General features: G+C 65.2%; 49 protein-coding genes, 8 tRNA genes and 1 pseudogene (2 of these 58 cut by a window edge). 45 read left to right on the top strand and 13 right to left on the bottom strand.

Translation table 11 applies throughout. The features are described from left to right. Window positions 1–549, bottom strand: partial view of a LysR family transcriptional regulator gene (locus ACAW63_RS24835; protein ID WP_371229927.1) — the 5' portion only. It extends 378 nt beyond the left edge of the window; 549 of the gene's 927 nt are visible here — the first part of the coding sequence; it begins with the start codon at window positions 547–549; the stop codon falls past the left edge of the window. A 55-nt stretch (window positions 550–604) separates the two neighbouring features. Here ACAW63_RS24835 and ACAW63_RS24830 point away from each other — a divergent pair, with 55 nt between their 5' ends. The 9 genes and pseudogenes from ACAW63_RS24830 (at window position 605) to ACAW63_RS24790 (ending at window position 8272) form a co-directional block, all read left to right on the top strand. Continuing rightward, window positions 605–919: a 3-phosphoglycerate kinase gene (locus tag ACAW63_RS24830; protein WP_275610882.1), complete on the top strand. Its 315-nt coding sequence runs from the start codon at window positions 605–607 to the stop codon at window positions 917–919. 150 nt (window positions 920–1069) lie between these two features. After that, entirely contained in the window at window positions 1070–1669 is a 600-nt protein-coding gene (locus ACAW63_RS24825) for an FMN-dependent NADH-azoreductase (RefSeq protein WP_275610883.1), read from the top strand. 202 nt (window positions 1670–1871) lie between these two features. Beyond that, window positions 1872–2156: an integration host factor subunit beta gene (gene ihfB, locus ACAW63_RS24820; protein WP_015478091.1), complete on the top strand. Its 285-nt coding sequence runs from the start codon at window positions 1872–1874 to the stop codon at window positions 2154–2156. 30 nt (window positions 2157–2186) lie between these two features. Next, a complete protein-coding gene (locus ACAW63_RS24815) occupies window positions 2187–2492 on the top strand; it encodes a lipopolysaccharide assembly protein LapA domain-containing protein (protein ID WP_275610884.1) in 306 nt (101 codons plus the stop codon). Window positions 2493–2610: 118 nt separating this feature from the next. Further along, window positions 2611–3636 (top strand): hypothetical protein, encoded by a 1026-nt coding sequence (locus tag ACAW63_RS24810; protein ID WP_371229922.1) that lies wholly within the window; start codon window positions 2611–2613, stop codon window positions 3634–3636. Between the two features lie 105 nt (window positions 3637–3741). Continuing rightward, a complete protein-coding gene (locus tag ACAW63_RS24805) occupies window positions 3742–4659 on the top strand; it encodes an NAD-dependent epimerase/dehydratase family protein (RefSeq protein ID WP_371229919.1) in 918 nt (305 codons plus the stop codon). Between the two features lie 43 nt (window positions 4660–4702). Further along, a pseudogene (locus tag ACAW63_RS24800) lies at window positions 4703–5666 on the top strand (glycosyltransferase family 4 protein). Between the two features lie 73 nt (window positions 5667–5739). After that, complete coding sequence (locus ACAW63_RS24795) at window positions 5740–7728, top strand: polysaccharide biosynthesis protein (protein WP_371229917.1); 1989 nt, start codon at window positions 5740–5742, stop codon at window positions 7726–7728. 196 nt (window positions 7729–7924) lie between these two features. After that, window positions 7925–8272 (top strand): ComEA family DNA-binding protein, encoded by a 348-nt coding sequence (locus tag ACAW63_RS24790; protein WP_371229914.1) that lies wholly within the window; start codon window positions 7925–7927, stop codon window positions 8270–8272. 120 nt (window positions 8273–8392) lie between these two features. Here ACAW63_RS24790 and ACAW63_RS24785 read toward each other — a convergent pair. Both ACAW63_RS24785 and ACAW63_RS24780 read right to left on the bottom strand, forming a co-directional pair. Next, window positions 8393–8468 (bottom strand) — tRNA-Asn (locus ACAW63_RS24785). Between the two features lie 69 nt (window positions 8469–8537). Further along, window positions 8538–9734: an amino acid aminotransferase gene (locus ACAW63_RS24780; RefSeq protein WP_371229911.1), complete on the bottom strand. Its 1197-nt coding sequence runs from the start codon at window positions 9732–9734 to the stop codon at window positions 8538–8540. Window positions 9735–9917: 183 nt separating this feature from the next. Between ACAW63_RS24780 and uvrB the strand changes: the two genes are divergently transcribed. After that, entirely contained in the window at window positions 9918–11933 is a 2016-nt protein-coding gene (uvrB, locus tag ACAW63_RS24775) for an excinuclease ABC subunit UvrB (RefSeq protein ID WP_371229908.1), read from the top strand. A 270-nt stretch (window positions 11934–12203) separates the two neighbouring features. Here uvrB and ACAW63_RS24770 read toward each other — a convergent pair whose 3' ends face one another. Together ACAW63_RS24770 and ACAW63_RS24765 are read right to left on the bottom strand one after the other, a co-directional pair. After that, window positions 12204–13703 carry an MDR family MFS transporter gene (locus ACAW63_RS24770; RefSeq protein ID WP_275611920.1) on the bottom strand — a complete coding sequence of 500 codons (1500 nt, stop codon included), beginning with the start codon at window positions 13701–13703 and terminating at the stop codon, window positions 12204–12206. A 49-nt stretch (window positions 13704–13752) separates the two neighbouring features. Then, window positions 13753–14787, bottom strand: coding sequence for an HlyD family secretion protein (locus ACAW63_RS24765; RefSeq protein WP_371229906.1), 1035 nt, complete (start codon window positions 14785–14787; stop codon window positions 13753–13755). A gap of 109 nt (window positions 14788–14896) precedes the next feature. On the opposite strand from ACAW63_RS24765, the gene ACAW63_RS24760 reads away from it, so the two are divergent. The 11 genes from ACAW63_RS24760 to ACAW63_RS24710 all read left to right on the top strand — a co-directional run bounded on the left by ACAW63_RS24760 (window position 14897) and on the right by ACAW63_RS24710 (window position 21951). After that, window positions 14897–15817, top strand: a complete 921-nt coding sequence (locus tag ACAW63_RS24760) for a LysR family transcriptional regulator (RefSeq protein ID WP_331315985.1) — start codon at window positions 14897–14899, stop codon at window positions 15815–15817. Window positions 15818–15866: 49 nt separating this feature from the next. After that, the gene (gene gltX, locus ACAW63_RS24755; protein WP_371229902.1) at window positions 15867–17351 is read left to right on the top strand and encodes a glutamate--tRNA ligase; all 1485 of its coding nucleotides are present in this window, start codon (window positions 15867–15869) and stop codon (window positions 17349–17351) included. Between the two features lie 279 nt (window positions 17352–17630). Next, window positions 17631–17706 (top strand) — tRNA-Ala (locus ACAW63_RS24750). Window positions 17707–17758: 52 nt separating this feature from the next. Further along, window positions 17759–17834: transfer RNA gene (locus ACAW63_RS24745), tRNA-Glu, on the top strand. 43 nt (window positions 17835–17877) lie between these two features. Beyond that, window positions 17878–17953 (top strand) — tRNA-Ala (locus tag ACAW63_RS24740). A 58-nt stretch (window positions 17954–18011) separates the two neighbouring features. Further along, window positions 18012–18087: transfer RNA gene (locus ACAW63_RS24735), tRNA-Glu, on the top strand. A 163-nt stretch (window positions 18088–18250) separates the two neighbouring features. Continuing rightward, window positions 18251–18790 (top strand): TetR/AcrR family transcriptional regulator, encoded by a 540-nt coding sequence (locus ACAW63_RS24730; RefSeq protein ID WP_371229900.1) that lies wholly within the window; start codon window positions 18251–18253, stop codon window positions 18788–18790. Between the two features lie 12 nt (window positions 18791–18802). Continuing rightward, the gene (locus ACAW63_RS24725; RefSeq protein ID WP_371229897.1) at window positions 18803–19642 is read left to right on the top strand and encodes an alpha/beta fold hydrolase; all 840 of its coding nucleotides are present in this window, start codon (window positions 18803–18805) and stop codon (window positions 19640–19642) included. Window positions 19643–19810: 168 nt separating this feature from the next. Beyond that, window positions 19811–20461, top strand: a complete 651-nt coding sequence (locus ACAW63_RS24720; RefSeq protein WP_371229895.1) for a bifunctional 4-hydroxy-2-oxoglutarate aldolase/2-dehydro-3-deoxy-phosphogluconate aldolase — start codon at window positions 19811–19813, stop codon at window positions 20459–20461. Next, window positions 20458–20913 (top strand): acyl-CoA thioesterase, encoded by a 456-nt coding sequence (locus ACAW63_RS24715; protein WP_371229893.1) that lies wholly within the window; start codon window positions 20458–20460, stop codon window positions 20911–20913. The genes ACAW63_RS24720 and ACAW63_RS24715 overlap by 4 nt, the downstream gene beginning before the upstream one ends. A 78-nt stretch (window positions 20914–20991) precedes the next feature. Continuing rightward, entirely contained in the window at window positions 20992–21951 is a 960-nt protein-coding gene (locus ACAW63_RS24710) for a tRNA dihydrouridine synthase (RefSeq protein ID WP_371229890.1), read from the top strand. A 48-nt stretch (window positions 21952–21999) separates the two neighbouring features. On the opposite strand, the gene ACAW63_RS24705 is transcribed toward ACAW63_RS24710, so the two are convergent. Further along, window positions 22000–22746, bottom strand: a complete 747-nt coding sequence (locus tag ACAW63_RS24705) for an SDR family oxidoreductase (RefSeq protein WP_371229887.1) — start codon at window positions 22744–22746, stop codon at window positions 22000–22002. A gap of 147 nt (window positions 22747–22893) precedes the next feature. Between ACAW63_RS24705 and ACAW63_RS24700 the strand changes: the two genes are divergently transcribed. Next, on the top strand, window positions 22894–23340 hold the full coding sequence (locus ACAW63_RS24700; RefSeq protein WP_371229885.1) for an Hsp20 family protein: 447 nt from the start codon (window positions 22894–22896) through the stop codon (window positions 23338–23340). An 84-nt stretch (window positions 23341–23424) separates the two neighbouring features. Here ACAW63_RS24700 and ACAW63_RS24695 read toward each other — a convergent pair whose 3' ends face one another. From ACAW63_RS24695 to ACAW63_RS24685, 3 genes are read right to left on the bottom strand one after another with little or no spacing between them, the layout of a single operon-like run. Further along, window positions 23425–24492 carry a hypothetical protein gene (locus tag ACAW63_RS24695; protein ID WP_371229882.1) on the bottom strand — a complete coding sequence of 356 codons (1068 nt, stop codon included), beginning with the start codon at window positions 24490–24492 and terminating at the stop codon, window positions 23425–23427. Window positions 24493–24552: 60 nt separating this feature from the next. Next, entirely contained in the window at window positions 24553–24927 is a 375-nt protein-coding gene (locus ACAW63_RS24690; protein ID WP_371229879.1) for a RidA family protein, read from the bottom strand. Window positions 24928–24947: 20 nt separating this feature from the next. Then, window positions 24948–26060, bottom strand: a complete 1113-nt coding sequence (locus tag ACAW63_RS24685) for an NAD(P)/FAD-dependent oxidoreductase (RefSeq protein ID WP_371229876.1) — start codon at window positions 26058–26060, stop codon at window positions 24948–24950. A 109-nt stretch (window positions 26061–26169) separates the two neighbouring features. On the opposite strand from ACAW63_RS24685, the gene ACAW63_RS24680 reads away from it, so the two are divergent. Then, window positions 26170–26793: a helix-turn-helix domain-containing protein gene (locus tag ACAW63_RS24680; RefSeq protein WP_371229873.1), complete on the top strand. Its 624-nt coding sequence runs from the start codon at window positions 26170–26172 to the stop codon at window positions 26791–26793. A 13-nt stretch (window positions 26794–26806) separates the two neighbouring features. Here the strand turns inward: ACAW63_RS24680 and ACAW63_RS24675 are convergent, their stop codons facing one another. Both ACAW63_RS24675 and ACAW63_RS24670 read right to left on the bottom strand, forming a co-directional pair. After that, window positions 26807–29683, bottom strand: coding sequence for an EAL domain-containing protein (locus ACAW63_RS24675; RefSeq protein ID WP_371229870.1), 2877 nt, complete (start codon window positions 29681–29683; stop codon window positions 26807–26809). Between the two features lie 109 nt (window positions 29684–29792). Beyond that, window positions 29793–30686: a LysR family transcriptional regulator gene (locus ACAW63_RS24670; protein ID WP_275610907.1), complete on the bottom strand. Its 894-nt coding sequence runs from the start codon at window positions 30684–30686 to the stop codon at window positions 29793–29795. A gap of 168 nt (window positions 30687–30854) precedes the next feature. Between ACAW63_RS24670 and leuC the strand changes: the two genes are divergently transcribed. From leuC to ACAW63_RS24570, 20 genes are all read left to right on the top strand, one after another. Then, window positions 30855–32282 carry a 3-isopropylmalate dehydratase large subunit gene (gene leuC / locus ACAW63_RS24665; RefSeq protein ID WP_343572623.1) on the top strand — a complete coding sequence of 476 codons (1428 nt, stop codon included), beginning with the start codon at window positions 30855–30857 and terminating at the stop codon, window positions 32280–32282. A 12-nt stretch (window positions 32283–32294) separates the two neighbouring features. Then, window positions 32295–32939 carry a 3-isopropylmalate dehydratase small subunit gene (leuD, locus tag ACAW63_RS24660; protein WP_371229865.1) on the top strand — a complete coding sequence of 215 codons (645 nt, stop codon included), beginning with the start codon at window positions 32295–32297 and terminating at the stop codon, window positions 32937–32939. 31 nt (window positions 32940–32970) lie between these two features. Continuing rightward, window positions 32971–33735, top strand: a complete 765-nt coding sequence (locus ACAW63_RS24655) for a class I SAM-dependent methyltransferase (protein WP_371229862.1) — start codon at window positions 32971–32973, stop codon at window positions 33733–33735. 84 nt (window positions 33736–33819) lie between these two features. Then, complete coding sequence (gene leuB, locus ACAW63_RS24650) at window positions 33820–34902, top strand: 3-isopropylmalate dehydrogenase (RefSeq protein ID WP_275610910.1); 1083 nt, start codon at window positions 33820–33822, stop codon at window positions 34900–34902. Window positions 34903–34982: 80 nt separating this feature from the next. Then, the gene (asd, locus tag ACAW63_RS24645) at window positions 34983–36095 is read left to right on the top strand and encodes an aspartate-semialdehyde dehydrogenase (protein ID WP_275610911.1); all 1113 of its coding nucleotides are present in this window, start codon (window positions 34983–34985) and stop codon (window positions 36093–36095) included. Window positions 36096–36333: 238 nt separating this feature from the next. Next, window positions 36334–37545, top strand: coding sequence for a FimV family protein (locus ACAW63_RS24640; protein WP_371229860.1), 1212 nt, complete (start codon window positions 36334–36336; stop codon window positions 37543–37545). Between the two features lie 101 nt (window positions 37546–37646). Further along, window positions 37647–38654, top strand: coding sequence for an aspartate-semialdehyde dehydrogenase (locus ACAW63_RS24635; RefSeq protein ID WP_371229858.1), 1008 nt, complete (start codon window positions 37647–37649; stop codon window positions 38652–38654). Between the two features lie 169 nt (window positions 38655–38823). Next, window positions 38824–41685 (top strand): FimV/HubP family polar landmark protein, encoded by a 2862-nt coding sequence (locus ACAW63_RS24630; RefSeq protein ID WP_371229855.1) that lies wholly within the window; start codon window positions 38824–38826, stop codon window positions 41683–41685. Window positions 41686–41704: 19 nt separating this feature from the next. Then, window positions 41705–42562: a tRNA pseudouridine(38-40) synthase TruA gene (truA, locus tag ACAW63_RS24625; RefSeq protein ID WP_371229852.1), complete on the top strand. Its 858-nt coding sequence runs from the start codon at window positions 41705–41707 to the stop codon at window positions 42560–42562. A 57-nt stretch (window positions 42563–42619) separates the two neighbouring features. Next, window positions 42620–43243: a phosphoribosylanthranilate isomerase gene (locus ACAW63_RS24620; protein WP_371229849.1), complete on the top strand. Its 624-nt coding sequence runs from the start codon at window positions 42620–42622 to the stop codon at window positions 43241–43243. Between the two features lie 246 nt (window positions 43244–43489). After that, window positions 43490–44365, top strand: coding sequence for an acetyl-CoA carboxylase, carboxyltransferase subunit beta (gene accD / locus ACAW63_RS24615; RefSeq protein ID WP_275610917.1), 876 nt, complete (start codon window positions 43490–43492; stop codon window positions 44363–44365). Further along, on the top strand, window positions 44362–45642 hold the full coding sequence (folC, locus tag ACAW63_RS24610) for a bifunctional tetrahydrofolate synthase/dihydrofolate synthase (RefSeq protein ID WP_371229845.1): 1281 nt from the start codon (window positions 44362–44364) through the stop codon (window positions 45640–45642). The genes accD and folC overlap by 4 nt, the downstream gene beginning before the upstream one ends. Window positions 45643–45660: 18 nt before the next feature. Continuing rightward, window positions 45661–46320, top strand: coding sequence for an SPOR domain-containing protein (locus tag ACAW63_RS24605; protein ID WP_371229842.1), 660 nt, complete (start codon window positions 45661–45663; stop codon window positions 46318–46320). 104 nt (window positions 46321–46424) lie between these two features. Continuing rightward, window positions 46425–46967, top strand: coding sequence for a CvpA family protein (locus tag ACAW63_RS24600; RefSeq protein WP_207884323.1), 543 nt, complete (start codon window positions 46425–46427; stop codon window positions 46965–46967). A gap of 105 nt (window positions 46968–47072) precedes the next feature. After that, entirely contained in the window at window positions 47073–48578 is a 1506-nt protein-coding gene (purF, locus tag ACAW63_RS24595) for an amidophosphoribosyltransferase (RefSeq protein WP_371229838.1), read from the top strand. A gap of 12 nt (window positions 48579–48590) precedes the next feature. After that, complete coding sequence (locus ACAW63_RS24590; RefSeq protein WP_275610921.1) at window positions 48591–49802, top strand: O-succinylhomoserine sulfhydrylase; 1212 nt, start codon at window positions 48591–48593, stop codon at window positions 49800–49802. Then, window positions 49799–50566, top strand: coding sequence for an SDR family oxidoreductase (locus ACAW63_RS24585; protein ID WP_371229835.1), 768 nt, complete (start codon window positions 49799–49801; stop codon window positions 50564–50566). Before ACAW63_RS24590 ends, ACAW63_RS24585 begins: the two co-directional genes overlap by 4 nt. A gap of 276 nt (window positions 50567–50842) precedes the next feature. After that, window positions 50843–50918, top strand: a tRNA-Val gene (locus ACAW63_RS24580). Between the two features lie 16 nt (window positions 50919–50934). Beyond that, a tRNA-Asp gene (locus ACAW63_RS24575) sits at window positions 50935–51011 on the top strand. A gap of 96 nt (window positions 51012–51107) precedes the next feature. Continuing rightward, window positions 51108–51184 (top strand) — tRNA-Asp (locus tag ACAW63_RS24570). Window positions 51185–51436: 252 nt separating this feature from the next. On the opposite strand, the gene ACAW63_RS24565 is transcribed toward ACAW63_RS24570, so the two are convergent. Beyond that, on the bottom strand, window positions 51437–52474 hold the full coding sequence (locus tag ACAW63_RS24565) for an AraC family transcriptional regulator (protein ID WP_371229833.1): 1038 nt from the start codon (window positions 52472–52474) through the stop codon (window positions 51437–51439). Beyond that, on the bottom strand, window positions 52471–53589 hold the full coding sequence (locus ACAW63_RS24560) for a carbon-nitrogen hydrolase family protein (RefSeq protein ID WP_371229830.1): 1119 nt from the start codon (window positions 53587–53589) through the stop codon (window positions 52471–52473). Before ACAW63_RS24560 ends, ACAW63_RS24565 begins: the two co-directional genes overlap by 4 nt. Before the next feature lie 213 nt (window positions 53590–53802). Here ACAW63_RS24560 and ACAW63_RS24555 point away from each other — a divergent pair, with 213 nt between their 5' ends. Together ACAW63_RS24555 and ACAW63_RS24550 are read left to right on the top strand one after the other, a co-directional pair. Beyond that, complete coding sequence (locus ACAW63_RS24555; RefSeq protein WP_371229827.1) at window positions 53803–55836, top strand: FAD-dependent oxidoreductase; 2034 nt, start codon at window positions 53803–53805, stop codon at window positions 55834–55836. Between the two features lie 262 nt (window positions 55837–56098). Continuing rightward, window positions 56099–56577, top strand: the beginning of a protein-coding gene (locus tag ACAW63_RS24550; protein ID WP_371229824.1) for a chromosome partitioning protein ParA. It continues 1057 nt past the right edge of the window; the window shows 479 of its 1536 coding nt (coding positions 1–479); the start codon lies at window positions 56099–56101; its stop codon lies off the right edge, out of view.

The raw sequence follows: 56577 nt of genomic DNA, 5'->3' as shown, positions 1-56577 counted from the left end.
GCGCTGCAGGCGGTGCAGCGGGTGGTCGGGGTGGGCGACGGCGACGAAATCCACCACGCTGAGATCGGCCCCAAGGTGGCCGGCGATGTTCAGGCCGCTGATGGCCAGGTCGGCGTGGCCCTGCACCAGGGCTTCCTCTACGCCGGAGAGCACTTCTTCGCGCAGCAGTACCCGGCAGCCACGGCTTTGCGGCATGAAGGCGGAGAGGGCGCGGACCAGGCGCACGGTGGGGTAGGCGGCGTCCACGACCAGGCGGACCTCCGGCTCCCAGCCCTGTTCCATGTGGTGAGCGAGTTCTTCCAGCTGGCCGGCGGACTTCACCAGTTGGCGGGAGCGCCGCAGCAGCACTTCGCCGGCCTCGGTGAGCACCGCCTTGCGTCCGTCGATGCGTAGCAGCGGTACGCCGAGCTGCTCCTGCATGCGCGCCACGGTGTAGCTGATCGACGACTGCGAACGGTGCATGGCTTCCGCCGCCTGGGCGAAGCCGCCGTGATCGACCACGGCCTGCAGGGTTCTCCACTGATCCAGGGTAACGCGGGGCGCTTTCATCCTCGCCTCCTCTTGTCTAATCTGGCGGTCCGCAGAAGACCAACAAGAGACCGCCATGAAAAAAATCTGTTGTGCCGTTCTGGCACTGTTGCCGCTGACCGCACTGGCCTATCCCATTGAGGTCGAGAAGTCGCTCAATGGCACCGAGATCAGCTATGACACCCAGGACATCGGCGACCAGATGGGCGCGATCCTGTTGCGCAACAACGGTCAGCAGCCGGTGACCTGCACCGCGGTATTCGTCAATGGCCCGGAAACGCCCCATGTGCGCAAGGCCACTCTGGAGCCGGGCAAGGAGGCCAACATGACCTCGAGCTTCAGTCGCGCGGTCATCAAGCTGCGCATCAAGCTCACCTGTGCGCCGGCCTGATAGTTTCCTTACGGGGCCAAGACTAGAAGCAGTCCAGCTAGAAATCAATTTATTCGATAATTAGCAGCGATTATTTCCGCTTTTTTATCGAGTTATCCATCTTTAGGATTCACTCCATCGACAAGTCACTGACCGATGGAGGTCGAATCCATGTCCCGCGTTCTGGTTATCGAAAGCAGTGCCCGCCAGCAAGGTTCCGTATCCCGTCAGCTGACCCGCGAATTCATCGCCCAATGGCAGGCCGCACACCCGGCGGATGAAATCCAGGTGCGCGACCTGGCCGTCGAGCAGGTGCCGCACCTGGACGCCAACCTGCTGGGCGGCTGGATGAAGCCGGAGCAGGAGCAATCCGAGATCGAACGGGCGGCGCTGGAGCGCTCCAATCTGCTGACCGCCGAGCTGCAGTCCGCCGATGTGCTGGTGCTGGCCGCGCCGATGTACAACTTTGCCATTCCCAGCACCCTGAAATCCTGGCTGGACCATGTGCTGCGCGCCGGCGTCACCTTCAAGTACACCGAGACCGGCCCGCAGGGCCTGCTGACCGGCAAGCGCGCCTTCGTGCTGACCAGCCGCGGCGGCGTCTACGCCGGTGGTGCGCTGGACCACCAGGAGCCCTACCTGCGCCAGGCGCTGGGCTTCGTCGGCATCCATGACGTCACCTTCATCCACGCCGAAGGCCTGAACATGGGCGCCGAATTCGCCGAGAAGGGTCTGTCCAAGGCCAAGGCTCAACTCGCCGCCGTCGCCTGATCCGTTTTTCCCTTGCGCACCCTTCCGCTCCTGGGTGCGACCGTGGCCGACCTCCTTCCCCCGGAGGCCGGCCATTTTTTATTCCCGAGGTTGGCCCTGCGGGGGAGCGATCACATCCTTTCCCTTCGGGCTGTTCAAAGTCTGATCAGCATGCTAAAAGAACCTTGAGCTGATCTAGCCGCTTGAAAAAGAAGGGAAAACCATGACCAAGTCGGAGTTGATCGAGAGAATCGTCACCCATCAGGGGCAGCTTTCCGCAAAGGATGTGGAGCTGGCGATCAAGACCATGCTTGAGCAAATGTCCCAGGCTCTGGCGACTGGGGATCGCATCGAAATCCGGGGGTTCGGCAGTTTCTCGTTGCATTATCGCGCCCCGCGCACCGGCCGTAATCCGAAGACCGGCGAGTCCGTGCGCCTGGACGGCAAGTTCGTTCCGCACTTCAAGCCCGGCAAGGAGCTGCGCGACCGCGTCAACGAGCCCGAGTGAGCCCGGGGTATCCGTTTTGAAGGAGTTTCCATGCTTCGGGTAAAGCGTTTCCTGTTCATCCTGGCGCTGGTCGTTCTGGCTGCCGTGGTCGTGGTTTTCGTCCTGGAAAACCTCCAGACTGTGCAACTGACCTTCCTGGGCTGGCAGTCGCCGCAATGGCCGCTGGTTGTCTTCGTGTCCCTGGCGTTTGTCCTCGGCGGGCTGATCGGCCTGCTGCTGAGCATTCCCGTCCGCGCCCGGGCGCGCGTCCGCATGGCAGGCATGCGCTCTGAAATTACCCGCTTCCGCAAGGAGAACGACGCGCTGCGTGACAAGTCGCTGACGGATCATGCCTAGCGTTCTCGCGACGCTGTTCTTCTTCTGCGCCCTGGCCATCGGCTGGTGGATGGGGCGGCGTTCGCGTTCACAGCCCATTCCCGGCGCAGGCAATGACCTGCGCTCGCGCATCCACAGCATGCACAACCTGCTGGAGCGCCACTCCGACGATGCGCTGGAAAATCTCTCCCAGGGCCTGGTGCTGAGCCCGGAGACGCTGGAAAGCCATCTGCACGTCGGCAATCTGTTCCGCCGGCGGGGCGATATCGAAAAAGCCATTCATATTCACCAGGACCTTCTCGGCCGCGCTGGCGAGGATGTTTCGCTGGCCTCGCAGGTTCGCCTCGAACTGGCGCGGGACTTCATCGCAGGCGGTTTGCTCGGCAGTGCCGAGGAACTGCTGGATGAGCTGGTTCATCTGCAGGGTGAGCCGATTTCGCTGGAAGCGCTCGACGAGCAACGACTGATCTGCGAGCGGGAGAAGGATTGGTCCCGGGCGATCGAGCTGGCGGCCCAGCTGGTACCCAGCCGGCCCGAGCTGGTCGCGGCGCTGGCCAATTACTACTGCGAGCTGGCCCAGGAGAAGGGGCGCAGTGGCGACCGCAGCGGCATGCAGGAGCTGCTGCGCGAAGCCCGCCGGGTGGATCGCCATTGCGTGCGGGCACTGCTGATGCGGCTGGGTTGCGAGCTCTGGCGGCAGGATCATCCCGCAGCCGTCGCCACCATGGGCGAGCTGGCGCGGGACGCCAAGGCTTTCGTTGGGGAGATCGTGCCGCTGTTGCGACGCTACGATTGCCTGGGTGTGCCACTGGTTCGCGAGTTCATCCGCGACCTGGCGGAGTCCGAAGAGGTGCCGCCGCTGATTCTGGCGGTCCTGGCCGAGACCGAGGACGATGGCGCTTCGACCTACTGGCGCGACAGCCTGTTGCGGCGTGTTGAGCAGCGCCCTTCCTGGCAGGGTGTTGGCGAGTTCCTGGATGGGCTTCACATGGCGGACGGCAATCCCTCGGGCATCGAAAAAATTGCTCCAATTATCATCGGCTTGTATAGGACAATGCCGCGCTATCGCTGCAGTCGCTGCGGTTTCGCGGGGCGGGAACTGCACTGGCAATGCCCGAGCTGCCATGCCTGGAATGCGCTGCGGCCGGTCATCTCGCCTCTCTAGTGCGAATTCGCACGACACTCTGGATGACGCCCGTGGGCGTCAGATTCTGCAGGTGCCGGATTGAACGTTTTACTGACGGGCGCGACAGGTTTTGTCGGTCGAGGCATGCTGGCGCGTTTGTGCGCGGAGCCTGGAGTGCGTGTGCGTATCGCTGTGCGGCGGCCGCCGGATGAGCTGCCGGGTGGCGTCGAGTGCGTGCGTATCGATGGCCTGAGCGCTTCCCAGTGCTGGGAAGAGGCCTTGCAGGGTATCGACGTGGTGATTCATGCCGCCGCACGGGTGCCTGTCATAAACGAACGCGCCGCCGATCTGCTGGCCGAGTTCCGGGCGGTGAACGTCGAGGCGACTCGCCAGCTGGCGCGACAGGCCGTCGCGGCGGGCGTGAAGCGCTTCGTCTACGTCAGTTCCATCAAGGTCAATGGCGAGGAAACCGAGCCGGGGCAGCCGTACCGCTCCGATTCGGTCGCGCACCCGCAGGACCCTTACGGGCAGTCCAAGCTCGAAGCGGAGCAGATGCTGTTCGCAATGGCCGGGGAGACCGGGCTCGAAGTGGTGACGGTGCGCCCGCCGCTGGTCTACGGGCCCGGCGTCAAGGCCAATTTCGCCAGTCTGATGGGGGCGCTGCAACGGCGGCTGCCATTGCCTTTCGCGGCCATCGACAATCGCCGTAGCCTGGTGGCGCGGGACAATCTGGTTGACCTGCTGCTGCAGTGTGCGCGTCATCCCGCGGCGGCCGGCCGGGTGTTCCTGGCCGGCGACGGACAGGACCTGTCCACGGCGCAACTCTGCCGCGAACTGAGCGAGGCGCTGGGCGTACGCCCGCGCTTGCTGCCGGTGCCGGCCCTGATCCTGCGAGCACTGGGGCTGCTCACCGGTCGCAGCCAGCAGATGCAGCGCCTGCTGGGCTCGCTGCAGGTGGATATTTCCACTACTCGCCAGATTCTGGACTGGCAGCCTCCGGTGTCGGTGAAGCAGGCTATCCGGGAAACCGCGCGAGGGTGTGGGAAGTGCCAGGGTCAATGAGCATGGGGTATTGCTGGCGGCTGTTTTCCTGGCGTCCCGGGGCATGATCTGGGGGCGCTAGGCGTTGGCGCGGAGCATCATAGACATCCCCAACGCTCGTAGTTCGCACCGGGTTCCGCCGCCCCGGGGCGGCGTTGCCATCGTGGCGGGCTTTCTCGGCTGCCTGGCGCTGACGGCTGTGCTGGGGGCTGTCGAAATTCAGAGCCTGGCGACCCTGCTGCCTGCCGGCGCCTGGGTGGCCGTTATCGGTTGCTGGATGATCATCTGCATATTCCCGTCCGCTGGCGACTGCTGGGGCATTTCGTCGGAGCTGGATGGCGATGTACTGGGTGGGCGGCCTGCCGGTGTTGTCCATGCCCTGGGGCGAGATGGACCTGGGTTCGGTCGGGGATCTGCTAGCCTTGGTGTTTCTGGTCTGGCTGCTCAACCTGTACAACTTCATGGATGGCATCGATGGCATCGCCAGCCTGGAGGCCATCAGCGTCTGCCTGGCCGGGGCCTTGTGCTACTGGCTGGTCGGGGCTGGCTCGCAGGCGTGGCTTCCATTGATCCTGGCCATGGCGACCGCGGGGTTTCTGGTATGGAATTTCCCCCCGGCGCGTATTTTCATGGGAGATGCCGGCAGTGGTTTCCTCGGGGTCGTGCTGGGGGGGGGGCTGCAGGCGGGGTGGGTATCGCCGCTCTTGCTTTGGAGTTGGCTGATCCTGCTCGGGGTCTTCGTGGTGGATGCGAGCTACACCTTGCTCCATTGCCTGATTCGCGGTGAGCGGGTCTATGAAGCGCATCGCAGCCACGCCTACCAGCGTGCCTCGCGGCGTTATGGCAGCCACTTGCGGGTATCTCTGGCGATTACCGGTATCAACCTGTGCTGGTTGATGCCGCTGGCGATTTTGGTCAGTCTGGGACGGGTTCCCGGTTTGTTGGCACTGATTGCAGCCTATGCTCCTTTGGTGCTTGTCGTAGCTCGTCTGGGTGCAGGTCGTCCGGATGATCAGGATGTGAGCTGAACTCCATTGGAAATGGTGGTCAATGTAGCGGGGGGAGTGCGTTATTCCCGCTCTCGATGAAGGACAAGCACAAATGCTTCGAGAACGCCTGCTGAGGCTTCCGCGACGGTACAAGCGACTCCTGCAGGTCGCCACTGACATCATTCTGGTCTGGTTCGCGCTCTGGATGGCGTTCATCGTGCGCCTGGGGACGGAGGACCTGATGTATCCGCTGCGCGTGCACAGCTGGCTGTTCGTCGCTGCACCGCTGGTGGCGATTCCGCTGTTCATCCGTTTCGGGATGTACCGGGCGGTGATGCGTTATCTTGGCAATGACGCGCTGATCGCCATCTGGAAGGCGGTGACGCTGTCGGCGTTGCTGCTGTCGCTGGTAGTGTACTGGCATCGTGCGGTCGAAGTGGCTGTCCCTCGTTCCCTGGTATTCAATTACTGGTGGCTCAGCCTGCTGATGGTCGGTGGCCTGCGTCTGGCCATGCGCCAGTACTTCATGGACGATTGGTACAGCGCCGTACAGGCCGTGCCGTTCTTCAACAAGCAGGACGGTCTGCCCAAGGTGGCCGTATACGGGGCTGGCTCGTCGGGGAATCAGCTGGTCGCCGCCTTGCGCCTGGGGCGGGCCATGCGCCCCGTGGCCTTCATCGATGACGATGACGAGATTGCCAACCGGATCATCGCCGGCCTTCGTGTGTACAAGCCCAAGCATATCCAGCAACTGATCGAGGAGACCGGTGCTCAGGAAGTGCTGCTGGCGATTCCGTCCGCATCGCGTGCGCGCCGTCGTGAGATCCTGGGCTTGCTGGAGCCCTATCCGCTCCATGTGCGCAGCGTTCCCGGCTTCATCGACCTGGCCAATGGCCGGGTGCGGGTGGACGACATCCAGGAAGTGGACATCGCCGACTTGCTCGGGCGGGACGCGGTCGAGCCGCGCAAGGAGTTGTTCGAGCACTGCATTCGTGGCCAGGCGGTGATGGTGACGGGGGCGGGCGGGTCCATCGGCTCGGAGCTCTGCCGCCAGATCCTGGCCTCGTCGCCGACGGTGCTGGTCCTGTACGAGCACAGTGAATACAACCTCTACCGCGTGCACCAGGAGCTGGACATGCGCGTCAGGCGCGAGTCCCTGGCTGTCCAGCTGGTGCCGATCCTGGGCTCCGTGCGCAGCCCCGAGCGGTTGCTCGACGTCATGCGCACCTGGAGGGTCGCCACCGTCTACCATGCGGCGGCCTACAAGCATGTGCCGATCGTCGAATACAACATTTCCGAGGGTGTGCTCAACAACGTGCTCGGCACGCTGCATACGGCCCAGGTGGCGGTGCAGGCCGGGGTCCAGAACTTCGTGTTGATCTCCACCGACAAGGCGGTGCGCCCCACCAACGTCATGGGCAGCACCAAGCGGCTGGCGGAGATGATCCTGCAGGCGCTGAGTCGGGAGCCGGCGCCGGTGCTGTTCGCAGACAAGTCCGGCGTGCATCAGGTCAACAAGACCCGCTTCACCATGGTTCGCTTCGGCAACGTGCTGGGTTCGTCGGGTTCTGTGATCCCGTTGTTCCGCGAGCAGATCAAGCGCGGGGGGCCGGTAACCGTCACCCATCCGGGCATCACCCGTTATTTCATGACGATTCCCGAGGCTGCCCAATTGGTCATCCAGGCGGGCTCGATGGGGTGTGGCGGTGACGTGTTCGTGCTCGACATGGGGCAGCCGGTGAAGATTCTCGAACTGGCGGAGCGGATGATTCACCTGTCCGGCCTGAGCGTGCGCTCGGAACGGACACCTCACGGCGATATCTCCATCGAGTTCAGCGGGCTGCGGCCGGGCGAGAAACTGTACGAGGAGTTGCTGATCGGCGACGACGTCAGTGCTACCGAGCATCCCATGATCATGAAGGCCAACGAGGAGCTGATGCCCTGGGAGGGCTTCAAGCTGGTGCTGGTCGATCTGCTCAAGGCGGTTGATCAGGGCAACTATGCGCGGGTGCGCCAGTTGCTGCGCGAAACGGTCAACGGCTATTGCCCGGAAGGCGACATCGTCGACCTCATCCATCAGCACCGACGTACGGAACCCTGACCGGGGGGGGTTCCTAGCAGGCGTGGGAAGAGCCGCATCTGCGAGCGTTGTCAGTCCTTTCCTTGCGATCTGTCAGCGGCGGCGGAAACTGCTGCCGACTCTTTAAACCGGCGTTTTCACGGGTATTCCTGGCGATATGTTTTCCGGGCGGCGCAATGGCGCCCGCCTCGAAACCTGAAATATCAAGGAATGATCCATGAAGAAGAGTCTGCTTTCTGCCGCAAGCATCATCCTGCTGGCCTGCCTGTCCTTTGCTGGCGCCACCGGTGCCGCTGCCAAGGCTGAGCCCGTTGCCAAGCCTGCCGTTGAATCCACCGCCCCCGCCAGCAAGGCGCCGGTTGCGCAGGCCGACACTGTGAACATCAATTCCGCGACCGTAGAAGAATTGCAGAAGTCGCTGAAGGGCATCGGCAAGGCCAAGGCCCAGGCGATCATCGACTACCGTACGACCAATGGCCCGTTCACCAGCGTCGATCAGCTTCTGGAGGTGAAAGGGATTGGCAAAGGTACCCTGGACAAGAATCGGGACAGGATTTCGCTCTGAGGGAACTGAGAAAGGAAGAAAGCCGGTCGTTGACCGGCTTTTCTATTGGTGCGGGGGAGGGGGCTCGACTTTCCTGGCCCCAAAGAAAAAGCCCCCGGCATGTGCCGAGGGCTTTGAATTTGGCTCCGCGACCTGGACTCGAACCAGGGACCCAATGATTAACAGTCATTTGCTCTACCGACTGAGCTATCGCGGAACAACGGGGCGTATCTTACTGATTAAAAAGGGGAAGTCAACATCGCCCCGACGACTTCCCCTTAATTTTTTACAGCACCTGGACGATGGCGCGGGTCACGGTGTCCAGGTTGCCGTTGTTCAGCGCGGCCACGCAGATGCGGCCGGTGCCGACGGCGTAGATGCCGAACTCGTTCTTCAGGCGCTCTACCTGCTCGGCGGTCAGGCCGGAGTAGGAGAACATGCCGCGCTGCTGGGCAACGAAGCCGAAGTCACGCTTGGCGCCCAGGGCGGCCAGCTGCTGGACCATGGCTTCGCGCATGGCGCGGATACGGGTGCGCATTTCGCCCAGCTCCTCTTCCCATACCGCACGCAGTTCCGGGCTGTTCAGCACGGAAGCGACGACGCTGGCGCCGTGGGTGGGCGGGTTGGAGTAGTTGGTGCGGATCACGCGCTTGACCTGGGACAGGACGCGGGCCGACTCCTCGCGGCTGTTGGTCACGACCGACAGCGCGCCGACGCGCTCGCCATACAGCGAGAACGACTTGGAGAAGGAGCTGGAAACGAAGAAGTTCAGGCCGGACTGGGCGAACAGGCGCACAGCGGAGGCGTCTTCGTCGATGCCGTCGCCGAAGCCCTGGTAGGCGATGTCGAGGAACGGCACGTGGCCCTTGGCCTTGAGCACGTCCAGGACCTGCTTCCAGTCGCCCATGGTCAGGTCGACGCCGGTCGGGTTGTGGCAGCAGGCGTGCAGCACAACGATGGACTGCGACGGCAGGGCGTTCAGGTCTTCCAGCAGGCCGGCACGGTTCACGCCGTGGGTGGCGGCGTCATAGTAGCGGTAGTTCTGCACCGGGAAGCCGGCGGCTTCGAACAGGGCGCGGTGGTTTTCCCAGCTCGGGTCGCTGATGGCGACGGTGGCGTTGGGCAGCAGGCGCTTGAGGAAGTCGGCGCCGGTCTTCAGTGCGCCGGTACCGCCAACGGCCTGGGTGGTCACCACGCGGCCTTCGGCCAGCAGCTCGGAGTCAGCGCCGAACAGCAGCTTCTGCACGCCCGAATCGTAGGCGGCGATGCCTTCGATCGGCAGGTAGCCGCGCGGGGCATGGGCTTCGATGCGGGCCTTCTCCGCGGCCTGGACGGCACGCAGCAACGGGAGGCGACCTTCCTCGTTGTAGTACACGCCAACGCCCAGGTTGATCTTGCCCGGACGGGTATCGGCGTTGAAAGCTTCGTTCAGGCCCAGGATGGGGTCACGAGGGGCCATTTCGACAGCGGAGAACAGACTCATTTTGGCAGCAGCTCTAAGGCGGGAGTGAAGTGCAATTGCAACCCCCCGCTCACGGCGCTGGGGGTTGCGTCGACGGGCCGGTATTATATAGCCCTCTATGGCAGGCGGCGAGTTATCGCGCATGCTTTTCGACTGGTATGACGCTTTGGCGACCGAAGCGTCACACGCCAATGCGAGGTTCCCATGTCGTTATTCCAGCTGGATTCGCGCTTCAAGCCCGCCGGTGATCAGCCCGAAGCCATCCGTCAGATGGTGGAAGGGCTGGAAGCGGGCCTGTCGCACCAGACGCTGCTGGGGGTGACCGGCTCCGGCAAGACCTTCAGCATCGCCAACGTCATCGCCCAGGTGCAGCGCCCGACCATGATCCTGGCGCCGAACAAGACCCTGGCCGCGCAGCTCTACGGCGAGTTCAAGACCTTCTTCCCGAACAACGCGGTGGAGTACTTCGTCTCCTACTACGACTACTACCAGCCCGAAGCCTACGTGCCGTCCTCCGATACCTATATCGAGAAGGACTCCTCGATCAACGACCACATCGAGCAGATGCGCCTGTCGGCGACCAAGGCGCTGCTGGAACGCGAGGACGCCATCATTGTCTGCACCGTGTCGTCGATCTACGGCCTGGGCGACCCGGCGTCCTACCTGAAGATGGTCCTGCACCTGGACCGCGGCGACAGGATGGACCAGCGTGAGCTGCTGCGCCGCCTGACCAGCCTGCAGTACACCCGCAACGACATGGACTTCGCCCGCGCCACCTTCCGCGTGCGTGGCGACGTCATCGACATCTTCCCGGCGGAATCGGATCTGGAAGCCATCCGCGTCGAGCTGTTCGACGACGAGGTGGAGAACATCGCCGCCTTCGATCCGCTGACCGGCGAGGTGATCACCAAGCTGCCGCGCTTCACCTTCTACCCCAAGAGCCACTACGTGACCCCACGGGAAACGCTGCTGGAGGCGGTGGAACAGATCAAGGCCGAACTCAAGGTCCGCCTGGAATACCTGCGCAGCAACAACAAGCTGGTGGAAGCCCAGCGCCTGGAACAGCGCACCCGTTTCGACCTGGAGATGATCCTCGAACTGGGTTACTGCAACGGCATCGAGAACTACTCGCGCTATCTCTCCGGGCGCGGCCCCGGCGAGCCGCCGCCGACGCTTTATGACTATCTGCCGGCCAACTCCCTGCTGGTGATCGACGAATCCCACGTCAGCGTTCCCCAGGTCGGCGCCATGTACAAGGGGGACCGTTCGCGCAAGGAAACCCTGGTGGAATACGGCTTCCGCCTGCCGTCGGCGCTGGACAACCGGCCGCTGCGCTTCGAGGAATGGGAGGCGATCAGCCCACAGACCATCTTCGTCTCGGCAACCCCGGGCCCTTACGAGGAGCAGCACGCCGGCCGTGTGATCGAGCAGGTGGTGCGCCCCACCGGTCTGGTCGACCCGGAAGTGGAAATCCGCCCGGCGACCACTCAGGTGGACGACCTGCTCTCGGAAATCCGCCTGCGCGTGGCCGAGGACCAGCGCGTGCTGGTCACCACCCTCACCAAGCGCATGGCCGAGGACCTCACCGACTACCTGGGCGACCACGACGTGCGGGTACGCTACCTGCACTCGGACATCGATACCGTGGAGCGGGTGGAGATCATCCGCGACCTGCGTACCGGGACCTTCGACGTCCTGGTGGGGATCAACCTGCTGCGCGAGGGCCTGGACATGCCGGAGGTATCGCTGGTGGCGATCCTCGATGCGGACAAGGAAGGCTTCCTGCGTTCCGAGCGCTCGCTGATCCAGACCATCGGCCGCGCCGCGCGGAACCTGCATGGCAAGGCGATCCTCTACGCCGACAACGTCACCGGTTCGATGCAGCGGGCGATCAACGAGACCGAGCGACGTCGTACCAAGCAGCTGGAGTTCAACGCCAAGCACGGCATCGTGCCCAAGGGCGTGAAGAAGGACATCAAGGACATCCTCGAAGGCGCCGTGGTGCCGGGTGCCAAGGGCAAGCGCCGCAGTCTGGCGAAAGTGGCGGAGGAGAGCGGGCGCTACGAGAACGAACTGCGCACGCCGGACGAGATCGCCAAGCGCATCAAGCAATTGGAAGAGCGCATGTACCAGCTGGCCCGCGACCTGGAGTTCGAGGCCGCCGCCGGGGTGCGCGACGAGATCGGCAAGTTGCGCGACCGTATGGTGTCGATGGGCTGAGTCGTGAAGGCGGCTGGGCGGCTTTTCGTAGGAGCGAGCTTGCTCGCGAACCGCATGACGTCCTCAGGCACCGGCATGAGGGGGTGCAAGCAAGCTCGCTCCTACAAGGTGTGGCGTAGCCCGTAGGATGGGTGGAGCGAAGCGATACCCATGCTGTCGGTGCTCGGAATCGATGGGTTTCGCTACGCTCTACGCCATCCTACTAGCTGCCCTCAGTCAGGCAGCCAACCGGAACGAACCTGTCTGCTGGCCCACTGAAGGCCTGGGCGCTCAGTGCGCCCCGGCCCCCGCGCCGACACCCATGCCCGCCGGCAGCGGACGGGTCAGCAGCACCGCCACCATGCTGACCGCCAGCACAATGCCGATGGCATGGAAGGCATCGTTGTAGGCCATGATCGCCGCCTGCTGGTGGACGATCTCGCTGATCTTGCCCAGCGCCGCCTGCTGCGTGCCCAGTTGCGCGGTCAGCTGCGCCAGGCGCTCGTCCACCGCGCCGTTCACCGGCACCACCGCTTCGCGCAGGTAGTCGTAGTAGACCTTGGCGCGACTATCCAGCAGCGTGGCCAGCAGGGCGATGCCGATGGCGCCGCCGAGATTGCGCAGGATGTTGAACAGGCTGGAGGCGGAGCCGGCGTCCTGCGGCTGCAGGTAAACGGTGGCGATCAGCGAGATGGTGACCATCACCATGGGTTGGCCGAGGGCGCGCAACAACTGGATCTGGTTGAACTGCGGGCCGGCGAAGTCCGGGTTGAGCACGCCGGAGAAGAAGCTCGCCATGCCGAACAGGCCGAAGCCCACGGCGCACAGCAGGCGTGGCTCGACGATCTTCATCAGCTTGGGAATCAGCGGAATGAGGAACAGCTGCGGCACTCCCATCCACATGATCACCTCGCCGATCTGCATGGCGTTGTAGCCCTGGATCTGCGCCAGATACAGCGGCAGCACGTAGATCGAGCCGTACAATCCCATGCCCAGGCCGATGCTGGAAATGCTCGACAGGCCGAAGTTGCGGTTGCGCAGGATGCCCAGGTTGATCAGCGGATTAGGCCGCGAAGTCTGCAGGATCACGAACAGGATCAGGCTGATCAGCGCGATGCTGCCCAGGCTGACGATCAGGTTGGATTCCAGCCAGTCCTTGCGGTGGCCTTCCTCCAGGAACACCTGCAGGCAGCCCAGGCCAATGGCCATGGTGACGATGCCGGCGTAATCGGTGCTCTTCAGCAGCTCCCAGTGCGGCGGCTTCTTCTCCAGGCCGTAGAGCAGGCCGGCGATCATCAGCAGGCCCGGCGGGATGTTGATGTAGAAGATGTATTCCCAGCCGAAGTTCTCGGTCAGCCAGCCGCCCAGGGTCGGTCCGATGGACGGCGCGAAGGTGGCGGTGATGGCGAACAGCGCCATGCCCTTGGGGCGGTGGTGCTCCGGCAGCTTGATCAGCGCCAGGGTGAAGGCCAGGGGAATCAGCGCGCCACCGGTGAAGCCCTGCATGGCGCGGAACACGATCATGCTCTCCAGGTTCCAGGCGAAGGAGCAGAGCAGGGAGGAGAACAGGAAACCGGTGGAAATCATCCAGGCCAGCCGGCGTGCCGAGAGCAGCTGCACCAGCCAGGCGGTGAGCGGGATCATGATGATTTCCGCCACCAGGTAGGAGGTGGAAATCCACGAGCCTTCCTCCAGGGTGGCGGCCAGCGCGCCCTGGATATCCTTCAGCGAGGAGTTGGTGATCTGGATGTCGAGCACCGCCATGAAGGCGCCCAGCATGGCGCTGAACACGGCGATCCAGTCGCGGCGGGTCGGTTCCCCGACCGGCCGCACCAGGGCGTCAGCGGACACGCAACTCGACCTCGGCATCGACCGACATGCCCGGGCGGATCAGGCCCTTGAGCGGGTTGTCGTCGGCGAAGGTGATCTTGACCGGGATGCGCTGCACCACCTTGGTGAAGTTGCCGGTGGCGTTGTCCGGCGGCAGCAGGCTGAACTGTGCGCCGGAGGCAGCGAACAGGCTCTGCACTTCGCCGTCGATGGGGGTGTCGGGGAAGGAGTCGAACACCAGGCGTGCCTTCTGCCCAGGGCGCATCTTGCCGATCTGGGTTTCCTTGAAGTTGGCCTGGATCCAGATGCCGTCGTCCGGCACCAGCGACAGCAGCTGGGTGCCGACTTGCACGTACTGGCCGATGCGCGCGTTGCGCTGGCCGACCAGGCCGCTCACCGGTGCGCGGATCTCGGTGCGGGCCAGGTTGAGCTGGGCCTGGGCGACGTCGGTGCGGGCGCTCTCGATCTGTGCCTGCAGGCGCTGGACATCGGTGCCCAGGGTGTCGCGCTGGACGCGCTGGGCCTGCAGGTCGGCCTGGGCCTTGGCGACCTGGGAGCGGGCGACGCGGGAGTCGGCGGTAAGGGTGGTGACGCGCTCTTCGGAGACGTATCCGGGGCCCCGCAGTGCCTGGGCGCGGCCCAGGTCGACTTCGGTGCGGCCGAGGGTGGCCTGGCTGGCGTTCACGTCAGCCTCGCTGGCGGCGATGGCGCTCGACTGCCCCTTCAGCTTGCTGCGGGCCTGCTCCAGCTCCGCCTCGCGGGTGGCCAGGGTGGCCTTGGCGCGGTCCAGGGCGAGCTTGAAGTCGTCGGCTTCGAGCTTGACCAGCAACTGGCCTTTCTCCACATGCTGGTTGTCCTGCACCAGCACTTCGTCGATGCGCGCACCGAGCTGGCTGGCGATACGGGTGATCTCGCCCTGCACGTAGGCGTTATCGGTCGTCTCGACGAAGCGACCGATGAAATACCAGCGCGCCAGGAGGGCGAGGGCGACCACCACGAGGATGGTCAGGAACACGGTCAGGCGACGTTGCAGTTGGGCGGGCATAGTTAAACGAGCGTTTGGTTGACGGAAAAATGTTTGCCAATGTAACAGTGTTCCGTGGCGGCACGTAGCCGCTACACTTCGGAAACTTTGTTGCTTATAGGGAACAATCATGGGGCTGGATGATGCGCTGATCTTCACCCGCGTCGTGGAACTGCACAGTTTTACCCAGGCCGCGCAGAGCCTGGGCATGCAGAAATCCACGGTGAGCCGGCGCATCGTCCTGCTCGAGGAGCGCCTGGGGGTGCGGCTGCTCAATCGCACCACCCGCAAGCTGCGCCTGACCGAAGTGGGGCAGGCCTACTACGACCGCTGCCGGCAGATCATGCACGACTTCGCCGAGGCCGAGCAGGCGGTGATGCAGCTGCAGCAGGCGCCGTCCGGCTTGTTGCGTATCAGCGCGCCCATCGAGTTCGGCCAGATGTACCTGGGCAAGGTGCTGGGCGACTTCATGCGGCTCTACCCGCAGATCACTGCTGAGGTCGAGCTCACGTCGCGCAGCGTCGATCCGCTGGAGGAGGGCGTGGACATCGTCATCATGGTCGGCCAGCCCGAAGACTCCACGCTGATCGCCCGACGCATGCTGATCACCAACCGCTGCCTGTGCGCCAGCCCGGAGTACCTGGCCTTGCACGGGCAGCCGCGGCAGGTCGAGGAGCTGGCCGGCCATCGCGCCGTGCTGCTGCAGTCCGATTCCCAACGCTATTGGCCGCTGAGCGGCGAGAGCATTCCCTGCCATCGGGTGCTGTCGTGCAACAACATCACCTTCGCCCGCGAAGCGGTGCTGGCCGGCGCCGGGATCGCATCGTTGCCGGAACTGATCGTCGACGGACAACTGGCCAACGGCAGTCTGGTGCGGGTTCTGCCGCAGGTGCAACTGCCGGTTGGCGAGCTGTATGCGGTCTACCCGTCTCGGCGTTTCCAGGCCATGAAGGTGAAGGCCTTCCTCGACTTCCTGATCACCAACCTGCCGATTGATGCGGAGCGTTGGCTGGAGCCGGGGGCGGCCCGCCTGATAACATCGCGTCCATGAGCGCGTGTCCCGGCCCGCGCTGTCCTCACCGATTCACATGAGAGCCTTCATGACCACTGTCCGCACCCGTATCGCGCCGTCTCCCACCGGTGACCCGCACGTCGGCACCGCCTACATCGCGCTGTTCAATCTCTGCTTCGCCCGTCAGCACGGCGGCCAGTTCATCCTGCGTATCGAGGATACCGACCAGCTGCGCTCTACCCGCGAATCGGAACAGCAGATCTTCGACGCGCTGCGCTGGCTGGGCATCGAGTGGGACGAAGGTCCGGACGTCGGTGGTCCGCACGGCCCGTACCGGCAGAGCGAACGCGGCGCCATCTATAAGCAGTACAGCGACGAGCTGGTCGAAAAAGGCCATGCCTTCCCCTGCTTCTGCTCTGCCGAGCGCCTCGACGCGCTGCGCGCCGAGCAGCAGGCGCGCAAGGAAACCCCGCGCTACGACGGTCACTGCATGCACCTGTCCAGGGAAGAGTCGGCCAAGCGCATTGCCGCCGGCGAATCCCACGTGGTGCGCATGAAGGTGCCGACCGAGGGCGTCTGCGTGGTGCCGGACATGCTCCGTGGCGACGTGGAAATCCCGTGGGACCGCATGGACATGCAGGTGCTGATGAAGGCCGACGGCCTGCCCACCTACTTCCTGGCCAACGTGGTCGACGACCACCTGATGGGCATCACCCACGTCCTGCGTGGCGAAGAGTGGCTCCCCTCGGCGCCCAAGCTGATCAAGCTGTACGAGTACTTCGGCTGGGAGCAGCCGGTGCTCTGCTACATGCCGTTGCTGCGCAACCCGGACAAGAGCAAGCTGTCCAAGCGCAAGAACCCCACCTCCATCACCTTCTACGAGCGCATGGGCCTGCTGCCCCAGGCGCTGCTGAACTACCTCGGCCGCATGGGCTGGTCCATGCCCGACGAGCGCGAGAAGTTCAGCCTGGCGGAAATGATCGAGCACTTCGACCTGTCCCGCGTGTCCCTGGGCGGGCCGATCTTCGACATCGAGAAGCTCTCCTGGCTGAACGGCCAGTGGATTCGCGAGCTGTCCGTCGAGGACTTCGCCAAGGAAGTGCAGAAGTGGGCGCTCAACCCCGAGTACCTGATGAAGATCGCCCCGCACGTGCAGGGCCGGGTGGAGAACTTCAGCCAGATCGCCCCGCTGGCCGGCTTCTTCTTCAGTGGTGGCGTGCCGCTGGACGCCAAGCTGTTCGAGCACAAGAAGCTCGATGCCACCCAGGTTCGCCAGGTGCTGCAACTGGTGCTGTGGAAACTGGAAGCGCTGCGCCAGTGGGAGAAGGACAGGATCACCGCGACCATCCAGGCCGTGGCCGAGCACCTGGGCCTGAAGCTGCGTGACGTGATGCCGCTGATGTTCCCGGCCATCACCGGCCAGGCCAGCTCGGTGTCGGTGCTCGATGCCATGGAAATCCTCGGTGCCGACCTGTCGCGCTACCGTCTGCGCCAGGCCCTGGAACTGCTGGGCGGTGCGTCGAAGAAAGAAGCCAAGGAGTGGGAAAAGATTCGCGACGCCATCGGCGCCTAGTATCTTTCCTACACTGGAGAAGGCCGGTCGCCGTCAGGTGCCCGGCCTTTTTCATGCCTGCGCCGCCCGTTTGACGCGGCTGGAGGAGGGCTGGCGGGCTGCTTATGCCGTTGGCCTGGATTCTGGGTGGTCACATAAGTGATTGTTCTTTGGGAGAAAAAAATTAGAAATCTGAAAAAATCTTGTTGACAGGGTTTCGTCTCGCCCCTAAGATGCGCCCCGTTCCAGCGACGAACTGAATGACAGAGCGACGCGGAACGGTAGATCCAGCGGTACTTTGGGGCTATAGCTCAGCTGGGAGAGCGCTTGCATGGCATGCAAGAGGTCGACGGTTCGATCCCGTCTAGCTCCACCAAATTACCAGTAAGCTTCGTCGGTCCGGACGAAGCTGAAATCGAAGGTTTTGCGTCCCCTTCGTCTAGTGGCCTAGGACACCGCCCTTTCACGGCGGTAACAGGGGTTCGAGTCCCCTAGGGGACGCCACTATCCAGCGACGATGCGTTCGCGTCGTCAGCCAGAGTCATCTGGGGCTATAGCTCAGCTGGGAGAGCGCTTGCATGGCATGCAAGAGGTCGACGGTTCGATCCCGTCTAGCTCCACCAATTTCCCATTCGGGATGAAGCCAGAATCCGCGGTTCAGCGGGTTTCTTCGAAGGATATGTCCCCTTCGTCTAGTGGCCTAGGACACCGCCCTTTCACGGCGGTAACAGGGGTTCGAGTCCCCTAGGGGACGCCATTTTTATCGCTCTGCGATGCCTATAGGGCCACTGAGACTTTCAGTGGCCCTTTTGTTTTTCTCCCTCCTGAAGACTTTTCTCCCGACCAGCGGTCGCGCTTTCGGCTTGCCGATTTTTATTATGAGAATAATATTCTGATCATAATATTTTTGGAGCGACGCCATGAACGACAAGAAGGCCCAGACCCGCGAACGCATTCTTTCCGCCGCCACCAGCGCGCTGCTCAAGCGTGGCCCGGTCGATCCCAGCGTGGGCGAGGTGATGGCGGCGGCGGGGCTGACGGTGGGCGGCTTCTATGCGCACTTCGAGAGCAAGGATGCGCTGATGCTGGAGGCGTTCCGCCAGCTGCTGAGCAAGCGCCGGGTCGGCCTGAAGATGTTCGATCCGCAAACCAGTTTTGCCGAGCGCCGGGCACTGGCGGCGCAGTTCTACCTGTCGCGCAAGCACCGCGACACCGAAGACGAAGGCTGTCCGATCCCCAGTTCCCTGAGCGAAGTGGCGCACCTGCCGGAGGGGTTCCGCGAGGCGCTGGAAGAGCACGTGGAGCTGATGGTGGCGAGCCTCGCCGGGCGCCCGGAGGAAGTCGATCTGGTGCTCAGCGATATGGCCCTGATGATTGGTGGACTGGCGCTGGCCCGTGCCCTGGGCAAGGGCGACCTGTCCGATCGTGTCCTGCGTGCCGCGAAGAAAGCGGTGATCTGAGGAGGTATGGAAATGAGCAGTCTGAGCTGGGTTCGTGGAATCAACGCCACCCTGGGCCGCGTTGCGCCGCAATGGGCGGCGGGGCGCATGCGTCAGCTGTTCATGACGCCCAACGAGTTGCCGCCGCGGGACTGGGAGCTGCCGCTGCTGGCCAGCTCCGAGCGCATCACCCTGCGCTTCGGCCTGTCTGCGCTGCGTTGGGGCGAAGGTCCGGCGGTGTTGTTGATGCATGGCTGGGCGGGGCGTCCGACGCAGTTCGCCGCGCTGATCGAGAAGCTGGTCGGTGCCGGTTACGGAGTGATCGCCCTCGACGCCCCGGGCCACGGCCGTTCGCCGGGGAGCGAGGCAAACGTCGTGCTGTTCGCCCGCGCCCTGCTGGAAGCCGCCAGCGAGCTGCCGCCGCTGCGCGCGGTGATCGGCCATTCCCTGGGCGGCGCCAGTGCATTGCTGGCGACCCAGATGGGCCTGCGCACCGAAACCCTGGTGACCATTGCCGCGCCGAGCAAGGTGCTCACCGTACTGCGTGGTTTCGCCAACCATGTCGGTCTGTCGCCGGCGGCGCGTTCGAGCTTCATCCGTCAGGTCGAGCGACAGGCGGGCATTCCTGCGAAGCAGCTGGATGTGGCGCGCTACGAGCTGGGCATGCCCGGTCTGGTGGTGCACGCCGAGGATGACCGTCAGGTGCGGGTGACCGAGTCCGTCGCGATCCATGAGGCCTGGCCGGGCAGCCGGCTGCTGCGGCTGCCGAGCGGTGGGCATCACCGCGTGCTGGCGGACACCGCGCTGGCGGAGGCGGTGCTGGAGCTGCTGGAGGGCGTCGAGGAGCCGCTCGCCCTGGCCCTGGCATCCTGAGTCATTCAGCAGCCTGATGACGGCGGCCGCAGGCCGCCGTTTTCGTTTCATGATGGCCCGTTGCGGGTCGTCAGGCTTCGCGGCCTGGCGTAGACTTCCGGGCATTTCCGGCTGCCCCGGCCTGGGCGCGAGGTCTTGCGCGTGCGGGTGGCCGATTGGGGGAAACGCATGAATCTTTCGCTGGATTGGGTGCTGCAGCAGGCGCGCCCGGTCATGCCGGTGTTGGTGATCGAGGATGTGGCGCTGGCCGGTGATCTGGCCCGCGCGCTGTATGACGGTGGCGTGCGGGTGCTCGAAGTGACCCTGCGCACGCCGCAGGCGCTGGACGCCCTCGCGGAGATCCGCCGCGAGCTGCCGGAGATGATCCTTGGCGCCGGCACGCTGATCCACACCGAGCAGTTCCAGGAAGCCCGTGATGCCGGTGCCCAGTTCGCCATCAGCCCCGGCTGCACGCCGCGTCTGGTAGCTGCCGCCGATGATGCGAAACTGCCCTTCCTGCCCGGCGTGATGACGCCTTCGGAAGTGCTGGTGGCGCTGGAGTACGGCTATCGCTCGCTGAAGCTGTTCCCCGCCGACGGCAATGCGGCGATCCGGATGCTCAAGAGCCTGAAGGAGCCCTTCACCGGCATCCGCTTCTGCCCGACCGGGGGCATCACCCAGGAAAACCTGCTCAACGTCCTGCGCCTGCCCAACGTCGCCTGCGTCGGCGGCACCTGGATCGCGCCGCCGAGCCTGGTGCGCGCCCGCGCCTGGGATCAGATCACCCAACTGGCCATCGAAGCCCGCGAGCTGGCCGCAAGCCTGGAGCATTCCTCATGAGTTGGCAGCTGCCCGATCCCTTCGTCATCGACATCGAGGTCAAGGCCGAAGACATCGACGGCCTCGGCCATGCCAACAATGCCGTCTACGTCAGTTGGCTGGAGCGTTGCGCCTGGCGCCACTCCCAGCGGCTCGGGCTGGACCTGGCCGAGTACCGCCGGCTGGACCGCGCCATGGCTGTGGTGCGCCACGAGGTGGACTACCTGGCGGCGGCCTATGAAGGCGACCAGTTGCAACTGGCGACCTGGATCGTCGAGTCCGACCAGCGCCTGAAGATGACCCGTCACTTCCAGCTGGTCCGCCCGGAAGACGCCGTAACCCTGCTGCGCGCGCAGACCACCTTCGTCTGCATCGAACTGTCCACCGGCAAGCCCAAGCGCATGCCGGCGGAGTTCATCGAAGGTTACGGCCGCGCCTTGCTCTCCCCGGAAGCCGTGGCTGCCGGCGCGTGATCCGTCGCGCCGCGCTTTTCCCGGCGTGGCGCATTCCCTACAATCCGCGGCCCCGCAATTGCTTGAGGCTCGCCTGTCGTGCAGATCGCCCTGGCCCCGATGGAAGGGCTGGTAGATGACATCCTCCGCGATGTGTTGACCCGCGTCGGCGGCATCGACTGGTGCGTCACCGAATTCATCCGCATCAATGACCGACTGCTGCCGCCGTCGGCCTTCCTCGCGCTCGCCCCGGAACTGGAACACGGCAGCCGCACCCGTGCCGGCGTGCCGATGCGCGTGCAACTGCTCGGCTCCGATCCGCAATGCCTGGCGGAGAACGCCGTGCAGGCCTGCGAACTGGGCGCGCCGGTTGTCGACCTGAACTTCGGCTGCCCGGCCAAGACGGTGAACCGCTCCCGTGGCGGCGCGGTGCTGCTCAAGGAACCCGAGTTGATGTTCAGCATCATCGAGACAGTGCGCCGTGCGGTTCCCAGGCACATTCCGGTGACCTCGAAGATGCGCCTGGGTTACGACAGCCCGGACGGCGCCATCGACTGCGCCCGTGCCCTGGCCGATGCCGGTTCCGCCCACGTGGTGGTACACGCGCGGACCAAGGCGGAAGGCTACAAGCCGCCGGCCCACTGGGAGTGGGTGGCCAGGGTGGCCGATGCAGTGAAAGTCCCGGTGTTCGCCAATGGCGAAGTCTGGACCCTGGAGGATTACCACCGCTGCCGTTCCATCAGCGGCGTGGCGGACATCATGTTGGGGCGTGGGTTGGTCTCGCGGCCGGACCTTGCGCGGCAGATCGCTGCCTGGCGCGATGGTCGCGACGTGGTGCCGATGCCCTGGTCGGAAGTGCGCGTGCTGCTCGACGACTTCTGGCGCCAGGCGCGGCGCAAGCTGGCGCCGCGTTATGCGCCGGGGCGCCTGAAGCAGTGGCTGGGCATGCTCACCCGCAGCTACCCCGAAGCGGTGGAGCTGTTCGCCCAGGTGCGTCGGGAGAATGACTGCGAGGTGCTGGACCGGATGCTGCAGGTCGAGATCGAAGAAGCGGCCTGATGCCGGGTTGCTCGCTCCTACAAAAGCGTGGTCAGCGATCATGCCAAATCAGCGCCCGCCGCTGACATCGATGAATCCGCCGGTGCTGTAGCTGGACTCATCCGAGGCGAGGAACAGGATCGCCCGCGCCACTTCCTCCGCCTCGCCGCCCCGGCCCAGGGGAATCGCTGCTTGCAGGCGTGCGACACGGCCCGGCTCACCACCGCTGGCGTGGATTTCGGTCTTGATCAGCCCTGGCCGCACGGCGTTCACGCGGATGCCTTCTGCCGCCACCTCCTTGGCCAGGCCGATGGTCAGGCTGTCCACCGCGCCCTTGGCCGCCGCGTAGTCGATGTACTCGTTGGGCGAGCCCAGGCGCGAGGCCATGGACGAGACGTTGACGATGCTCCCGCCGCTGCCGCCCTGCTTGTGCGCCATGCGCTTCACCGCCTCGCGGCAGCAGAGGAAGGTGCCGGTGACGTTCACCGCGAACACCCGTTGCAGGCGCGCCACGTCCATCTCTTCCAGGCGCATCTGGCGCTCCAGGATGCCGGCGTTGTTCACCAGCACGTCGAGGCGGCCGAAGGCGTCGTCCACCTCACTGAACAGTCGCAACACGTCTTCCTCGTTCGCCACGTCGGCGGCAAAGGCGCGGGCCTTTCCACCGGCCGCCGTGATCCGAGCGACCAGCGCCTCGGCTGCTTCGCGCTCGCGGCGGTAGTTGATCGCTACGGTGAAGCCGCGTTCGGCACCGAGCAGCGCGGTGGCGGCGCCAATGCCGCGGCTGGCGCCAGTGATCAGCATGACCTTGTTCATGGAAAAACGTCCTGTTGCGAAGGGGGCTTGAAATGGATTCTGCCGTCCCTATCTATGTTCCTGCGGGAAGCCGAAGACGGGTCCCGCCCCGGAGTTCTGACATCAGGCTCCAGATCATACCTTGCTGAAATATTCAGGAGATTCGCCATGAGCAACGTCCTTTCCCTCGCCCCGCTGTTCCGCCAGTCCGTTGGCTTCGATCGTTTCAACGATCTGTTCGAGTCCGCCCTGCGCAGCGAAAGCGGCAGTTCCTACCCGCCCTACAACGTCGAGAAGCATGGTGACGATAACTACCGCATCGTCATCGCTGCCGCCGGCCTGCAGGAGGAAGACCTGGAGCTGCAGGTGGAGCGCGGCGTGCTGACCGTCAACGGCGGCAAGCGCGAGAAGGCTTCCGAGAGCGTCACCTACCTGCACCAGGGCATCGCCCAGCGTGCCTTCAAGCTGTCCTTCCGCCTGGCCGACCACATCGAGGTCCAGGCCGCGTCGCTGAAGAACGGCCTGCTGAGCATCGAGCTGGTGCGCATCGTTCCGGAAGAAGCCAAGCCCAAGCGGATCGCCATCAACGGCCAGCGCCCGGCCATCGAAGGCTGAGCAGCGCCTCGGCACTGACCGAGCCGTAGCCGCATAACAAAACGCCCGTCTCGCAGGAGACGGGCGTTTTCGTTTCTGGGGCGGTCAGACGTTCTGCCGTTCCGGCAGCGGCGCCGAGCGATTGCGCCACCAGGCGATGACGATCGCGGCCATCAGCACGAAGCCCAGGTAACCCATGGCCGGGTAGACCAGTCCCACCAGCTTGACGAAGCCGACCTGGCTGGCGATGAAGGCGAGCACCACGGCGACCACGGTCGCCACGCGGAAAGGCACGCCATAGGCGGCGCAGCGCGCGGCCAGGGTGTAGGCGAAACCGCTGGTGGTGCAGTACAGCTTCACCAGCAGCAGGGCAAGCATCACATCGCCGAACCAGGGTGCGATGTTGTTGCTCAGCAGCAGTGTGGGAATGGCGCTGCCGCCGATCACGTCGATCTGCACCAGCATCACCAGGGCCATGGCAAGGATCAGCATGCCGACGCCGATACCACCGAAAACGCCGCCCATAGCGGCCGTGCGCAGGTTGGCCACGCTGCCGCCCATCACTACCACGGCGGCCGCAGTGGCGGCGACGTTGTAGGAAACGTAGAGCAGTGCGCCGAGCAGCCAGTTGGGCGCCGGATGTGGCACGGCAAGGGCGATCTGTTCCAGCTCCGCCAGCGGCTTCTGGATATGCGTCAGCGCATAGATGGCGATGATCGCCACGATGATCATCAGCACCGGGGTGATCAGGCTCATCAGGGTGATCACCCGCTTCAGGCCCAGGCAGACGGTGATGATGGTCAGAACGCCGAGGACGATGCCGCCGATGGAGTGGCCAATGCCCAGTTGCTGTTCGAAGGAGGAGTTGGCGCCGGCGAACATGACCACCATGGTCCCGAACAGGAAGAAGGTCAGCATCAGGTCGACGATGCGGCCCAGCGGTTTGCCACAGATGTACTCCATGGCTTCCTTGTGCGACCGGGTCTGCAGGCGGCTGCCGATCTGATAGAGGTTCATCAGCAGGAAGGCGAACAGCGCCAGCGCCACCAGGGCGCCGGCGAGGCCCATGATGCCGAAGCCGCCGAAGAACTGGAGGATTTCCTGGCCCGAGGCGAAACCGACGCCGACCACCAGGCCTATGTAGGCGCCGCCGAGCTTGAGACTGGTTTTCATGATCGAAACCTTTTGTTGTTATGGGGGCGGCCCCGCCTGTGGCGAGGCCAAAAGGAAGGATCAGGCTTCGCCGACGAAGGCCTGGACTTCCACTTCGACGTCCACGCCCAGCGCCAGGGCGGAGGCCACGCAGGAACGCACCGGCAGGCCCTGGTCGAAGTAGCGCTTGTACACCTCGTTGAAGCCGGCGAAATGCGCCATGTCCGACAGCCACACGGTGGCCTTCACTACCTGGGAGTAGTTCGCGCCGCAGGCTTCCAGGCTCTCGCCGATGCGGCTCATCACCGCTTCGGTCTGGGCCTGGATGTCGCCCTTTACTACCTGACCGTCGGCGCTCATCGGGATCTGCCCGGACAGGAACAGGAAACCGCCGGCCTTGACCGCGCGGGAGAAGGGGAAGGGCAGGGTGCTGGGATAACGCTGGATATCGCTCATGGAAGTGCCTCCGGTAGGACTCAACGCAAGCGCGCCGGGCTCAGGCGCAGGGGATCCACGCCTTCCTGGCGCAGGGATTCGGGAAGCGGCTGGCCGAGCAGCAGCGATTGGGCCAGGCGCGATACGCCGTCGGCCGACTGGATGCCGTAGCCGCCCTGGGCAGCCAGCCAGAAGAACGCGGGGTTCTGCTCGTCCTGGCCGATCACCAGGTCGCCATCGGCGACGAAGGAGCGCAGGCCGGCCCAGCTGTGGTTGGGACGGCGGATGGTCAGGGTGGTGTGCTCTTCGATGTGGTGTATGCCCAGGGCGATGTCCAGTTCTTCGGGCTGCACGTCCTGCGCCTGTACCGGATCGGCGTTGGCGGGCGAGCCGAGCAACTGGCCGGCGTCGGGTTTGAAGTAGAAGCTCTCGTCGATGCCGATCACCGTCGGCCAGCGGCTGATGTCGACGCCCTCCGGGACCGGGAAGGTGAAGGCGGTGCGGCGGCAGGGCTGCAGGCCGACCGGACGGACGCCGCAGCGCTCGGCCACGTGGTCGGCCCAGGCGCCGGCGGCGTTCACCAACTGCCCGGCCCGCACGGTTTCGCCCTGGCTGAGCTCCAGCGTCCAAAGGCCGTCGTCGTACCGGGCCGACAGCAGCTCGCGATTGCAGCGCAGCTCGCCATCGCGCTGGCGCAAGCCACGCAGGTAGCCCTGGTGCAGCGCATGGACATCGAGATCGCGGGCATCGGGTTCGTACAGCGCCCCGGCGATGGCGTCGGCGCGCAGGTACGGGAGGAATTCCAGCGCCTGCTCGGTGCTGATGCGCCGCACCCCGGGCGTGGTTTCGGCCTGTCTGAGCAGTTCGACCTGCTCGGGACCGCCGACATACAGGCAGCCGCGCGGAGAGAGGATCGGGTGCTCGCTGAAGCCCGCCGGCGGGGTTTCGTAGAAAGCCCGGCTGGCGCGGGTCAGTGCCTGGATCTGCGGGGTGCCGTAGGCCTCCATGAACATGGCGGCAGAGCGTCCGGTGGAGTGGTAGCCGGGCTGTTCTTCGCGCTCCAGCACCAGCACCCGGTGGGTTTCGCTCAGGCGGTAGGCGAGGGAGGCGCCAGCGATGCCGGCGCCGATGATGACGATGTCGAATGGATTCACGGCAAGCACCTTCGCAGGTTTTCTCTTATGTGAGAAATCTAAGATATGAGAATTTTTGCGACAAAGGCAAGGCCCGGTAAACTTTCCTCATTCCCATTCGAGATGCCTCATGAGCGAAACCGCCCAAGCCCAGCCCAAGCCTCAGCAGCTGGATCGGAACGAAGTCGGCGCGCGCCTGCGGGCGGTGCGCAAGCAGCAGAAACTGACCCTGAAGCAGCTCTCCGACCTGTCTGGCGTGGCGGTTTCCACGCTGTCGAAGATGGAGCTGGCGCAGGTCGCGGTGAGCTATGACAAGCTGGCGGCGGCGGCTCGCGCGCTGCAGGTGGATATCGCCCAGTTGTTCCGCCCGCTACCGTCCGTCGGCGCTCAGGTCAAGCTGAAAACCTTCGTGAAGACGCGTGTCGATGAAGCCGCCGGCTACGATACCGGCGGTTACGAGTACTACCCGATCGCTGGCGACTTCCCGCAGCGCAGCATGACCCCGCTGTATGCGCGCATCTTTGCCCGTGAGGTGGGGGAGTTCGACGACTTCGTCCGTCATCCCGGCCAGGAGTTCGCCCTGGTGGTCTCCGGACGCGTGCGCATTCAATTCGAGACGGGCGAGTCGGTGAGCATCGGTCCGCGCGAGACGGCCTACTTCGACAGCAGCGTTGGCCACCTCTACCTGAACGACGGCGAGGCGGACGAGGCGCAGGTGATGGTGGTGATGTCGGAGTTGCGCCCGGCAGGCTGACCGGTCGGGCGCCTCAGGGCGCCCCGTGCGTGTCCCGGCGCGACAGCAGGTCGACGAACGCCTCCAATGGCACGGGCCGACTGAACAGGTAGCCCTGGTACAGGTGGCAACCCTGCTCCTCCAGCAGGGCGAGCTGCTCCGGGGTTTCCACGCCTTCGGCGATCAGTTCGAGGCCCAGGCTGTGGCCCATGGCGATGATGGCGCGGACGATCTCGGCGTCGTTGCTGTCGTTCGGCGCGTCGCGCACGAAGCTCTGGTCGATCTTCAGGCTGTCCACCGGCAGGCGCTTCAGGTAGGTGAGCGAGGAATAGCCGGTGCCGAAGTCGTCCATGGCGAAGCGCACCCCGGCCTGGCGCAGGCGCTGCATGCGGGCGATGGTGTCTTCCAGTTGCTGGATCACGATGCCTTCGGTGATCTCCAGCTTCAGCAGGCTGGCCGGCAGCTTGGCCTTGTGCAGGCTGTCGAGGACGCGCTCGACGAAATCGTTCTGGCGGAACTGCCGGGGGCTGATGTTCACGCTGAGGCAGAAGTCCTCGGGGTCGATCCGTCCTTCGGCGAGCAGGCGCGCGCAGGTACGGCAGGCCTCCTCGATGACCCAGCGGCCCACTTCGATGATCAGGCCGCTGTCTTCCAGCACGCGGATGAAGCTGGCCGGCGATTGCGGCCCCTGCGTCGGGTGCTCCCAGCGCAACAGCGCCTCGGCGCCGACGATGCGCGTGCCGCGGGAGTCGATCTGCGGCTGGTAGTGCAGGCTGAACTCGCGGCGGGCGATGGCCATGCGCAGGCCGCTCTCCAGGCGCAGGCGCTCGCTGGCGGCCTTCTGCATGGAGGCGTGGAACAGCTGCACGGTATTGCGGCCGGCGTCCTTGGCGCGGTACATGGCGATGTCGGCGCGCTTGAGCAGGTCCTCGGGCGTCGCGCCGTCGTCGGGGATCAGGGCGATGCCGATGCTCGGGGTGATCTGCAGGCGGTGGCCGTCCAGCAGCATGGGTTCGGCCAACAGGTCGCGCAGTTTCTCGGCCAGCTGGCGCACCCGGCGTGCGGTTTCCAGGCGGCTGCCGTCGATGCCGGTCAAGAGGATCACGAACTCGTCGCCGCCCAGCCGTGCCACCGTGTCTTCCTGGCGCACGCTGGCCTCCAGGCGCGCGGTGACCATCTGCAGGATGGCGTCGCCCACCGAATGCCCCAGCGAGTCGTTGATGTGCTTGAAGTGGTCGAGATCCAGGAACAGCAGTGCGCCGCGCATGTTGTGGCGCTGCAGCAGGGCGATCTGCTGCTTGAGGCGATCCATCAGCAGGGCGCGGTTGGGCAGGTCGGTCAGGGCGTCGTGGTAGGCCAGGTGCTGGATGCGCGCTTCCGCCTCGCGCAGTTCGCTGGTGTCGCGGGCGGTCAGCAGCAGGCAGGCGATGCCGCCCAGGTCGATGGGTTCGACCGAAACATCCACGGTCTTGATCTGGCCATCGCGATGCCGGCCGCGCATTTCCAGGTGATGTACGTAGCCATCCCGGTCGAGTGCCGCCAGCAGCTTGGTCCGCTCCTCCGGATCACCCCAGATGTTGAGCTCCCCCGACGTACGCCCGATGACCTCGTCGGGACGGAAGCCAGTCAGGCGGTGGAAGCCTTCGTTGACCTCGATGTAGCGGCCGCTGTTGCGCTCGGTGATGGTGATGGCGTCGGGACTGGAGTGGAACGCCTTGTAGAACTTCTCCTGGCTGGCCTTGAGTTCCGCCTCCGCCTGCAGGCGCCCAGTGACGTCGCGGAAGGTGGAGAGGATGCACAGCTGGCGGTCGACCCAGATCAGCCGGCTGGCGACCATGCAGGTGATGGGCCGTCCCTCGCGGGTGAGGAACTGCACCTCGATGTTCTGCAGCGAGTGGTCGCGCATCAGTTGCTCGAACAGCCGCTCGCGCAGTTGGTGATCTGCCCAGAAGGTGATCAGGTGCGACGATTGGCCGATGACCTCTTCGGCGCGCCAGCCAAAGGTGCTGCAGAAGCTCGGGTTGACCTCGATGAACTCGCCGTCGCGCACCCGCGATACACAGATCGCGTCGGGGCTGCCCTGGAACAGGCTGGCGAACTTTTCCTCGGAGGCTTCCAGGTTGCGTTCGCGCACCACCTGCTCGGTGATGTCGAGCAGGGTGCCGGCCATGCGCAGAGGCTTGCCGTCGGCGTTCCGGTAGAGCCGGGCGCGGCTTTCCAGGTAGCGTACCTCGCCGGATTGCAGTTGGGCGCGGTAGGTGAACTGGTAGTCGTTGTCCGGTCCCTTGGCCAGGCGCGCGTAGGCCTGGCGCATGCGCCGGCGATCGGCTTCGTCGACGCAGGCGAAGAATTCGCCGAAGGGGCCGTGGAAGTCCCGCGCCGGCAGTTCATGGAGCACGGCGGCGCGGGTGGAGCCGTAGATCATCCTGGAGGGGATGTGCCAGTCCCAGATGCCCAGTTGCGCGGAGTCCAGTGCCAGGTCGAGGCGTTCCTGGCTGTCGCGCAGTGCCTGCTCCTGGGCGCGCAGGCGAGTGACGTCGCGGATGGTCAGGACCAGGCAGGCCTGGCCTTGCAGCTCGATCTGGCAACCGTAGACGCGGGCGCTGCGCTCTTCGCCTGCGCGGGTGAGCAGGGTGACTTCGAAGCCGTCGATGCGCTGCTCGGCGTCGATGGTGTCGAGCATCCGCTGGCGTTCATCCGGGCTACGCCAGATGCCCAGTTGCAGCGAGGTCCGGCCGATGGCTTCGTCGCGGCTCCAGCCGAAGCGCTCGGTGAAGCTGGAGTTGATCTCGCGGAAGCGCCCGCTGCTCCGGTCGGTGATGACCATGGCGTCGGGGCCGGTATGAAAAGCCTTGGCGAACTGATCCTGGCTTTCGGATTCGGGCAGGGACGAGGGGGCTTGCTGGTTCATGCCTCGCTCCCCGGGCAGAAACCGAGACCGCTCACAAGGCGGTCGCGAATTGGCTTGCGGACGGGCATTCGGGCCCCTTGTTCTTCTAGTTCTGTCAGAACAATAGAGGTTAGGCCGCGACAGGCGCAAGCCCGGCCGCCTGGGCGTCGAGCAGGCGCATGAAGGCGCGTGCGGCGTTGGACAGGGTGCGCTCGGTATGCAGGATGTAGCCCAGCTGGCGGCTGAGCTGGATGTCCTGCAGCGGCAGGCGCACGACGCTGTCGTCGAGCATGGTGCGCGGCAGTACGCTCCAGGCCAGGCCGATGGAGACCATCATCTTGATGGTCTCCATGTAGTTGGTGCTCATGCCGATGTTCGGCGTCAGGCCTTCGGCCTCGAACATGCGCCGCACGATATGGTGGGTGAAGGTATTGCCGCCGGGGAACACCGCCGGGTGCCGCGCCACGTCGGCGAGGAATACCGGGCCCTGCACCGACAGCGGGTGTTCGGGGGCGGCGACGAAGTCCAGCGGGTCGTCCCACACCGGCACGGCGCGCACCGGCTCGGCGGTTTCCGGGGCGAGGGTGATCACGGCCAGCTCGGCGCGGCCATGCAGAATCTCTTCGTAGGCCACTTCCGAATCGCAGAACTGGATGTCCAGCGCGACCTGCGGGTGCGCCTTGGTGAAGGCCCGCAGCAGCGGCGGCAGGCGGTGCAGGCCGATGTGGTGACTGGTGGCCAGGACCAGCCGGCCGCTCACCTCGCCATTGAGGTTGGTCAGGGCGCGGCGAGTGTCGTCCAGTACATTGAGGATCTGGTAGGCCCGCGGCAGCAGGGCGCGGCCGGCCTCGGTCAGGGTCACTTCACGGCCGACGCGGTCGAACAGGCGCACGCCCAGCTGGCTCTCCAGGGCGGCGATGCGTTTGCTCACCGCAGGCTGGGTCAGGTGCAGGCGTTCGCCGGCTTCGGAGAAGCTGCCGGACTCGGCGATGGCGAGGAAGGTGTTGAGACTGGTGAGGTCCATGTCGACTCCCGGAGGGGCTGAAAACGGCGCCTGACTCTTATAACGTACCCGTATTCCTTCTGGGAATCCTTTGAATAAAAAATATGAATTTGAGTTATTCGGTTCCTTTCCATAGCATCATCCCCACAAGCCCAAGGGGCATAGAAAGACGCTGATGAGGATTCTCTGATGGCCGGCAAGACGCTGTACGACAAGCTCTGGGAAATGCACGAGGTGAAGCGCCGTGACGATGGTTCGTCGCTCATCTATATCGACCGCCACATCCTGCACGAAGTGACCTCCCCGCAGGCCTTCGAAGGCCTGCGCCTGGCCGGCCGCAAGCCGTGGCGCATCGATGCCAACATCGCCACCCCGGACCACAACGTGCCGACCACCCAGGCCGAGCGCAAGGGCGGCATCGACGCCATCGCCGACGAAGTCTCGCGCATCCAGGTACAGACCCTGGACGAGAACTGCGATGACTTCGGCATCCTCGAATTCAAGATGAACGACGTCCGCCAGGGCATCGTCCACGTGGTCGGCCCGGAGCAGGGCGCGACCCTGCCGGGCATGACCGTGGTCTGCGGCGACTCGCACACCTCGACCCACGGCGCCTTCGGCGCGCTGGCCCACGGCATCGGCACCTCCGAGGTGGAGCACGTGCTCGCCACCCAGTGCCTGGTCGCCAAGAAGATGAAGAACATGCAGGTTCGCGTGGAGGGCAAACTGCCCTTCGGCGTGACCGCCAAGGACATCGTCCTCGCGGTGATCGGCAAGATCGGCACCGCGGGCGGCAACGGCCATGCCCTGGAGTTCGCCGGCAGCGCCATCCGTGACCTGTCCATGGAAGGCCGCATGACCATCTGCAACATGTCCATCGAAGCGGGCGCCCGCGTCGGCATGGTGGCATGCGACGAGAAAACCATCGAATACGTGAAGGGTCGTCCGTTCGCGCCGCAGGGCAGTGACTGGGACAAGGCCGTGGAAGCCTGGAGCGACCTGGTTTCCGACGCCGACGCGCACTTCGACACCATCGTCGAGCTGCGTGCCGAGGACATCAAGCCGCAGGTCAGCTGGGGCACCTCCCCGGAGATGGTCCTGGCCGTCGACCAGAACGTGCCGGACCCGGCCGTGGAAGCCGACCCGGTCAAGCGCGACTCCATCGTCCGTGCCCTCAAGTACATGGGCCTGAACGCCAACCAGGCGATCACCGACATCCAGCTGGACCGCGTGTTCATCGGTTCCTGCACCAACTCGCGCATCGAAGACCTGCGCGCCGCCGCCGCCGTGGCCAAGGGCCGCAAGGTCGCTTCCACCGTCAAGCAGGCGCTGGTCGTACCGGGCTCGGGCCTGGTGAAAGCCCAGGCCGAACAGGAAGGCCTGGACAAGATCTTCATCGAAGCCGGCTTCGAATGGCGTGAACCGGGCTGCTCCATGTGCCTGGCGATGAACCCGGACCGCCTGGAGAGCGGCGAGCATTGCGCTTCCACCTCCAACCGCAACTTCGAAGGCCGCCAGGGCGCCGGTGGCCGTACCCACCTGGTGAGTCCGGCGATGGCTGCCGCGGCTGCGGTGACCGGTCGTTTCATCGACGTACGTGAATTGATGCAGGCCTGAGGAGACCTATAGATGAAAGCCTTTACTCAGCACACCGGCCTCGTCGCACCGCTCGACCGTGCCAATGTCGACACCGACCAGATCATCCCCAAGCAATTCCTCAAGTCGATCAAGCGCACCGGCTTCGGCCCGAACCTGTTCGACGAGTGGCGCTACCTCGACGTGGGTCAGCCGAACCAGGACAACTCCAAGCGTCCGCTGAACCAGGACTTCGTCCTCAACTTCCCGCGCTACCAGGGTGCCAGCGTGCTGCTGGCCCGCGAGAACTTCGGTTGCGGCTCCTCCCGCGAGCACGCGCCGTGGGCCCTGGACGAGTACGGCTTCCGCGCCGTGATCGCGCCGAGCTTCGCCGACATCTTCTTCAACAACAGTTTCAAGAACGGCCTGCTGCCGATCATCCTGAAGGATGAAGAGATGGACGAGCTGTTCGCCCAGTGCGAAGCGACCGAGGGTTACCAGCTGACCGTCGACCTCGCCGCGCAGACCGTGACCCGTCCGGACGGCAAGCAGTACAGCTTCGAAGTGGACGCGTTCCGCAAGCACTGCCTGCTCAACGGCCTGGACGACATCGGCCTGACCCTGCAGGACGCCGACGCCATCCGCAGTTTCGAAACCGGCTACAAGAAGAGCCAGCCCTGGTTGTTCCGCGACGCCTGACGGCGTCGCACCACCGCGAGAGGAGAGCACCATGACCGAGAGTCGCCACGAGCAAGTGGTCCAGCGCCAGTTCGGCGCCCAGGCCAACGCTTACCTGACCAGCGCCGTACACGCCCAGGGCGAGGAATTCGCCCAGCTGCACGAGCGACTGTCGGCGACTACCGGTGCGCGTGTGCTGGACCTGGGTTGCGGGGCAGGGCACGTGAGCTTCAACGTCGCGCCGCTGGCCGGCGAAGTGGTGGCCTACGACCTGTCGCAGCAGATGCTCGACGTGGTGGCTTCGGCGGCTGCCGAGCGCGGGTTGGGCAACATCTCCACCCGTTGTGGCGCCGCCGAGCAGCTGCCGTTCGAGGATGGCGAGTTCGATTTCGTCTTCAGCCGCTATTCCGCGCACCACTGGCGGGATGTCGGCCAGGCGCTGCGCGAAGTGCGCCGGGTGCTCAAGCCGGGCGGCGTGGCCTGCTTCATCGATGTGGCGGCGCCGGGCTTGCCTCTGCTGGACACCCATCTGCAGACTGTCGAAGTCCTGCGCGATACCAGCCATGTGCGCGACTACTCCCCCTCGGAGTGGGCGCGTCTGGTGGGCGAGGCGGGTCTTGCGGTAACTGCCGCCAAGCGCCAGCGCCTGCGCCTGGAATTCACCTCCTGGGTCGAACGCATGCGCACCCCCGAAGTGATGCGCCAGGCCATTCGCGCCCTGCAGCTTTCGGTGGGCGACGAGGTGCGCGAGTATTTCGAAATCGACGCCGAGGGCTCCTTCAGCACCGACGTGCTGGTGCTCTGGGCCGAGCGCTGAATATTTCTTGAACGCTCCGGGTGGTGCGAGCCTCCCGGGGCGATACGTTATTTGCCAAGCGTCTTTAGACAAGAGAGCGAAGAGATGAGCAAACAGATTCTGGTTCTGCCCGGCGACGGTATCGGCCCGGAGATCATGGCCGAGGCGATCAAGGTCCTGGAGCTGGCCAGCGACAAGTTCCAGCTGGGCTTCGAACTGACCCACGACGACCTGGGCGGCGCCGCCATCGACAAGTACGGCGTGCCGCTGGCCGACGAGACCCTGGAGCGCGCGCGCAAGTCCGACGCCATCCTGCTGGGCGCCGTGGGCGGCCCGAAATGGGACAAGATCGAGCGTGACATCCGCCCCGAGCGCGGCCTGCTCAAGCTCCGTTCGCAACTGGGCCTGTTCGGCAACCTGCGTCCGGCCATCCTCTATCCGCAACTGGCTGGCGCTTCCAGCCTGAAGCCGGAAGTGGTCGCCGGCCTGGACATCCTCATCGTCCGCGAGCTGACCGGTGGCATCTACTTCGGTTCGCCCCGCGAGCAGCGCGTGCTGGAGAACGGCGAGCGCCAGGCGTACGACACCCTGCCGTACAGCGAAAGCGAAATCCGCCGCATCGCCCGCGTCGGCTTCGACATGGCCCGCGTACGCGGCAAGAAGCTGTGCTCGGTGGACAAGGCCAACGTTCTGGCTTCCAGCCAGCTGTGGCGCGAAGTGGTCGAGGAAGTCGCCAAGGACTACCCGGACGTCGAGCTGTCGCACATGTACGTCGACAACGCCGCCATGCAACTGGTCCGCGCGCCCAAGCAGTTCGACGTGATGGTCACCGACAACATGTTCGGCGACATCCTGTCGGATGAGGCTTCCATGCTCACCGGCTCCATCGGCATGCTGCCTTCTGCGTCGCTGGATTCGAACAACAAGGGCATGTACGAACCGTGCCACGGTTCCGCGCCGGACATCGCCGGGCAGGGTATCGCCAACCCGCTGGCGACCATCCTCTCGGTCTCGATGATGCTGCGTTACACCTTCAACGAAGGCGCTGCCGCAGACGCCATCGAGAAGGCCGTGAGCCTGGTGCTCGACCAGGGCCTGCGCACTGGCGACATCTGGTCCGAAGGCTGCAAGAAGGTCGGCACCCGCGAAATGGGCGATGCGGTAGTCGCCGCGCTGCGGAATCTGTAATCTCTCCGGCTCGCTCGCTCCCGGCCCCTTGTTGGAATGCGGGAGCGACGGCCCTCTAAATATATGAAGGTGTAGTAGCGATGAAGCGTGTAGGTCTGATCGGTTGGCGTGGCATGGTCGGTTCGGTGCTCATGCAGCGGATGCTGGAAGAGCGGGACTTCGACCTGATCGAGCCGGTGTTCTTCACCACCTCCAACGTGGGTGGCGAAGGTCCGTCCATTGGCAAGGACATTGCCCCCCTGAAAGACGCCTACAGCATCGAGGAACTGAAAACCCTCGACGTCATCCTGACCTGCCAGGGCGGCGACTACACCAACGAAGTCTTCCCCAAGCTGCGCGAAGCCGGCTGGCAGGGCTACTGGATCGACGCCGCTTCCAGCCTGCGCATGCAGGATGACGCGGTCATCGTCCTCGATCCGGTGAACCGCAAGGTCATCGACCAGTCGCTGGATGCCGGCACCAAGAACTACATCGGCGGCAACTGCACCGTCAGCCTGATGCTGATGGCCCTGGGCGGCCTGTTCGAAGCCGGTCTGGTCGAGTGGATGTCTGCCATGACCTACCAGGCGGCCTCCGGCGCCGGCGCGCAGAACATGCGCGAGCTGATCAAGCAGATGGGCGCCATCAACGCCTCCGTCGCCGATGACCTGGCCAACCCGTCCAGCGCCATCCTCGACATCGACCGCAAGGTCGCCGAAGCCATTCGCAGCGACGCCATGCCGACCGAGAACTTCGGCGTGCCGCTGGCCGGCAGCCTGATCCCGTGGATCGACAAGGAACTGCCCAACGGCCAGAGCCGCGAAGAGTGGAAAGGCCAGGCGGAAACCAACAAGATCCTCGGCCGCTTCAAGAGCCCGATCCCGGTGGATGGTATCTGCGTGCGCATCGGCGCCATGCGCTGCCACAGCCAGGCGCTGACCATCAAGCTGAACAAGGATGTGCCGATGGCCGACATCGAAGGCCTGATCAGCCAGCACAACCCCTGGGTCAAGCTGGTTCCCAATCAGCGCGACATCAGCATGCGCGAACTGACTCCGGCAGCCGTCACCGGCACCCTGAGCGTTCCGGTCGGTCGTCTGCGCAAGCTCAACATGGGCTCGCAGTACCTGGGTGCCTTCACCGTCGGCGACCAGCTGCTGTGGGGCGCCGCCGAGCCGCTGCGTCGCATGCTGCGCATTCTGCTCGAGCGTTGATCCGCTTCTGAGTAATACCCACGACGCCGGCCTTGTGCCGGCGTCGTGCTTTCTGCGGCAAGTGATCTTGCGCACAAAAACGTTCGAAGTCCGGGATGTTGGCGGTGTTCTCCCTTGATTTCGCGGTGTTCTGTGACGGACCCGGAAAAGCAGTGGAGAACCACTCGCTATCCTCGCAGCCCGGGTTTCGGCGCGCCCGTTCGCGCCGGCCAATTGGATACTTGCTGCGGGGGAGAGGATGTCTCGGATTCACAGTTTCTTGTTGGCGGCGGCCATCGCCTCGGCCTTCCTGCCAGGCACCGCCAGTGCGCTGGAGCTGGGCGAGATTTCATCGCGTGCGGTCCTTGGGCAGACCCTGTCGGCGAACATCGAACTGCGCGGCGTGGGCGACCTGAATGCGGAGGAGGTGGTGGTCAGCCTCGCCTCCCAGCAGGACTTCGACCGCCTGGGTGTCGACCGCAGCCAGCTGGTGACCGGCCTGCGTTTCAGTTCGGATATCGGCAAGAACGGTCGTGGCGTCATCCACGTGACCTCGCAGCGTCCGATCCAGGAGCCTTACGTCAACTTCGTGATGCAGGTGGTGTGGCCGCAGGGACGCCTGGTGCGTGAATTCACGCTGCTGCTCGACCCGCCGAGCTACGTCGCCACACCGGTGACCCCGCCGGCGGCCATTGCGACCCGCCCGGCTGCCGCGCCTGTTCGCCAGGCTGCGCCGGCGCAGGCAGTGGCACCGTCAGTGGCATCGCCAGCGTCGGACAGCTATCGCATCCAGCGCAACGATGCCCTGTGGGACATTGCGTCGCGCAATCGTCCCTCGTCCAGCGTGTCGGTGATGCAGACCATGCTGGCGATCCAGCAACTGAACCCGGATGCCTTCGTCGATGGCAACGCCAATCGGCTGAAGGTGGGGCAGGTGCTGCGCCTGCCCGATGAACAGCAGGTGCGGGCACAGAGTCATGCACAGGCCGTGGCGCGTATCGAGGCGCAGAACGGTGAGTGGCAGGCACGTCGCCAGGCTGCGCTGCCGCAGGCCCGGCAGATGGATGCGACGAAAAGGACCGAAGCGGGAGCGGCGCCGGTCAGCGCCGAGGAGCGCGATAACCTGCGCCTGGTATCGGGGCGCGCCGCCAGCCAGAAGGACAAGGCCGACGCCGAACAGCTCGCCGTACTGCAGGAGGGACTCGACAGCGCTCGTCGCGAAGGCGATGAAATGCGCAGCCGGATCGCCGATCTGCAGAGCCAGATGGAGAAGCTGAACAAGCTGGTCGAATTGAAGGATGCGCAGATTGCCGGCCTGATCGCTCGTCTGGCGGAGCAGGACCGGGCTGGCAAGCCTGCCGGCGCGCCCGTGGCGCCTGCCCAGCCCGTAGTGCCAGCTGCCGCTCCTGCCCCGGCCCAGGGTGGGGCCGTGGTTGCCGCTCAGGCCTCGGACGGCGTCGCGCATCCGTAGCCCGTCCTGTCGCGATAGGCGGCGAGGCACTCGATTGCCTCGCCGTTGGGGGGCAAGTAAAGTGCAGCGCAGTTTACTTCCCTGATATCGCGAGACACTGGATGCCTGAAACCATCGACATCGCCGTAGTAGGCGCCACCGGACTTGTGGGCGAGGCACTGGTCGAGCTGCTGGAAGAGCGGGACTTTCCCGTAGGCACCCTGTATCTGCTGGCCACGGGCGAATCGGCCGGCAAGTCGGTGGCGTTCCGTGGGCGCAACCTGCGCGTCGGCAAGCTGTCCGACTTCGACTTCGCCAAGGTCCGCCTGGCCTTCCTCTCCACTACCGCCGATGCTGCCCATGAGTGCTCCGCTCGGGCGCTGGCGGCCGGTTGCAGCGTGATCGACCTCAGTGGGGCGGCGCTGGCGGAGCAATCCCTGGTTGTCTTGCCGGCGGCCAATGGCGAGGCGCTGGAACAGTTCAGCCTGCCGGTGCGGATCGCCGCGCCCTGCGCGCCGGCGGCGGAAGTCGCCGAAGTGCTCGCCGCGCTGCGAGACGTGCTGGAAGTTCGCCAGCTGAGCGTCACCGCCTGCCTTTCCGCCTCGGTCCTGGGGCGCGAGGGGGTTCAGGAACTGGCGCGGCAAACCGCCGAGCTGCTCAACGCCCGCCCGCTGGAGCCGAAGCTGGTTGACCGGCAGTACGCCTTCAACATGCTGGCCCAGGTCGGCGCGGTGGATGAGCAGGGGCATTCGGCCCTGGAGCGACGCATGGCCTCCGAGCTCTCCGCGCTGTTCCCGGAGCTGGAAGGTGCGCTGGATGTCACCTGTGTCATGGCGCCGGTGTTCTTCGGCGATGCGCTGATGCTGTCGATCACCACCGCCGCACCGGTTTCACTGGACGCGGCGCTGGCTGCCCTGGATGACGCGCCTGGCATCGAGCGGGTCGAGGACGATTACCCGACTGTCATCGGCGATGCGCAGGGGCAGGATAGTGTTTATGTCGGACGCCTGCGTCTTGGTCTGACAAATCCATGCAAACTGAATTTGTGGATTGCGTCAGATAATGTGCGAAAAGGCGCAGGCCTGAATGCTGTGAACTTGGCCGAATTGTTGATAAAACACTATCTGTAAAAGATACTTACCGAATATTTGAAGAAGTATTCTAGCTTGGCAATACTGGCTGGGATTGGCGCTGGCAGGGGAGAGGTCCCGTCGTGAAAACGGCGGACATCATGGGCAGCGGCAACCTAATAGACTTCGCTCTAATCCAGAAAAAGCTATTAAAACAAGGGATTAAATTATGATCCGGCTTCGTAAACTGGTGCAGGCAATCGCGGCTGCTTCGGCATTGACCACGGGCATGGCGCATGCACTGGGGTTGGGAGACATCCACCTGCGTTCAGCCCTGAACCAGCCGCTGGATGCCGAGATCGACCTGGTCGAAGTTCGTGATCTTGCCCAGGGCGAGGTAATCCCCAAGCTGGCGTCGCCGGAAGACTTCAACAAGGCAGGTGTCGACCGCCAGTACTTCCTCACCGGTCTGAAGTTCACCCCGATCATCAAGCCGAATGGCAAGAGTGTCATTCGCGTGACCTCGGATCGTCCGGTCCAGGAGCCCTACCTGAACTTCCTGGTCGAGGTGCTCTGGCCTAATGGCCGCCTGCTGCGCGAATACACCGTGCTGCTCGACCCGCCGCTGTACTCCCCGCAGACCGCCGCAGCCGCCGCGCCTCGCGCACCCATGGCTGCGCCGGCACCGATTTCCCGCCAGCCTGCTCCGGTCGCGCCGCGTCCGGCCGCTGCACCCTCCCCGCGTCCTGCTGCGGCAGCTGCGCCGGCTCCGCGCCGCCTGGAGGGCAACGAATATCGTACCGGCCGCAATGACACCCTGTGGGAAATCGCAGCGCGTGCGCGTCCGAACAGCAGCGTTTCGGTCCAGCAGACCATGCTGGCGATCCAGGATCTCAATCCCGACGCCTTTCTCGGCGGCAACATCAACCGCCTGAAGAGCGGCCAGGTGCTGCGCCTGCCGGATGCGGAGCAGATCAAGTCCCGTACGCAGCCTGACGCGGCCGCCGAAGTCACTCAGCAATACACCGCCTGGCGCGAAGGGCGCAGCCTGCCGACTGGCGGTGCCCGTCAGCTGGATGCCACGCCGCGCGCCAACGCTGGCGCCGCTCCCTCGCAAGCCGAGGAGAAGGACAGCCTGCGCCTGGTCTCAGGCGAAAACGGCAAGGCCAAGGGGGGCGACAAGGGCAGCAAGGATGGCAAGGCCATTGCCGAGAAGCTCGCCGTGACCCAGGAAAGCCTGGATACCACCCGCCGCGAGAACGAAGAGCTGCAGAGTCGCATGGGCGACCTGAAAAGCCAGATGGACAAGCTACAGAAGCTCATCGAGCTGAAGGATGCCCAACTGGCGAAGCTGCAGAGCCAGCTCGGTACTGCGCCGCAAGGCGCAGCCCAGGCGCCGACGGCGGATACTTCCGCTGCTCCTGCTGCTCCTGCTGCTCCGCAGCCCGCAGCGCCTGAGCAATCCGCCGCTCCGACCCTGCCTGCTCAGCCTGCCGCGCCCGAGTCCAATGCGCCGGCAGTTCCTGCCGCTCCTGCGGTTCCGGCTACCCCGCCGGCTCCGGCTCCGGCACCCGCGGCCGCCAAGCCCGCAGCAGCGAAACCAGCTCCTGCTCCGGCACCCGCTCCTGTCGAGCCCGTCGCGGAGAGCTTCATCGATGAAGTCCTGGCCAACCCGATCTGGCTGGGCGCTATCGGCGGTAGCGCCGTGCTGGCGCTGTTGGTGCTGTTGATGGTGATTTCGCGCCGTCGGGCCGCCAAGGAACGCGAGGAACTGGATGCCGCGGCCGAGGTCGACGAGCATGGCCTGGGTGGTGGTTTCGACCTGGGTGATGGCGAGCTGGATTCCCTCGACGTCCCGCAGGCTGCCGAAGTGGCCGCTCCGGCGGCGTCGGCGCCCGAGCGTGTCGCCGCACAGACCAGCGATGCCCTGGGCGAGGCGGATATCTACATTGCCTACGGTCGCTTCAACCAGGCTGCCGAACTCCTGCAGGGTGCCATCTACGACGAGCCGCAGCGCGCCGACCTGCGTCTCAAGCTGATGGAGGTGTATGCCGAAATCGGTGACCGTGAAGGCTTCGCCCGTCAGGAAAACGAACTGCGTGAGATGGGCGGCGCCGACAGCCAGGTCGAGCAGTTGAAGTCCCGCTATCCGGGCATGGTTGCTCTGGCTGCCGTGGGTGCGGCGGGGGCCGCCGCCGTGGCTGCTGCCGACGAACTCGGCAGCTTCGGCCTGGATGACCTGCACCTGGATTCGCCGGTCCAGCCGGAATCTGCCGCCGAACCGGCTCCTCTGGCGGGCGATCTCGACGACGCCTTCGACCTGGCGCTGGATGATCTCGAGCTGGGCGACGACAAGCCTGCGGCTCCGGTCGAGAGCAAGGCCGACGACCTGTCGCTGAGCTCCTTCGACCTGGACGACGACCTGGCGTTCGATGCGCCTGCCACCGAGCCGGCCAAGGCGGACGACGACTTCGCCTTCGACCTCGACCTGGGTGCGGAGCCTGCCGCCAAGCCTGCGGACGTGTCGCTGTCCGATGACCTGGCAGACTTTACCCTCGACCTGGAAAAGGACGCTCCGTCGTCCCCGGAAGAGGACTTCCTGCTGGGTCTGGACGATGACACCACGGCGCTGTCCGGTGTCAGTGAGCAGGAATTCTCCCTCGACAAGGCTCATGGCGTGACGCAGTCCCTGGCCGACCTGCCGGATGACTTCGATCTCTCCCTGCCTGGCGAGGAGCACGAGCCGGTCACGGCTGACGACAGCTTCTCCGCCCAGCTCGACGAGGTGAGTGCGGAACTGGATCGTCTGGCTGGCGACGTCGAGGAGCCCAAGGCGCCGACGCCGGAGCTGGAGCCGGAAGCGAGCTTCGCGACGAATGATCTCGACGCTGCCGGCGAAAGTGCGGAGGAGGATGACGAGTTCGACTTCCTCTCCGGCGCCGATGAAGCCGCCACCAAGCTCGACCTGGCGCGTGCCTACATCGACATGGGCGACACCGAAGGCGCCCGCGACATCCTCGACGAAGTGCTCGCCGAGGGTAACGACAATCAGCAGCAGGAAGCGCGTGAACTGCTCGGGCGCATCGCCTGAGCCGGAAGGCTCCAGATAGATGAGTGAAGCAATACCCCAAGCGGCAGCCGAAGTGGCTGCCGCTGGCGTTTCCAGGATTGCCCTGGGCGTCGAATACAAAGGTGCCCGTTATCGCGGCTGGCAACGCCAGGAAGACGGCGTGCCCTCCGTGCAGGCGGCGCTGGAAAAAGCCCTGTCGAAAGTGGCCGACGAGCAGGTCTCGGTCATCTGCGCCGGGCGCACCGATGCCGCCGTGCATGCCAGCGGACAGGTCGTGCATTTCGACACCGCTGTCGAGCGCCCGCTGAAGGCCTGGATCATGGGCGGCAATGCCAACCTGCCGGCCGACATCAGCGTGACCTGGGCGAAAGTGATGCCGGCGCATTTCCATGCGCGCTTCACCGCCATGGCGCGGCGCTACCGCTATGTGATCTACAACGACCCGATTCGCCCGGCGCACCAGTCCGAGGAAGTCACCTGGAACCATCGCCCGCTGGACGTTTCGCGCATGCGCGAAGCGGCCAGGGCGCTGGTCGGCACCCATGACTTCACCTCGTTCCGCGCCGTGCAGTGCCAGGCCAAGTCGCCGGTGAAAACCGTGCATCACCTGGAGGTGATCGAGCATGGCCGCTTCATCGTGCTGGATATTCGCGCCAACGCCTTCCTGCACCACATGGTGCGCAACTTCGCCGGCGTGCTGATGACCATCGGCGCCGGCGAGCGCCCGGTGGAGTGGGCGGGAGAGGTGCTGGCGGCGCGTGACCGCCGCGCCGGTGGCGTCACCGCGCATCCCTACGGGCTGTACCTGGTGCGCGTGGAGTACCCGGAAGAGTTCGAGCTGCCCGAGCGTTATCTGGGGCCACATTTCCTTTCAAGTTTGCCCGATATCCTTGGCTGACGATGCCGGGGGCATTTGCTAACATCGATCGATCACTTGCCTGAAGGTTGCTGCATCTTGTCCGCCGTTCGCATCAAAATCTGCGGTATTACCCAAGTCGAGGATGCCCTGGCCGCCGCCGAGGCGGGTGCCGACGCGATCGGACTGGTGTTCTACGCCAAGAGCCCGCGCGCGGTGAGCATCCAGCAGGCGCGGGCGATTGTCGCCGCGCTGCCGCCCTTCGTCAGCACGGTCGGCCTGTTTGTCGACGCCAGTCGTTGCGAGTTGGGGGAGATCCTCGATGCGGTGCCGCTGGACATCCTGCAATTCCATGGCGACGAGACGCCCGAAGCCTGCTCGGGCTGGCACAAACGCTATCTCAAGGCGCTGCGGGTCAAGCCGGGCGACGATGTAGCAGCACAGATCGCGAAATATCCACAGGCCAGTGGTTTCCTCCTCGATACCTATGTGGAAGGCGTGCCCGGCGGGACCGGTCAGGCATTCGATTGGTCGCTGGTGCCCAGGGATGTGAAACGCCCCCTGATCCTGGCCGGCGGCCTGACGCCGGAAAACGTGGCGGATGCCATCGCCCAGGTGCGTCCTTATGCGGTGGACGTCAGTGGTGGCGTCGAGGCCAGCAAGGGCATCAAGGACGGGCAGAAGATCCGCGACTTCATCGCCCAGTGCCGGTCGGTGGCGTGACGCGGAATCTTCATGTGACGACGAGCGGACTGCCGCCGTCCACTACCCAATCGCTGCCTGGCAGCGCTGGGAATCGTTGGTGTTCATCGCCGGCGACCCGCATCGAGTGGTGTATTCGTGGCGACGCCTCTGGCGGCGCCTGTGTTTGCGAGGGGTTCGGGTCCTTGAGGCCGGAACCGCGACGATGAATTTGCTCAGGGACACGCGCATGGTTTCAGGCCGTGACCCTGCACTGGAGACGAGAGCATGAGCAACTGGCTGGTAGACAAGCTGATCCCTTCCATCATGCGTTCCGAGGCGAAGAAGAGCTCGGTTCCGGAAGGCCTGTGGCACAAGTGCCCTTCCTGCGAAGCGGTGCTGTACCGCCCCGAGCTGGAAAAGACCCTGGACGTCTGCCCGAAGTGCGATCACCACATGCGCATCGGTGCCCGTGCCCGCCTGGACATCTTCCTCGATGAAGAGGGCCGCGAAGAGCTCGGTGCCGAGCTGGAGCCGGTGGACCGCCTGAAGTTTCGCGACAGCAAGAAGTACAAGGACCGCCTGACCGCCGCGCAGAAAGACACCGGCGAGAAGGACGCGCTGATCTCCATGAGCGGCAAGCTGATGGGCATGCCGGTAGTGGCCAGTGCCTTCGAGTTCTCCTTCATGGGCGGTTCGATGGGCTCCATCGTCGGCGAGCGCTTCGTGCGTGCCGCCAACTATGCGCTGGAGCATCGTTGCCCGATGATCTGCTTCTCCGCCTCGGGCGGTGCGCGCATGCAGGAAGCGCTGATCTCCCTGATGCAGATGGCCAAGACCTCCGCCGCACTGGCCCGCCTGCGTGAAGAAGGCATCCCGTTCATCTCCGTGCTGACCGATCCGGTTTACGGCGGCGTTTCCGCCAGTCTGGCGATGCTCGGCGACGTGATCGTCGGTGAGCCGCGCGCCCTGATCGGCTTCGCCGGCCCGCGCGTGATCGAGCAGACCGTGCGCGAGAAGCTGCCCGAAGGCTTCCAGCGCAGCGAGTTCCTGCTGGAGCACGGCGCCATCGACATGATCGTGCACCGTTCCGAAATGCGCGAGCGGCTGGCCAAGCTGCTCGCCAAGTTCACCCACACTCCAAGTACCGCGCTCGCAGGATGACCCAACGTACCCTTGCCGACTGGCTCAGCTATCTCGAACAACTCCACCCCACCGCGATCGACATGGGGCTGGACCGCTCCCGTGAGGTGGCTGGCCGGCTCGGGCTGGGGCGTCCCGCGCCCCGCGTGGTGACCGTCACCGGCACCAACGGCAAGGGTTCCACCTGCGCCTTCCTCGCCGCCCTGCTCGGCGAGCAGGGCCTGCGCGTCGGCGTGTACAGCTCGCCGCACCTGCTGCGTTACAACGAGCGTGTGCTCATCGAGGGCGTCGAAGCCAGCGATGAGGCACTCTGCGAAGCCTTCGCCGCCGTCGAGGCGGCCCGTGGCGAAATCTCCCTGACCTACTTCGAAATGGGCACCCTCGCGGCCTTCTGGCTGTTCGAGCGCGCGGGCCTCGATGCCGTGGTGCTGGAAGTCGGCCTGGGCGGCCGTCTGGATGCGGTGAACCTGATCGACTCCGACGTCGCCGTGGTTACCAGCATAGGTATCGATCACGCCGACTGGCTGGGCGATACCCGCGAAAGCGTGGCGTTCGAGAAGGCCGGTATCTTCCGTGCCGGCAAGCCCGCCGTGTGCGGTGACCTGGAGCCGCCAGCGCCGTTGCTGGATCAAGCGCGCAGCCTGGGTTCTCCGTTGCTGCTGCGTGGTCGTGATTTCGACCTGGCGCTGGGCGAGGGCGACTGGCACTGGCGCGGTCGCAATGCCGCCGGGGAAGCCCTGACCCTGCATAACCTGCCGCCACTCGATCTGCCGACGGAGAACGCGGCACTGGCCTTGCAGGTCTACGCCCTGCTGGACCTGCCGTGGCAGCCCGAGCAACTGGCCGCCGCCCTGCAGCGCACCCGGGTCACCGGGCGCCTGGATCGTCGCAGCGTGCAATGGCGCGGTGAAGAGCGCCATCTGCTGCTGGATGTGGGGCACAATCCGCATGCCGCGCAGTACCTGGCCGGCCGCCTGCGCTCTGCGCCGCCCAAGGGTGTGCGCCGCGCCGTTTTCGGCTTGCTGGCGGACAAGGATCTGGACGGCGTACTGGAACCCGTGCTCGGCTTGGTGCAGGATTGGGCCGTCGCGCCGCTGCCCACCGGTCGCAGTCGGCCGGCGGAAGAGCTGGAAGCTGCGCTGCGCGCCCGTGGCGCGAGCGTCAGTCGTCACGCGGACATCGCCGCGGCGCTTGAAGCGCAGTGCAATGCGGCTTCGGCGGACGACGAGATTCTGGTGTTCGGTTCGTTCTACAGCGTGGCGGATGCCCTGGAGTGGCTCGTCAGGGCTGCTCGATAAGGAAAAGGGGAGTGATCCATGGCCTTGCTCGATAAGGGGCTCAAGCAGAGGGTTGTCGGCGCGCTGGTGTTGTTGGCGCTGGCCATCATCTTCCTGCCGATGCTGTTTACCCGCGAGGACGAGATGCGTCAGGTCGTGGTCGAGGCGCCGGTAATGCCCAAGCCACCGGCGATGCCGAGCGTCGAGGTGCAGCCCACCGAGGTGCCGGAGCCGCAGGCGGAAGAGGCTGACGCCGCTGCACAGCCGGAAGTCGCTCCTGCGCCAACCACTCCCGCGCCGTCTGCGCCGATCGCCAGCCTTCCCGCGCAGCCGGTACCCGCTGCGCCGGCGCCCAAACCTGCCGCTCCCGCACCGCAGCCGCAGCAGGCCCAGGCCAGCGCCGCGCCCAAGGCATCGGCCCCGGCTCCCGCTCCTGCCCAGCGCCTGGATGCCAGCAATCTGCCGGTCAGCTGGTCGGTGCAACTGGCCAGCCTGTCCAACCGCGCCCGCGCCGACGAACTGCAGAAGCAGCTGCGCAGCCAGGGCTACAACGCCTATGTGCGCAGCTTCGACGGCATGAACCGGGTGTTCGTCGGTCCGGTGGTCGAGCGCGCCGAGGCGGACCGCCTGCGCGACCAGTTGGGCAAGCAGCAGAAGCTCAATGGCTTCGTGGTGCGCTTCCAGCCTGAGCGTGGCTGAGCCGGGTCGTTAGCTTCACTCAATCAGCCCCATGTCAAACTGGGGCTCTGCTAAATCGAAGGCCTCTGCTAAAATGCGGGGCCTTTCCGTTTCTGGGCCGCAACGTGGCATTTACCTGGGTCGATTGGACGATGATCGGCATCATCGTCATTTCCAGCCTGATCAGCTTGAGCCGAGGCTTCGTCAAGGAAGCCCTGTCGCTGGTCACCTGGATCGTGGCCGGTGCGGTCGCCTGGATGTTCGGCGGCGCGCTGGCCGAGCATCTCGCACCCTACATCCAGCTGCCCTCCGGGCGTGTCATTGCCGCCTGCGCCATTCTTTTCGTCGTCACGCTGCTGCTGGGCGCACTCGTCAATTTCCTCATCAGCGAGCTGGTGCGGGTGACCGGCATGTCCGGCACCGACCGTGTGCTCGGCATGGTCTTCGGCGGTGCCCGTGGCGTGCTGCTGGTGGTTCTGCTGGTCGGGCTGCTGAGCCTGGCGCCGGTGCAACAGGACCCGTGGTGGCAGCAATCGGTGCTGCTGCCGCATTTCCTGATCGTCGCCGACTGGTCGAAGAACACCATTCTGACTTTTGCCGGGCACTGGATGTCCGGCGTTACCATCGCTCCGCCGTCCGGAGCGGGTACTTTGCTGCCGGCCCAGTGAGGGGCGGGTGGAGGCGACGGGAAGCCGTCGCCGTAACGGCAGGTCCGGTGGATACTGCCGAGTAACGGATTGTTTTAGCCTGAAACCAACTAGGGGTTGCGTCGCATGTGTGGCATCGTCGGTATCGTGGGCAAGTCGAACGTCAATCAGGCGCTCTATGACGCGCTCACCGTTCTCCAGCATCGTGGCCAGGACGCTGCGGGGATCGTCACCTGTCAGGATGACCGCCTGTACCTGCGCAAGGACAACGGCCTGGTCCGTGACGTCTTCCAGCAGCGCCACATGCAGCGCCTGGTCGGCAAGATCGGCATCGGCCACGTGCGCTACCCCACCGCGGGCAGCTCCAGCTCCGCCGAGGCGCAGCCGTTCTACGTGAACTCGCCCTACGGCATCACCCTGGCGCACAACGGCAACCTGACCAACGTCGAGCAGCTGGCCAAGGAAATCTACGAATCCGACCTGCGCCACGTGAACACCAACTCCGACTCGGAAGTGCTGCTCAACGTGTTCGCCCATGAGCTGGCGGTGCGCAACAAGCTGCAGCCCACCGAGGAAGACGTCTTCGCCGCCGTGGCCGGCGTGCACGCCCGCTGCGTCGGCGGTTATGCCGTGGTGGCGATGATCACCGGCTACGGCATCGTCGGCTTCCGCGACCCGCATGCGATCCGCCCGATCGTCTTCGGCCAGCGCCACACCGAGAACGGCGTGGAATACATGATCGCCTCGGAAAGCGTGGCCCTGGACGTTCTCGGCTTCACCCTGATCCGCGACCTGGCGCCGGGCGAAGCGGTATACATCACCGAAGACGGCAAGCTGTTCACCCGCCAGTGCGCGGCCAACCCGCAGTACGCGCCGTGCATCTTCGAGCACGTGTACCTGGCGCGTCCGGACTCCATCATGGACGGCATCTCGGTCTACAAGGCGCGCCTGCGCATGGGCGAGAAGCTGGCCGACAAGATCCTCCGCGAGCGCCCGGACCACGACATCGACGTGGTCATCCCGATCCCGGACACCAGCCGCACCGCTGCGCTGGAACTGGCCAACCGCCTGGGCGTGAAGTTCCGCGAAGGCTTCGTGAAGAACCGCTACATCGGCCGTACCTTCATCATGCCCGGCCAGGCCGCGCGCAAGAAGTCGGTGCGCCAGAAGCTCAACGCCATCGAGCTGGAATTCCGCGGCAAGAACGTGATGCTGGTGGACGACTCCATCGTCCGCGGCACCACCTGCAAGCAGATCATCCAGATGGCCCGCGAGGCCGGCGCGAAGAACGTCTACTTCTGCTCCGCCGCCCCGGCGGTGCGCTATCCCAACGTCTACGGCATCGACATGCCAAGCGCCCACGAGCTGATCGCCCACAACCGCAGCACCGAAGAGGTCTGCGAGCTGATCGGCGCCGACTGGTTGGTCTATCAGGACCTGCAGGACCTGATCGAATCCACCGAGGGCGGCAAGATCAAGATCGAACACTTCGACTGCGCCGTGTTCAACGGTGAATACGTCACCGGCGACGTCGACGAAGCCTATCTGGACAAGATCGACCAGGCGCGCAACGACGCCACCAAGAGCAAGGGTGCCGCGGTCAGCGCCATCATCGATCTCTATAACGACTAAGGAGAGCAGGGCATGGCTCAGGAATGGGAAGCCGGCCGGCTGGACAGCGACCTGGAGGGTGTCGGCTTCGACACCCTCGCGGTGCGCGCCGGCCAGCGCCGCACCCCGGAGGCGGAACACGGCGAAGGCCTGTTCACCACCTCCAGCTACGTGTTCCGCAGCGCCGCCGATGCGGCCGCGCGTTTTGCCGGTGAAGTGCCGGGCAACGTCTATTCGCGCTACACCAATCCCACGGTGCGCACCTTCGAGGAGCGCATCGCCGCGCTGGAAGGCGCCGAGCAGGCGGTGGCCACCTCCACCGGCATGTCGGCGATCCTTTCCCTGGTGATGAGCCTGTGCAGCGCCGGTGACCACGTGCTGGTCTCGCGCAGCGTATTCGGTTCGACCATCAGCCTGTTCGAGAAGTACTTCAAGCGCTTCGGCATCGAAGTGGACTACCCGCCGCTGAGCGATCTTGCGGCCTGGGAAGCGGCCTGCAAGCCGAACACCAAGCTGTTCTTCGTCGAATCGCCGTCCAACCCGCTGGCCGAGCTGGTGGACATCGCCGCCCTGGCCGATATCGCCCACGCCAAGGGCGCGCTGCTGGCGGTGGACAACTGCTTCTGCACCCCGGCGCTGCAGCAGCCGCTTAAGCTGGGCGCGGACGTGGTGATCCACTCGGCAACCAAGTACATCGACGGCCAGGGTCGCACCATGGGCGGCGTGGTCGCCGGTCGCCGCGCGCAGATGGAGCCCGTCGTCGGCTTCCTGCGTACCGCCGGCCCGACCCTGAGCCCGTTCAACGCCTGGATCTTCATCAAGGGCCTGGAAACCCTGCGCGTGCGCATGCAGGCCCACAGCGCCTCGGCCCAGCAGGTGGCCGAGTGGCTGGAGCAGCAGCCGGGCGTGGAGCGCGTGTACTACGCGGGTCTGCCCAGCCATCCGCAGCACGAACTGGCCAAGCGTCAGCAGAAGGGCTTCGGTGCGGTGGTGAGCTTCGAGGTGAAGGGCGACAAGGCCGCGGCCTGGCGCTGCATCGATGCCACCCGGATGATCTCCATCACCACCAACCTGGGTGACACCAAGACCACCATCGCCCACCCGGCCACCACTTCCCACGGTCGCCTGTCGCCGCAGGAGCGCGAGAACGCCGGTATCCGTGACAACCTGATCCGCGTTGCCGTGGGCCTGGAAGATGTCGCCGACATCACGGCCGACCTGGCGCGGGGCCTGGCTGCCCTGTGAGCACGACGGAACTCTTCGGCAATGGCCGCGTCGCCCTGGTAACGGGTGCGGCGCGTGGCATCGGCCTGGGCGTCAGTGCCTGGCTGATCGCCGAAGGCTGGCAAGTGGTGCTGGCGGACATCGACCGCGAGCGCGGCCCGAAAGTGGCCCAGGCACTGGGTGAGCGGGCCGGTTTCGTGGCGCTGGACGTGGCCAACGAGGCGCAGGTGGCGGCGGCGGTCGCCGAGGTGATCGGCCAGTACGGCCGTTTCGATGCGCTGGTGAGCAACGCCGCCATCGCCCGGCCGCACAACACGCCCCTGGAAGGCCTGGGCCTGAACGAGTGGAACCGCGCCCTGGCGGTGAATCTCACCGGCCCGATGCTACTGGCCAAGCACTGTGCGCCGTACCTGCGCGCGCACAACGGCAGCATCGTCAACATCGCCTCGACCCGGGCGCACCAGTCCGAGCCGAATTGCGAAGCCTATGCGGCTAGCAAGGGCGGTCTGCTGTCGCTGACCCACGCCCTGGCCAGCAGCCTGGGGCCGGAGATTCGCGTCAACGCGATTTCTCCGGGCTGGATCGATGCCCGCGACCTGCGCGTACGCGAGGCGGAGCCGTTGACCGAGCTGGACCATGACCAGCACCTGGTCGGCCGGGTCGGCACGGTGGAAGACGTTGCGGCGGCGGTTTCCTGGCTGGTCGGCGAGGGGGCCGGATTCGTCACCGGGCAGGAACTGGTGATCGATGGCGGCATGACGTGCAAGATGATCTACCTCGACTGAGTGTCGTGCGTGGAAGAGGAGGGCGGCCCGAGGGTCGCCCTTTTTTCTTTTGCGGCGTGGGTGGACGGTTTGGGCGTTGGGCTGTTCGCGGGCAAGCTTGCTCCTACAGAAGAGCGCAGGTGCCACACCTGTAGGAGCGAGCTTGCTCGCGAACCCCGGTCTGCACCGAGGTCGTAGCAGTGCGCCGAACTTTTTTCGCGGAAAATGAAAAAAAGTTCAATCAGGGCATTGACTTAGGAATCGCCGGCTGTAGAATGCGCCCCACTTCGAGACGAAGGGTGATTAGCTCAGCTGGGAGAGCATCTGCCTTACAAGCAGAGGGTCGGCGGTTCGATCCCGTCATCACCCACCACTCTCGCAAGTTACGCGCAGCGGTAGTTCAGTCGGTTAGAATACCGGCCTGTCACGCCGGGGGTCGCGGGTTCGAGTCCCGTCCGCTGCGCCATTTCCCCCTCCTTGGTTCCTACCCCGAACCAGCTTGTCGAGTGAATCACTCCAGGCGCAAGGAGGTTGCTGTACCGGACGCAAGTCCAACCGACACGCAGCGGTAGTTCAGTCGGTTAGAATACCGGCCTGTCACGCCGGGGGTCGCGGGTTCGAGTCCCGTCCGCTGCGCCATATTCGAAAGCCCTCAGGTAGCAATACCTGAGGGCTTTTTCGTTGCGCGCGGAAACATCCTCGCCATCGCTCTGTAAGAAACTGTCACGGCCTGGTCACCTTTGGCGTCTAGCTTTTTCCCCATGGTCTTTGCTAAAACCGGATCGAACGGTCAGGAGAAAGCCAATGGACGACTATCAGGAAGAACTGCTGGAACTGCGCGCTCTGGAACAGGATCTGCCGGAGCCGGCCGACGACGCCACGGAGATGTGATCAGGCGCTGTGGCGCTGGGCGCGGCGGAATTCCCCCGGCGTCTGCCCGCTCCAGCGCTTGAACGCGCGCTGGAAGGCCTCGGCCGAGGCGAAGCCGAGCAGGTAGGCGATTTCGCCAAAGGCGAGGTCGGTGTCGCGGATGTAGATCATCGCCAGGTCGCGACGGGTGTCGTTGAGGATGCTGCGAAACTGCGTGCCTTCCTCAGCCAGCTTGCGGCGCAGCGTCCAGGTCGGCAGCTTCAGGCGTGCGGCGACTTCCTCCAGGTCCGGCTCGCGACCATTGAGCATCGGCCCCAGCAACTGCGCCACACGCTCGCGCAGGCTGCGTGTGCGGGTCATCTGCTCCAGTTCCTTCTCGCAGATCTCCAGCAATTGCCGCCAGGTGCTCGGGCAGTGGTCCGGGTTGCTGCGCGCCAGGGCTGACTGGTCCAGGCGTAGTTGGTTGTGCTCCGCGCCGAACTCCACCGGGCAGCCGAACATCTCCTCGAAGCGCGACGCCCAGGCGGGCGCCGGATACTCGATCTCGACCTTCTCCGGGCGCAACGGCTGCGAGCCGATGCTGCCGAGCATGCTCACCCAGCCGGCCAGCACCGAATCCACCACGAAGCGGTTGTAGGCGTTGTACGGGCTGATGGAGTAGAAGCGCAACCAGGCGCCGCTGGCGTCCTCGATGAAGCTGCTCTGGCCGCGATAGTTGTGCGCGTACAACGTCTCGAAGCGGATCAGTGCGCGAGCGGCGGCGCGGACGTTGGGCGCCTGCGCTGCGGTGACGCCGGCCAGGCCGCTCTGGCTCGGGCGGCTCAACTGGCCCATGCGCAAGCCCAGGGCGGGGTCTCCGCTCTGCTGGATGGCGGCATGGCCCAGGCGCATGTAGCGGGGGATCGACAGGCGCGCGCCGGGCTCGCCGAGGCGTGCGTTGTCGAGTCCGTATTGTTCCAGCAGCGGTTGTGGCGCGACGCCGCTTTCCGCCAGTGCGTCGGCGAGACTGTGGACGAATCCCACGGACAAATCGCCGAGACGCATGGTCGGACGGCTCATAGCCAGAGGTTGATCAGGCGGGCGCCGGGGCCATCGGGAGCCAGGGTGTGGCTGCCGCCGCTGACCACCAGGCTCCGGCCGTCGCTACCCAGGTCCCAGAGGTGACCACGCAGGAACACGGTGATGCCGGCACGGGCCCCGCTTTCGCCGATGCGACCGGCCAGGGCCAGGCGCTCCCAGGCTTCGCCTTCGCTCAGCTCGCCGGGCTTGAGCGTTACGTCGGAGGGCGTGGCAGCGCCGTTGTAGCCCTCCCAGGGCTTGCTCCAGTTGCCATTGCCGGTGAGGAAGGCCGGCACCGCGATGAAGTCCGGCTTGTTCGCCGCCAGCGCGGCGTAGCCCGCCGGGTACCAGCTGTCGGCGCAGATCAGTACGCCCAGGCGCCCGGCGGGTGTCTGCAGGACTTGCAGATCGTCGGCGTCGCTGCCGCGGATGAAGCGTTTCTCTTCGTCGATGGGGAACAGCTTGCGCTGCGGCTTGCCCAGCGGCAGGCCATCGCTGCCGAAGACCTGGCTGACGTTGTAGAGACGGCCATTGCCGGTGCGGATCTGCCCTTCGACGATCCGTGGGTTGGGCAGGACGATGGAGCCGGCGACTATGGTGACGCCGAACTCCCGGGCCAGGCCGCCGAACAGCGTCTGGTAGTCGTGGGCCATGTCCACCGCCTTCATGCGGAACAGGGCGTCGGCCATGCGGTCCTCGCTCTTGGCGCCGAGCCAGCCACGCGCCACTTTCAGCGGGTTGCTGGCGACCATCCACTCCATGGCTTCGGCCAGGTGCTCGGTCTGGTAGACCTCGGGCTTCTCGCCGGCGGCCACCAGCCAGGTGCCGATGTGCTCGGGGAAGACCACCACGGTGCGTGGGTTGATCAGACCCTCGTCGCGAGCCTTGGCCAGATAGGCGTGGAATTTCAGGCGCAGGCGCTCGACGCTCTGGTAGTCCTGGGTGAAGAGTTCCGGCTGCACGCCCAACAGGTTGCCGCGTTCGGAGGGGTCGCCCTGGTTGAGCGCGACCTGGCTGCGCAGGTCGGAGAGGTAGTGGCCCACCGGGCGACGCTCCGACCAACCGGCATAGCCGGCGAACAGGATCACCAGGATAAGGAAGATCAGCTTGCGCATCAGGAGCCTGTATTCAGTAGGTGCACCACAGGGTAGGGGTTAGGCTGATCGTTGCCAAGTCGTCGTGTCATCTTCGATCAGTAAGTTGTTACTTTTGATCATTGAGCGGGGCAGGGTGGCTCCTTAGAGTCTGCCCCATACCGACCGCACCCCGTGCCGCCCGTTCCACGAGCGAGCCGAGGGGGCGGCGCCACCGTGACTGCTGGAGGACGTATGACCGCCCCTTATCCGCACCTGCTCGCCCCCCTGGACCTCGGCTTCACCACGCTGCGCAATCGCACCCTGATGGGCTCCATGCATACCGGTCTGGAAGAGAAGCCCCAGGGGTTCGAGCGCATGGCGGCCTACTTCGCCGAGCGCGCCCGTGGCGGGGTCGGCCTGATGGTCACCGGCGGCATCGGTCCGAACGAGGAAGGCGGCGTGTATTCCGGCGCGGCCAAGCTGAGCACCTCGGAAGAAGCGGAGAAGCACAAGATCGTCACCCAGGCGGTGCATGAGGCGGGCGGCAAGATCTGCATGCAGATCCTCCACGCCGGCCGCTACGCCTACAGTCCCAAATCCGTTGCGCCCAGCGCCATCCAGGCGCCGATCAACCCGTTCAAGCCGCGCGAGCTGGATGAAGAGGGTATCGAGAAGCAGATCGCCGACTTCGTCAATTGCTCCAGCCTGGCCCAGGTGGCCGGCTATGACGGCGTCGAAATCATGGGTTCGGAAGGCTACTTCATCAACCAGTTCCTGGTCGCCCACACCAACCAGCGAACCGACCGCTGGGGCGGCAGCTACGAGAACCGCATGCGCCTGCCGGTCGAGATCGTCCGCCGCGTGCGCGAGGCCGTAGGCCCGAACTTCATTATCATCTATCGCCTGTCGATGCTCGACCTGGTGGAAGGCGGCAGCACCTGGGATGAAATCGTCCTGCTGGCCAAGGCCATCGAGAAGGCCGGCGCCACTCTCATCAACACCGGTATCGGCTGGCACGAAGCACGCATCCCGACCATCGCCACCAAGGTGCCGCGCGCGGCCTTCACCAAGGTTACCGCCAAGCTGCGTGGCGAGATCGGCATCCCGCTGATCACCACCAACCGCATCAACACTCCGGAAGTCGCCGAACAGGTGCTGGCCGAGGGGGACGCCGACATGGTCTCCATGGCCCGTCCGTTCCTCGCCGACCCGGACTTCGTCAACAAGGCCGCCGAAGGCCGCTCCGACGAGATCAATACCTGCATCGGCTGCAACCAGGCCTGCCTGGACCATACCTTCGGCGGCAAGCTGACCAGTTGTCTGGTGAACCCGCGCGCCTGCCACGAGACCGAGCTGAACTACATCCCGACCACCCACGTGAAGAAGATCGCCGTGGTCGGCGCCGGCCCGGCCGGCCTGTCCGCCGCTACCGTCGCCGCCGAGCGCGGCCACGAGGTGACCCTGTTCGACGCCGCCGGCGAGATCGGTGGCCAGTTCAACGTCGCCAAGCGCGTGCCGGGCAAGGAAGAGTTCTACGAGACCCTGCGCTACTTCAAGCGCAAGGTGGAAACCACCGGCGTGGAGCTGCGCCTGAACACCCGCGTCAGCGTCGACGACCTGGCCAGGGGCGGCTTCGACGAGATCATCCTCGCCACCGGCATCACCCCGCGCACCCCGGCCATTCCGGGCATCGAGAACGCCAAGGTGATTAGCTACCTGGACGCCATCCTCGAGCGCAAGCCGGTGGGTAAGCGTGTGGCGGTGATCGGCGCCGGCGGCATCGGCTTCGACGTCTCCGAATACATCACCCATGCCGGCGAATCCACCAGCCTCGATCGCCGCGCCTTCTGGGAGGAATGGGGCATCGACGAGAAGCTGGAGGCCCGTGGCGGCATTGCTGGCGTCAAGCCGCACCCGCATGCGGCGGCGCGCCAGGTGTTCCTGCTGCAGCGCAAGAAGTCCAAGGTCGGCGACGGCCTGGGCAAGACCACCGGCTGGATTCACCGCGCCGGGCTGAAGAACAAGCAGGTGCAGATGCTCAACAGCGTCGAGTACCTGAAGGTCGACGACGACGGCCTGCACATCAGCGTGGCCGGCGGCGAGCCGCAGGTGCTGCCGGTGGATACCGTGGTCGTCTGCGCCGGCCAGGAGCCGCTGCGCGAGCTGCATGACGGCCTGGTCGCCGCCGGGCAGCGCGTGCACCTGATCGGTGGCGCCGACGTGGCCGCCGAACTGGACGCCAAGCGCGCCATCAATCAGGGTTCGCGCCTCGCCGCCGAGCTCTGAACCTCAAGTCCGCTTACAGCAGGCCCCGGAAAGCTCCTCCGGGGCCTGTGTTTTTTGCGGAATGACAAACTGCATCACAGATTCATCTCGCCGCTCACCTGCTTGACCTGACCGGCAGGTCGGGTGCCAACCCAGTCACATTGCCTGCGTCATTATTTCCCCTAGACTGGTCCGGATGTCAGGGCATTCCTGCCATCAGGGTGCCACTTTGCTACGGCATCATTTCCCGGACTTCCTCCCGCACAGGCCCAGAGGTCAATCGATGAGCATGCAGAAGAAGCCTCAGATGGTGGAAGCCGTGGTCTTCTTCAATGACCATGGCGTTTGCAAGGAAATGCTCTACCCCGAATTCGAGGCGCTGCTCGACAATGTCGTGCAGATGCCTGACCTCGCCGAGCAGCAGGTACGCCTGGCCTATGTGCTGATCAACCCGCGCCTGCTGGTCAAGACGGCAGTCTTCTTCTATCTGGACTTCGACGAGAAGGGCGAGGCCGATCGCGGCTGGAACCTGCCCCTGCGCAACCTGGCGGAGCGCGCCGGTCGTGGCCCGGACCTGGGTGCAGGCCCCATCCGTCTGGCCTGCCGCAGCCAGTGCCCGGTGTCCTGGCACCAGATGCACCTGTGGGACCCCGTTCTTGAGGGGGACAACAATCACCTGGCGCAGCTGCGTGCTGCGGCGAAGCGCAACAACCTGGGCGTGCTGGCCGAAGAGGAGCCGGCGGCCGTCGAGCCGCAGCGCCT

Source organism: Pseudomonas sp. QE6 (assembly GCF_041379005.1).
GTDB lineage: Bacteria > Pseudomonadota > Gammaproteobacteria > Pseudomonadales > Pseudomonadaceae > Pseudomonas.
This window is presented reverse-complemented; position numbering and strand designations above follow the sequence as displayed.

Bases quoted from the DNA above. Each gene is read 5' to 3' on its own strand.
- ACAW63_RS24830 (WP_275610882.1), top strand. From the start codon at position 605: ATGAAAAAAATCTGTTGTGCCGTTCTGGCACTGTTGCCGCTGACCGCA.
- ACAW63_RS24825 (WP_275610883.1), top strand. From the start codon at position 1,070: ATGTCCCGCGTTCTGGTTATCGAAAGCAGTGCCCGCCAGCAAGGTTCC.
- ihfB (WP_015478091.1), top strand. From the start codon at position 1,872: ATGACCAAGTCGGAGTTGATCGAGAGAATCGTCACCCATCAGGGGCAG.
- ACAW63_RS24815 (WP_275610884.1), top strand. From the start codon at position 2,187: ATGCTTCGGGTAAAGCGTTTCCTGTTCATCCTGGCGCTGGTCGTTCTG.
- ACAW63_RS24810 (WP_371229922.1), top strand. From the start codon at position 2,611: ATGCACAACCTGCTGGAGCGCCACTCCGACGATGCGCTGGAAAATCTC.
- ACAW63_RS24805 (WP_371229919.1), top strand. From the start codon at position 3,742: ATGCTGGCGCGTTTGTGCGCGGAGCCTGGAGTGCGTGTGCGTATCGCT.
- ACAW63_RS24795 (WP_371229917.1), top strand. From the start codon at position 5,740: ATGCTTCGAGAACGCCTGCTGAGGCTTCCGCGACGGTACAAGCGACTC.
- ACAW63_RS24790 (WP_371229914.1), top strand. From the start codon at position 7,925: ATGAAGAAGAGTCTGCTTTCTGCCGCAAGCATCATCCTGCTGGCCTGC.
- ACAW63_RS24780 (WP_371229911.1), bottom strand. From the start codon at position 9,734: ATGAGTCTGTTCTCCGCTGTCGAAATGGCCCCTCGTGACCCCATCCTG.
- uvrB (WP_371229908.1), top strand. From the start codon at position 9,918: ATGTCGTTATTCCAGCTGGATTCGCGCTTCAAGCCCGCCGGTGATCAG.
- ACAW63_RS24765 (WP_371229906.1), bottom strand. From the start codon at position 14,787: ATGCCCGCCCAACTGCAACGTCGCCTGACCGTGTTCCTGACCATCCTC.
- ACAW63_RS24760 (WP_331315985.1), top strand. From the start codon at position 14,897: ATGGGGCTGGATGATGCGCTGATCTTCACCCGCGTCGTGGAACTGCAC.
- gltX (WP_371229902.1), top strand. From the start codon at position 15,867: ATGACCACTGTCCGCACCCGTATCGCGCCGTCTCCCACCGGTGACCCG.
- ACAW63_RS24730 (WP_371229900.1), top strand. From the start codon at position 18,251: ATGAACGACAAGAAGGCCCAGACCCGCGAACGCATTCTTTCCGCCGCC.
- ACAW63_RS24725 (WP_371229897.1), top strand. From the start codon at position 18,803: ATGAGCAGTCTGAGCTGGGTTCGTGGAATCAACGCCACCCTGGGCCGC.
- ACAW63_RS24720 (WP_371229895.1), top strand. From the start codon at position 19,811: ATGAATCTTTCGCTGGATTGGGTGCTGCAGCAGGCGCGCCCGGTCATG.
- ACAW63_RS24715 (WP_371229893.1), top strand. From the start codon at position 20,458: ATGAGTTGGCAGCTGCCCGATCCCTTCGTCATCGACATCGAGGTCAAG.
- ACAW63_RS24705 (WP_371229887.1), bottom strand. From the start codon at position 22,746: ATGAACAAGGTCATGCTGATCACTGGCGCCAGCCGCGGCATTGGCGCC.
- ACAW63_RS24700 (WP_371229885.1), top strand. From the start codon at position 22,894: ATGAGCAACGTCCTTTCCCTCGCCCCGCTGTTCCGCCAGTCCGTTGGC.
- ACAW63_RS24695 (WP_371229882.1), bottom strand. From the start codon at position 24,492: ATGAAAACCAGTCTCAAGCTCGGCGGCGCCTACATAGGCCTGGTGGTC.
- ACAW63_RS24690 (WP_371229879.1), bottom strand. From the start codon at position 24,927: ATGAGCGATATCCAGCGTTATCCCAGCACCCTGCCCTTCCCCTTCTCC.
- ACAW63_RS24680 (WP_371229873.1), top strand. From the start codon at position 26,170: ATGAGCGAAACCGCCCAAGCCCAGCCCAAGCCTCAGCAGCTGGATCGG.
- ACAW63_RS24675 (WP_371229870.1), bottom strand. From the start codon at position 29,683: ATGAACCAGCAAGCCCCCTCGTCCCTGCCCGAATCCGAAAGCCAGGAT.
- ACAW63_RS24670 (WP_275610907.1), bottom strand. From the start codon at position 30,686: ATGGACCTCACCAGTCTCAACACCTTCCTCGCCATCGCCGAGTCCGGC.
- leuC (WP_343572623.1), top strand. From the start codon at position 30,855: ATGGCCGGCAAGACGCTGTACGACAAGCTCTGGGAAATGCACGAGGTG.
- leuD (WP_371229865.1), top strand. From the start codon at position 32,295: ATGAAAGCCTTTACTCAGCACACCGGCCTCGTCGCACCGCTCGACCGT.
- ACAW63_RS24655 (WP_371229862.1), top strand. From the start codon at position 32,971: ATGACCGAGAGTCGCCACGAGCAAGTGGTCCAGCGCCAGTTCGGCGCC.
- leuB (WP_275610910.1), top strand. From the start codon at position 33,820: ATGAGCAAACAGATTCTGGTTCTGCCCGGCGACGGTATCGGCCCGGAG.
- asd (WP_275610911.1), top strand. From the start codon at position 34,983: ATGAAGCGTGTAGGTCTGATCGGTTGGCGTGGCATGGTCGGTTCGGTG.
- ACAW63_RS24640 (WP_371229860.1), top strand. From the start codon at position 36,334: ATGTCTCGGATTCACAGTTTCTTGTTGGCGGCGGCCATCGCCTCGGCC.
- ACAW63_RS24635 (WP_371229858.1), top strand. From the start codon at position 37,647: ATGCCTGAAACCATCGACATCGCCGTAGTAGGCGCCACCGGACTTGTG.
- ACAW63_RS24630 (WP_371229855.1), top strand. From the start codon at position 38,824: ATGATCCGGCTTCGTAAACTGGTGCAGGCAATCGCGGCTGCTTCGGCA.
- truA (WP_371229852.1), top strand. From the start codon at position 41,705: ATGAGTGAAGCAATACCCCAAGCGGCAGCCGAAGTGGCTGCCGCTGGC.
- accD (WP_275610917.1), top strand. From the start codon at position 43,490: ATGAGCAACTGGCTGGTAGACAAGCTGATCCCTTCCATCATGCGTTCC.
- folC (WP_371229845.1), top strand. From the start codon at position 44,362: ATGACCCAACGTACCCTTGCCGACTGGCTCAGCTATCTCGAACAACTC.
- ACAW63_RS24605 (WP_371229842.1), top strand. From the start codon at position 45,661: ATGGCCTTGCTCGATAAGGGGCTCAAGCAGAGGGTTGTCGGCGCGCTG.
- purF (WP_371229838.1), top strand. From the start codon at position 47,073: ATGTGTGGCATCGTCGGTATCGTGGGCAAGTCGAACGTCAATCAGGCG.
- ACAW63_RS24590 (WP_275610921.1), top strand. From the start codon at position 48,591: ATGGCTCAGGAATGGGAAGCCGGCCGGCTGGACAGCGACCTGGAGGGT.
- ACAW63_RS24565 (WP_371229833.1), bottom strand. From the start codon at position 52,474: ATGAGCCGTCCGACCATGCGTCTCGGCGATTTGTCCGTGGGATTCGTC.
- ACAW63_RS24560 (WP_371229830.1), bottom strand. From the start codon at position 53,589: ATGCGCAAGCTGATCTTCCTTATCCTGGTGATCCTGTTCGCCGGCTAT.
- ACAW63_RS24555 (WP_371229827.1), top strand. From the start codon at position 53,803: ATGACCGCCCCTTATCCGCACCTGCTCGCCCCCCTGGACCTCGGCTTC.